Below are 56065 nucleotides of genomic sequence, written 5' to 3' on the forward strand. Positions count from 1 at the left end.
CGCTGGCGATCGCTTCGTAATCCCGGCCGGCTTCAAGGGCACCTGGGAAGTACTGGAGCCGTGCCGCAAGATCTACGTGGCGTTTGAACAGAAGGCTTGAACCCACATCGAAACAGTCGCTGACATTCTGCCGCTGGCCCAAGGCAGCGACACCGGGTAAGACTTGCTGACAGGTGCCACGTATTCGTATTTCATCGTCGGGACGGTAACGCACAGGACGTGCTGCCACCCGGCGACGTAGGCGCCCCAACCAACAGTCATGCAAGGAGGCAACATGCCAGTCTTACCCGATCAATGCGATCTCGCCATAGCCCAATACACCATCGGCCAGAAATGCACCCCGCAACTGCTTGAAGAAGTTCGTGCCCTGGCCAATGGCGCGCCAGTGCGAGCTACTGGACCGAAGTACCCTTCGAGCTGGGACCTGCGCCCACGACGCATCAACCTGCATACCAATGCCGACAGAATCATCGTCAGCATCAACTGCGGCTGATTCGTTTCGGCACTGACGAAACAACTTGATTCTCGCGCAACAAAAAAGGCCCGTATCTCGCGATACGGGCCTTTTTCGTAAGAGGGAAAAATCAATTACTTGATTTTGCCTTCTTTGTAGATCACGTGCTTGCGAACAACCGGATCATATTTCTTGATCTCGATTTTGTCCGGGGTAGTACGCTTGTTCTTGTCGGTAGTGTAGAAGTGACCAGTACCGGCGCTCGAAATCAAACGAATCAATTCACGCATGATTAGCTCCCTTAAACCTTGCCATCGCGGCGAAGTTCGGCCAGCACGACAGTGATGCCACGCTTGTCGATGATACGCATGCCTTTGGCAGATACGCGCAGACGCACAAAACGTTTCTCTTCTTCAACCCAGAAGCGGTGATGCTGCAGGTTCGGCAGGAAACGACGACGGGTTTTGTTGTTTGCGTGGGAAATGTTATTCCCGGTTACCGGACCCTTACCGGTAACTTGACATACTCTAGACATGCCTCAGCCCTCTAAAACCACATGCCCAACCCGGCATGGGTTGGCCGCTTAATCTCTCAGTCATTTGGCGCCAGGCGCCGCGTTTCTTTAGAGGTCTTACCGGCTACACCTACAGTGAAGGAACCGGGCCCCTAGAAAAGAGCGCTGCTTTATACCAGAAAGACTGGAGAGCAACAACATTCAGTGTGCGTAGAATTCACAAAAACCCCGTTTTCCGGGCTCCGAGTGCCTTGGACAAAGGCTATCGTTGATGGCGACCGCTCGTCGCAGAGAATCGCTCATCGAGCCAACCTGGGGTTTTGCTCAACCGCTGCACAGCAAAATCTGGCGCCTATAGTCCCCCCAAAATGAAAAAGGGGATAGTCATTTACAAAAGAGCCCACTAGGGTAAGCCTTTTCCAGACTGCACTTGCAGATGGGCCTTCGATCTGTAAAGGAAGCCGACCATGCGCCTTGCTGCCCTACCGCTGTTGCTCGCCCCGCTTCTGCTGAGTCCACAGGCCTTTGCCGCCGCCCTGAGCGTCTGCACCGAGGCCAGCCCTGAAGGGTTCGACGTGGTGCAGTACAACTCGCTGACCACCACCAATGCCTCGGCCGATGTGTTGATGAATCGCCTGGTGGACTTCGACACGGCCAGTGGCAAAGTGGTCGCCAGCCTCGCCGACAGTTGGGAAATCAGCCCCGACGGCCTGACCTACGTCTTCAAGTTGCACCCGCAGGTGAAATTCCATCGCACCGAGTACTTCACCCCAACGCGTGACCTGAATGCCGAAGACGTGATTTTCAGCTTCGACCGCATGCTCGACCCGGCCAATGCGTGGCACAAAGTCGCCCAGAGCGGCTTCCCGCATGCGCAATCGATGCAGTTGCCTGCATTGATCAAGAAGATCGACGCCCTCGATCCGCAGACCGTGCGCTTCACCCTCGACCACCCGGATTCGACCTTCCTGGCGACCCTGAGCATGGGTTTCGCCTCGATCTATTCGGCCGAATACGCCGACAAACTGATGAAGGCCGGCACGCCCGAGAAGCTCAACAGCCAGCCGATCGGCACCGGGCCGTTCGTGTTCACCCGCTTCCAGAAGGACGCCTCGGTTCGCTACAAAGCCAACCCCGAATACTTCGGTGGCAAGCCCTCTGTAGATCCGCTGATCTTCGCCATCACGCCGGACGCCAACGTGCGCCTGCAGAAATTGCGCCGTAACGAATGCCAGATCGCCCTGTCACCCAAGCCTCTGGACGTACAGGAAGCGCTGAAAGAGCCGACGCTGAAAGTCGAAAAGACTGACGCGTTCATGACCGCATTCGTCGGCATCAACAGTCAGCATCCGCCACTGGACAAGCCTGAAATCCGCCAGGCCATCAACCTTGCCTTCGACAAGGCCAACTATGTCAAAGCCGTGTTCGAAGACACTGCCGAGGCGGCCAACGGTCCGTATCCACCCAACACCTGGAGCTACGCGAAAGGCCTGCCGGGTTACCCTCACGACATCGCCAAGGCCAAAGCCTTGATGGCCAAGGCCGGACTCAAGGACGGCTTCCAGACCACCATCTGGACCCGCCCTTCCGGCAGCCTGCTTAACCCCAACCCAAGCCTTGGCGCTCAACTGCTTCAGTCTGACCTTGCGGAAATCGGCATTCAGGCTGAAATCCGCGTGATCGAATGGGGCGAACTGATCCGCCGCGCCAAGGCCGGTGAACACGACTTGCTGTTCATGGGCTGGGCCGGTGACAACGGTGACCCGGACAACTTCCTCACGCCGCAGTTTTCCTGCGCCGCGGTCAAGTCCGGTACCAACTTCGCCCGCTACTGCAACGCGGACCTGGACAAGCTGATCAGCGCCGGCAAGACCACCGGCGAGCAAGGTGTGCGCAGCAAGCTCTACGAACAGGCCCAGGCGCAGATCCAGCAGCAGGCGCTGTGGTTGCCCCTGGCCCACCCGACGGCTTTCGCGCTGACACGCAAGGATGTCGAGGGGTACTCGGTCAGCCCGTTCGGGCGGCAGGATTATTCGAAGGTCAACTTCAAGTAACTCGCCTCAACACAAAACCTTGTGGGAGCGGGCTTGCTCGCGAAGAGGGAGTGTCAGTCGCCATCAATGCTGACTGATACACCGCTTTCGTCGGAACGCCGCCCGGAGCAAGCCCGCTCCCACATGGGTTTCGCTAACTTCACAGCCCCTACATCCACCCATACTCCGCCATCGACAGTGGATCGCCGTCTCCGATGATGAAATGGTCGAGCACCCGCACGTCAATCAACTCCAGCGCCTTTTGCAGGCGCTTGGTCAGCACCCGGTCGGACTGACTGGGGTCGGTGTTGCCCGAAGGATGGTTGTGGCAGAGGATCAATGCCGCTGCGTTGTTGGCCAAGGCGCGCTTGACCACCTCTCGCGGATGAACGCTGGTGTTGTCGATGGAGCCGCGGAACAGTGTCTCGAACGCCAGTACCTGATGCCTTGAGTCGAGAAACAAGCAACCAAACACCTCGTGTGGCTCGTGGCGCAGCATCGATTTCAGGTACTCGCGAACCGCGTGAGGATTCTCCAGTACCGATTTTTGGCACGCACGCTCGGCCAGATGACGCCTGCTCATTTCTTGCGCAGCCTGCAACTGTGCAAATTTCGCCGGCCCAAGTCCCAACTGCTTGCTGAACGTTTCCTGATCGGCCTCAAGCAGCAAACGCAGGCTGCCAAACTGACTCATCAGGTGTCGCGCCAAATCTACGGCGCTTTTACCTACCACGCCTGTACGTAAAAAGATCGCCAGCAACTCGGCGTCCGAAAGGCTTCCCGCGCCCTGTTCAAGCAACCTCTCCCGCGGCCGTTCCGCCGCCGGCCAATCGCGAATACTCATAGCACCTCCCTGTCTGTGGGCACCGCTGTTCCGTAGCGGTCGCTGTGATATCGTAGCCCATCTTTTTTGCGGGCGAATTCATCCTGGGGAGGGGGTTTCGCCACGTATGTCACCAACGAATTGAAAGGCAGGCCTATGCAGCGGCTGTATCGGAAACGCATTGTTCTGGGCGTCGGCGGCGGTATCGCTGCCTACAAGAGCGCCGACCTGGTTCGCCGCCTGATCGATCAGGGCGCCGAAGTGCGCGTGGTCATGACTCGTGGCGGCGCAGAGTTCATCACCCCGCTGACCATGCAGGCCCTGTCCGGGCACCCGGTCCACCTGGACCTGCTGGACCCGGCGGCCGAAGCGGCCATGGGCCACATCGAACTGGCCAAATGGGCCGATCTGGTGCTGATCGCTCCCGGCACCGCGGACCTGATCGCCCGCCTAGCCCAAGGCATTGCCAATGACCTGCTGACCACGCTGGTGCTGGCCACCGACGCAGTGGTCGCCGTTGCACCGGCAATGAACCAGGCGATGTGGCGCGATCCGGCGACCCAGGCCAACCTGCAAACCCTAGAAAGTCGCGACATCAAGGTCTTCGGCCCGGCCTCCGGCAGCCAGGCCTGCGGCGACGTCGGCCTGGGGCGCATGCTCGAAGCCCTTGAACTGGCCCAGTGCGCCGCCGACTGCTTTCAGCGTCAGGCGCTGACCGGCAAGCACGTACTGATCACCGCCGGCCCGACCCAGGAAAACATCGACCCGGTGCGCTACATCACCAACCACAGCTCCGGGAAAATGGGCTTTGCCCTGGCTGAAGCCGCCGTGGAAGCCGGTGCCCGCGTAACCCTGATCACCGGTCCCGTGCACCTGCCGACTCCGGATCGTGTCACCCGCATCGACGTGGTCAGCGCCCGTGACATGCTCGCCGCGTGTGAAGCGGCGATCCCTTGCGACCTGTTCATCGCCTCGGCAGCAGTCGCGGACTACCGCCCGGAAGTCGTTGCCCCACAGAAACTCAAGAAAGATCCTACGAACGGCGACGGCCTGTTACTACAGATGGTGCGTAACCCGGACATCCTGGCCACTATCGCCACCCGCCCCGACCGCCCGTTCAGTGTCGGTTTCGCCGCCGAGACCGAACACCTGCTCGATTACGCCGCACGCAAGTTGAAAGACAAGAACCTCGATCTGATCGTCGCCAACGACGTCGCCAACCCGAGCATTGGCTTCAACAGCGAAGAAAACGCCTGCAGCGTCATCGACCGCGAGCTTCACGCCACACTTTTCGCCCAGACCAGCAAGAGCAAGATTGCTCGCCAGCTGATCACTTTTATCGCCGAACGTCTGAACCAGGTTTAATTTACATGCACGCTTTGCAAGCCAAGATCCTCGACCCCCGCATCGGTACCGAATTCCCGCTGCCGCAATACGCCACACCGGGCTCCGCCGGCCTCGACCTGCGCGCCATGCTGGAACAGGACACCGTGATCAAGCCGGGTGAAACCGTGCTGATCCCCACCGGCCTGTCGGTCTATATCGGTGACCCGAACCTGGCGGCGCTGATTCTACCGCGCTCGGGAATGGGCCATAAGCACGGCATCGTGCTGGGCAACCTGGTGGGGCTGATCGACTCCGACTACCAAGGCCCATTGATGGTCTCCTGCTGGAACCGTGGCCAGACCGAATTCACCATGCCGGTCGGCGAGCGTCTGGCACAACTGGTGCTGGTGCCGGTGGTGCAGGCTCACTTCGAGATGGTTGAAGAGTTTGTTGAAACCGAACGCGGCACTGGCGGTTTCGGCCATACCGGTACCCGTTGATTCGATAGAGATCCATTGTGGCGAGGGAGCTCGCCACAAAATTCAAATTGTCATCTTCAAGGTTTAGCTCCGAAAATCAAGGCATTGCCCGATCAAACCCTTGCCGTCAGGGGTGTCATGGCCCTTTCATACCACGAACTCTCTGTGGAAAACGCCGTCATACCCTACAGTTTGAACCTGCCACCGAATGATTCGGTGGTTTGTCCAGCCACTTCCGAAATGGAGCATTTCCGCAGATGAGCACCCCGGCCAAAATCGCACCAAAATTCCCCGACAGCATCTTCCGCGCCTACGACATTCGCGGCACCGTCCCGGAATTCCTGAACGCTGAAACCGCATACTGGATCGGCCGCGCCATCGGCTCCCAGAGCCTGGCCCAGGGCGAACCGAACGTGTCCGTCGGTCGTGACGGCCGCTTGTCCGGCCCGGAACTGGTCGCGCAACTGATCAAAGGCATCGCCGACAGCGGCTGCCACGTCAGTGATGTAGGCCTGGTCCCGACTCCGGCGCTCTACTACGCCGCCAACGTATTGGCCGGCAAATCCGGCGTTATGCTCACCGGCAGCCACAACCCGTCGAACTACAACGGCTTCAAGATCGTCATTGCCGGCGACACCCTGGCCAACGAACAGATCCAGGCTCTGCACGACCGCCTCAAGACCAACGACCTGAGCAGCGGCCAGGGCAGCATCACCCAGGTCGAGATCCTCGACCGCTACACCACCGAAATCGTCCAGGACATCAAGCTGGCCCGGCGCCTGAAAGTGGTCGTCGACTGCGGCAACGGTGCGGCTGGCGTGATCGCCCCACAACTGATCGAAGCGCTGAACTGCGAAGTCATCCCGCTGTTCTGCGAGGTGGACGGCAACTTCCCGAACCACCACCCGGACCCGGGCAAGCCTGAAAACCTCGTAGACCTGATCAACAAGGTCAAGGAAACCAAGGCCGATATCGGCCTGGCCTTCGATGGCGATGGCGACCGCGTCGGCGTGGTGACCAACACCGGCAGCATCGTCTACCCGGACCGCCTGCTGATGCTGTTCGCCCGCGACGTCGTGGCGCGCAACCCGGGCGCCGAGATCATTTTCGACGTCAAATGCACCCGCCGCCTGTTTCCGCTGATCAAGGAATACGGCGGCCGGTCGTTAATGTGGAAGACCGGTCACTCGCTGATCAAAAAGAAAATGAAACAATCCGGCGCCCTGCTGGCTGGCGAAATGAGCGGGCACATCTTCTTCAAGGAGCGCTGGTTCGGTTTCGACGACGGCATCTACAGCGCCGCACGCTTGCTGGAGATCCTCAGCAAGGAAAAATCCTCGGCCGAAGAGCTGTTCGCGACCTTCCCGAACGATATTTCTACGCCGGAAATCAATATCCATGTGACCGAAGAGAGCAAATTCAGCATCATTGATGCATTGCACGATGCGCAGTGGGGCGAAGGCGCCGACCTGACCACCATTGACGGCGTGCGAGTCGACTATGCCAAAGGCTGGGGCCTGGTACGCGCATCCAACACCACACCGGTGCTGGTGCTGCGTTTCGAGGCCGATGACGAGGCTGAACTGCAACGCATCAAGGATGTGTTCCGCATCCAGCTCAATCGTGTTGCACCTGATCTCCAACTACCGTTCTGATTCACCCGGAGCCCTGAATGACCCTCGAACGCGAAGCCGCCGCCAACACCGCCAAGGTCCTGTCCGAAGCGCTGCCTTACATCCGCCGTTATGTCGGCAAGACACTGGTGATCAAATACGGCGGCAACGCGATGGAAAGCGAGGAGCTGAAAACCGGCTTCGCCCGCGACATCGTGCTGATGAAGGCCGTGGGCATCAACCCGGTGGTGGTTCACGGTGGCGGCCCGCAAATCGGTGACCTGCTCAAGCGCCTGTCGATCGAGAGCCATTTCGTCGACGGCATGCGCGTCACCGACGCCGCGACCATGGACGTGGTGGAAATGGTCCTCGGCGGCCAGGTCAACAAGGACATCGTCAACCTGATCAACCGTCATGGCGGCAGCGCCATCGGCCTGACCGGTAAAGACGCCGAGCTGATTCGCGCGAAGAAGCTCACCGTTACCCGTCAGACGCCGGAAATGACCACCCCGGAAATCATCGACATCGGCCATGTGGGCGAAGTGGTCGGGATCAACACCGACCTGCTGAACCTGCTGGTCAAAGGCGATTTTATTCCGGTGATCGCGCCCATCGGCGTCGGCGCCAACGGCGAGTCGTACAACATCAACGCTGACCTGGTGGCCGGTAAAGTCGCCGAAGCGTTGAAAGCCGAGAAGCTGATGCTGCTGACCAACATCGCCGGCCTGATGGACAAGTCGGGCACGGTCCTGACCGGCCTGACAACCCAGCAAGTCGACGACCTGATCGCCGACGGCACCATCTACGGCGGCATGCTGCCGAAGATCCGTTGCGCACTGGAAGCGGTCCAGGGCGGCGTGGGCAGCTCGCTGATCATCGACGGTCGCGTGCCGAACGCGATCCTGCTGGAAATCTTCACCGATACCGGCGTGGGCACCCTGATCAGCAATCGCAAGCGTCCCTAAGCGATCGCGCAAACAAAAAGACCCCGCTCGGCCTGGCTGAGCGGGGTCTTTTTTTGCACCGTTTTCCCTATGGAAAGCTGCTTTTTTGTGGCGAGGGAGCTTGCTCCCGCTTGAGTGCGCAGCACTCACAACATTCTTGGGTCTGCTACGCAGCCCAGCGGGAGCAAGCTCCCTCGCCACACAAGCTCCCTATAGGGAATAACGATTAAACGCCGAATTGCGCGCGGTACGCTTCCACGGCTGGCAAGTGCTGCTTGAGCTGCGGATCGTCCGCGAGGAATTCCAGCACCTGGTTCAGCGAAACGATGCTGATCACCGGGATGCCGAAGTCACGCTCGACTTCCTGGATCGCCGACAACTCGCCATTGCCACGCTCCTGACGGTTCAGGGCGATCAGCACGCCGGCTGCCTTGGCGCCGTCCTGGGAAGCGATGATCTGCATCACCTCACGGATTGCGGTGCCGGCGGTGATCACGTCGTCGATGATCAGAACGTCGCCGGTCAGCGGTGCTCCAACGAGGCTGCCGCCTTCGCCGTGGGCCTTGGCTTCCTTGCGGTTGAAGCACCACGGCAGGTCACGGTTGTGATGCTCGGCCAGGGCCACGGCAGTGGTCGCCGCCAAAGGGATGCCTTTGTAGGCCGGGCCAAACAGCACGTCGAAGGGAATGCCGCTTTCGGCGATAGCTGCGGCGTAGAAACGCCCCAGTTGCGCCAGGGCCGAACCCGAGTTGAACAAGCCGGCATTGAAGAAGTAAGGACTGGTACGCCCGGACTTCAGGGTGAACTCACCGAAGCGCAAAACGCCGCGATCGATGGCAAAACGGATGAAATCGCGCTGATACGCCTGCATGAAAAAAACCCCAAATACCACGGATTTAGCTAATTAGCTTGACGCCGTGTATCATACACGCACGCGATTTTTGGGGCCATTTATGCGGATCATCAGTGTGAACGTCAATGGTATTCAGGCTGCAGTCGAGCGTGGTTTGCTCAGTTGGCTGCAAGCACAGAATGCCGACGTCATCTGCCTGCAGGACACCCGTGCCTCCGCCTTTGAACTGGATGACCCAGCCTTCCAACTGGATGGCTACTTCCTTTATGCCTGCGATGCTGAAGTCCCTGCCCAAGGCGGCGTGGCTTTGTATTCGCGGTTGCAACCGAAGGCTGTCATCAGCGGTCTCGGTTTCGAGACGGCCGACCGCTACGGGCGCTACCTGCAAGCAGATTTCGACAAAGTGAGTATTGCCACCTTGCTGCTTCCTTCGGGGATGAACGGCGATGAGGACTTGAACCAGAAGTTCAAGCTCATGGACGACTTCGGCAAGTACCTGGATAAACAGCGACGCAAGCGTCGTGAGTACATTTATTGCGGCTCGCTGTACGTGGCGCAACAGAAGCTGGATATCAAGAACTGGCGCGACAGCCAGCAATCTCCGGGCTTCCTGGCACCTGAACGTGCCTGGATGGACGAGATTGTCGGCAACATGGGTTATGTCGACGCCCTGCGTGAAGTCAGCCGTGAAGGCGACCAGTACAGCTGGTGGCCGGACAACGAACAGGCGGAGATGCTCAACCTCGGTTGGCGCTTCGACTATCAACTGCTGACCCCGGGCCTGCGCCGCTTCGTACGCAGTGCACGCCTGCCACGCCAGCCGCGGTTCTCGCAACACGCTCCGCTGATCGTGGACTACGACTGGACGCTGACCATTTAAGCGTCGTTTCGCAGACACAAAAAAGCCGACAGCAATGTCGGCTTTTTTGTGGGCGCAGATTCTTGCTCTTTGTGGGAGCGAGCTTGCTCGCGATAGCGGTCTTTCAGTCACATCAATGCTGAATGTGTGAGCCTCATCGCGAGCAGGCTCGCTCCTACAGGGGATCTTCGTTGATCGTTATTTGATCAACCGCCAGGTGAACGGATACCGATAAGGCTGCCCCTCATTAGCCTTCACCCCGGCAATGATCGTCAGCACCAGCGCACCGATCGCGATCAGGCCAAACAGGAAGAACCCGATAATCACCACCATCAGCAAGAAGCAGATAGCCGAGGCAATGGCGACGGTGATCTGGAAGTTCAGTGCTTCCTTGCCCTGGGCATCGATGAACGGGTCCATCTCGCGCTTCATCTGCCAGAGAATCAGCGGGCCGATGATCGTGCCAAACGGAATCCAGATCCCCAGCAAGGCGGACAAGTGGCAAAACATCGCCCACTGACGCACCTCTTGGCTCGGCGAGGGCAGTGGCAGTTGCTCGTCACTCATGGCGTCCTCCTTGTCTGGAGCAGTCCGGTCAGTCGGCCAATGCGGCCTTTTGCAATTCGAAGATCTCGTTCATGCCTTTCTTCGCCAGTTCAAGCATGGCGTTCAGCTCTTCAGGCTGGAACGGCGCGCCTTCGGCAGTGCCCTGGACTTCGATGAAACCGCCAGCGCTGGTCATCACCACGTTCAGGTCAGTCTCGGCGGCCGAGTCTTCCAGGTAATCGAGGTCGAGCACAGGCTCACCCTTGTACATGCCCACGGAAACCGCAGCGATCATCTGCTTGACCGGGTCGCCGCCCTTCAGGCCACCACGCTTCTTGATGACTTTCAAGGCATCGATCAGTGCAACCATGGAGCCGGTGATCGACGCCGTGCGGGTGCCGCCATCGGCCTGGATCACGTCGCAGTCGACGTACAGGGTGACGTCACCCAACTTGGACATGTCCAGCGCAGCGCGCAGGGAACGACCGATCAGACGCTGGATTTCCAGGGTGCGGCCGCCTTGCTTGCCACGGCTGGCTTCACGCTGGTTACGCTCGCCGGTAGCGCGCGGCAGCATGCCGTACTCGGCGGTCAGCCAACCCTGGCCCTGGCCTTTCAGGAAACGCGGTACGCCCGGTTCAACGCTGACGGTGCAGATGACCTTGGTATCGCCGAACTCGACCAGCACAGAACCCTCGGCGTGTTTGGTGTAGTTGCGGGTGATGCGGATCGAGCGGAGCTGATCGGCAGCGCGACCACTTGGACGTATCATAGGGAGTACCTGTACTGGGGACGGAAAACTGCGGAGCATTATAGAGCCGACGGCCGCCACTGGGCACTTCTAAAAAAATCCGCCGACGACCGAGGGCTCTGCACCGCGCGTCGGTGCAGGCCTGCCGCTCTTTGTCACACCGTGTGTTTGGGCGCATCCGCGTCACTGCGCTACAATCCTGCGCCTTTGCTGCCAGTCGGCTTTAATTCATTGATATCGGATTCCCGGAACCTCGGTTCTGTGCCGATCTGCCTTGCGAGGTACCTCCATGGTGCACAGCATGACCGCCTTCGCCCGCGTCGAGAAAGCCGGCGTCCAGGGCACCCTGAGCTGGGAACTGCGGTCGGTCAACAGCCGCTACCTGGAACCCCACCTGCGCCTGCCGGAATCCTTCCGCGACCTCGAGGGCGCTGTTCGTGAAGCCCTGCGCCAGGGAGTATCCCGGGGCAAGCTCGAATGCACCCTGCGCTTCACCGAAGAAAACACCGGCAAAGCACTGCAAATCGATCAGGAGCGCGCCGCGCAACTGGTCGCCGCCGCCGAGACCATCGCCAGCCTGATCAAGAACCCGGCAGCGCTGAACCCGCTGGAAGTCCTGGCCTGGCCCGGCGTACTGGTAGGCGACGCCACTGACCCGCAAGCCTTGAACGCCGAAGCGCTGGCACTGTTCAATCAGGGCCTCAAGGAACTGAAGGCCGGCCGCGAGCGCGAAGGCGCGGAGCTGGCGCGGCTGATCAACGAGCGCCTGAGCTCCATCGAAGAAGACGTGGTGACCTTGCGCGAACTGGTCCCGCAAATGCTCGCCACCCAGCGCCAGAAAGTCCTCGACCGCTTCGCCGACATGAAGGCCGAGATGGATCCGCAGCGCCTGGAGCAGGAAATGGTCATGCTCGCGCAAAAAAGCGACGTCGCCGAAGAACTGGATCGCCTGAGCACTCACATCATCGAAGTTCGCCGGGTGCTCAAATCCGGCGGTGCCGCCGGTCGGCGCCTGGACTTCCTGATGCAGGAACTCAACCGCGAAGCCAACACACTGGGCTCCAAAGCCTTCGACCCGCGCAGCACCCAGGCTGCGGTCAACCTCAAGGTGTTGATCGAGCAGATGCGCGAACAAGTGCAGAATATTGAGTAAGGCTACCCCGACATGACACACAGCACCGGCACCCTGTACATCATTTCCGCCCCTTCGGGCGCGGGCAAGAGCAGTCTGGTCAAGGCCCTGACCGACGCCAATCCGGAGATCCGCGTCTCGGTCTCCCACACCACCCGCGCCATGCGCCCCGGTGAAGTGAATGGCGTGAACTATCACTTCGTCGACCGCAGCGAGTTCGTGAAGATGATCGAACACGGGGATTTCCTCGAGCGCGCCGAAGTGTTCGGCAATCTCTACGGCACTTCGCAAAGCCACCTGCAGCAGACCCTGGACGAAGGCCACGACCTGATTCTGGAAATCGACTGGCAAGGTGCCGAGCAAGTGCGCAAGCTGATGCCTCAGGCCCGCTCGATCTTCATTCTGCCGCCGTCATTGCAGGCCCTGCACCAGCGCCTGACCAATCGCGGCCAGGACAGTGACGAAGTCATTGACGGCCGGATGCGCGAAGCCGTCAGCGAAATGAGCCACTACGTCGACTACGACTACCTGATCATCAACGACGATTTCGCCCACGCGCTGCACGACCTGAAGGCGATTTTCCGCGCCAATCAGCTGATTCAGAAGCGTCAGCAGCAGCGTCACGGCAAATTGCTGGCTGAATTGCTCGGTTAATCAGCTCTTCCCAAAACCGCTGCAAGGGCTTTACATTGGTACTTGCAGCGCGTTGAAGGGCTTGGTCAAAAAATCAGCGCTTCCCTAAACGCTGGTGATTTTTTAAACTGTTGAGTCCGCTCGCCCATCCGGGCAGCGCGCATATTGCATTTGCTACGAGGAAGACCATGGCCCGCGTAACCGTTGAAGACTGCCTAGAACACGTGGATAACCGCTTTGAGCTGGTCATGCTCTCTACCAAGCGTGCCCGTCAACTGGCCACCGGCGGCAAAGAGCCGAAAGTAGCATGGGAAAACGACAAGCCTACCGTTGTCGCCCTGCGTGAAATCGCTGAAGGCCTGATCGACTACGCAGCTATCGCCGAAGCCGAAATCGTTGAAGATGAACCGCTTTTTGCTGCATTCGAGGACGAGTCCAACGAGGCCGTCTAAGCCTATGCCTGGTCGACGTAGCACGGCGCGGGATAAAAGCTTACGGCAGGAGACATCATGCCGAGCATAGACGCCCTCGCCGATCGCTTATCGACCTACCTCGGCAAGGACCAGGTCAATCTGGTCCGCCGAGCGTATTTCTACGCCGAACAAGCCCACGACGGCCAACGCCGCCGTAGCGGCGAGGCGTACGTCACGCACCCACTCGCGGTTGCGAATATTCTTGCCGACATGCACATGGACCATCAGAGTCTGATGGCTGCGATGCTGCATGACGTGATCGAAGACACCGGTATTGCCAAGGAAGCGCTGCAAGCGCAGTTCGGCGAAACTGTGGCCGAACTGGTCGACGGGGTCAGCAAACTGACCCAGATGAACTTCGAGACCAAGGCCGAGGCGCAAGCCGAAAACTTCCAGAAAATGGCCATGGCCATGGCCCGCGACATTCGCGTGATCCTGGTCAAGCTGGCCGATCGCCTGCACAACATGCGCACGCTGGAAGTGCTGTCCGGCGAAAAACGCCGGCGCATCGCCAAGGAAACCCTGGAAATCTATGCGCCCATCGCTAACCGGCTGGGCATGCACGCCATCCGCATAGAGTTCGAAGACCTCGGTTTCAAGGCCATGCACCCGATGCGTTCCGCGCGGATCTACCAGGCGGTCAAACGCGCCCGGGGCAACCGCAAGGAAATCGTCAACAAGATCGAAGAATCCTTAAGCCACTGCCTGGCCATCGATGGCATCCAGGGCGAGGTCAGCGGTCGCCAGAAACACCTCTACGGCATCTACACGAAAATGCGCGGCAAGCGTCGGGCCTTCAACGAGATCATGGACGTCTATGCGTTCCGGATCATCGTCGACAAGGTCGATACCTGCTACCGCGTGCTGGGTGCTGTACATAACTTATATAAACCATTGCCGGGGCGCTTCAAGGATTACATCGCGATCCCCAAGGCCAACGGCTATCAGTCGCTGCACACCACGCTGTTCGGCATGCACGGTGTTCCGATCGAGATCCAGATCCGCACCCGTGAAATGGAAGAGATGGCCAACAATGGCATCGCCGCCCATTGGCTGTACAAATCCAGCGATGACGAGCAGCCGAAAGGCACCCATGCCCGAGCCCGCCAGTGGGTCAAGGGCGTGCTGGAAATGCAGCAACGCGCCGGCAATTCGCTGGAATTCATCGAAAGCGTGAAGATCGACCTGTTCCCGGACGAGGTCTACGTGTTCACGCCCAAAGGCCGGATCATGGAACTGCCCAAGGGCTCCACGGCGGTCGACTTCGCCTACGCGGTACACACCGACGTGGGCAATAGCTGCATCGCCTGCCGGATCAATCGTCGTCTCGCGCCGCTGTCCGAACCGCTGCAAAGCGGCTCCACGGTCGAGATTGTCAGCGCCCCTGGCGCGCGGCCGAACCCGGCCTGGCTCAACTTCGTGGTCACCGGCAAGGCGCGCACGCACATCCGCCATGCCCTGAAACTGCAACGTCGCTCCGAATCCATCAGCCTGGGCGAGCGCCTGCTGAACAAGGTCCTCAATGGTTTCGACAGCTCGCTGGAGAAAATCCCGGCCGAGCGCGTCAAGGCCATGCTCGTCGAGTACCGCCTCGAACTGATCGAGGATTTGCTGGAAGACATAGGCCTGGGTAATCGCATGGCCTATGTGGTGGCCCGCCGGTTGCTGGGCGAAGGCGAACAGTTGCCAAGTCCGGAAGGCCCACTGGCGATTCGCGGCACCGAAGGCCTGGTGCTCAGCTACGCCAAGTGTTGCACGCCGATCCCGGGCGACCCGATTGTCGGCCACTTGTCCGCCGGCAAAGGCATGGTCGTGCACCTGGACAACTGCCGCAATATCAGCGAAATCCGCCACAACCCGGAAAAATGCATCCAGCTCTCGTGGGCCAAGGATGTCACCGGCGAATTCAACGTTGAGCTGCGCGTCGAGCTGGAGCACCAGCGCGGCCTTATCGCCCTGCTGGCCAGCAGCGTCAACGCCGCCGACGGTAACATCGAGAAAATCAGCATGGACGAACGCGATGGTCGCATCAGCGTGGTCCAGTTGGTGGTCAGCGTGCACGACCGCGTGCACCTGGCCCGCGTGATCAAGAAACTGCGCGCCTTGACCGGGGTGACTCGCATCACCCGCATGCGCGCCTAAGCCCCTAATTACAAGGAGTCCTACATGACCAAGACTGTTATCACCAGCGACAAGGCCCCGGCCGCCATCGGTACTTACTCCCAGGCGATCAAGGCTGGCAACACCGTTTACATGTCGGGTCAGATTCCCCTGGACCCAAAAACCATGGAACTGGTTGAAGGCTTCGAAGCCCAGACCGTCCAGGTGTTCGAGAACCTCAAGGCCGTGGCTGAAGCCGCTGGCGGTTCGTTCAAGGACATCGTCAAGCTGAACATCTTCCTCACCGACCTGAGCCACTTCGCCAAGGTCAACGAGATCATGGGCAAGTACTTCGACCAGCCTTACCCTGCCCGCGCCGCCATCGGCGTAGCAGCCCTGCCAAAGGGTTCGCAGGTTGAAATGGATGCCATCCTGGTCATCGAGTAATGCGTGCGGCGCAGCCTCGGGCTGCGCCGACTGCTCTGCTGTAAAGAATGCTTGAAAGGATTCCACCCATGCGCAACGCGCTTGCTCTCTCGCTGCTCGCCCTGTTCCTGGGCGGATGTGCCAGCAACCCTGCCGACCGTGACATCAGCGGCACCTGGATCAACCAGGTGGCGATCGATGCTGCCGCCAAAGGCGTCCCCCTGCGTGAAGCGCTCCAGGCCTATGGCCCGAACCTGGAATGGGACATCAACACCAAGGCCGGTCAGGCCCGCTACACCAACGGTTTTGAAAATGTCGACGGCAAGCTGCTGGGTGAAGAATCCGGCGCCTGGAAAGTCGACTTTTATGGCAGCTCGGCCAGTGAGCTGCAGCGTGACGGCAAGCAACTGAGCCAGTCCGCCAGCGACAATGAGCCTGAGCAAGTCTTCGACCGCGTACAGATCCAGGTACCGGATGGCGCACCGATAGGTGCCAGCTTCGAACGTGCGCTGTATTCAGCCTACATGGGCGGCGGCTGGACAATCGTCAACGGCCCAGGCGAAGGCAATACGGTTCAATTCCAGGCCGACGGCCAGGTGACCGGCCTGCCAGGCAGCGACCGCTATGCGTTGTGCCTGGCCGGTGATTGCGCATCCATGAGCGGCGGCAATGACAACATGTGGCTGCAACTCAATGGCCAAGGCAACGCCTGGATCTTTGCGCGCAAGGGCAAGGAGCTGGAGATTTTCCAGACCGTGAACACGGCTCAGGCGGACGAGATGCCCTCGTTCACCCCGGGTGAGCGCAAGTGGTTGCTGGAAAAGCAGTAAGCAACGCATTACCCCCTGTGGGAGCGGGCTTGCTCGCGAAAGCGGTATAACAGCCAACAGAGATGTTGAATGTTACGACCCCTTCGTGAGCAAGTCGAATCGTCGCACCGCCGCTCCCACATTTGGTTTACTGTGACTGAAAGTCAGCCGCGCCCTTCAATGATCGCCGCATACCCCTCGCGAAAACTCGGATACTTCGGCGTCCAGCCCAACGCCTTGGCCCGCGCATTACTACAGCGCTTGCTGCCAGTGCGTCGCACGCTATCGTCGTCAGCCCATTCGGTCACACCCAGATACTCACGCAACCAGCCCACCACATCGGCCAGCGCTGCCGGCGCATCGTCTACGCCGATGTAGACATCATCCAGCGCCACGCCACGCCGATCCGCCTCAAGCAGGCACGCGATCAACCCAGCGGCATCGTCGGCATGAATCCGATTGGCATACAACGGTGGCTCGACCGCCACGCGATAACCCCGGCGCACCTGGGTCAGCAGCCATTCACGGCCGGGGCCGTAAATGCCGGTCAAGCGCAGGATGCTGGCCGGAATGCCGCTTTTGAGGGCAAGTTGCTCGGCTTCGAGCATCACACGCCCGGAATAGCCCGCCGCCACGGCCGGTGAAGACTCGTCGACCCATTCGCCATTCTGTTGACCGTAAACACTGCTACTGGAAACGAACAATAGGCGATTGGGCATCTGCCCGTAGTCGTTCAGCCATTCCAGCACATGCTCCAGGCCCTGGACATACGCAGCGCGGTAGCCGGCTTCGTCGTGATCGGTGGCCGCCGCGCAATACACCAGGTAATCCACGGCGCCGATTGGCCAGGTAGCCGGGCAGTCTTTGTTGAACAGGTCACCGGCAACACCGATGACGCCCTTGGGCAGGCGTGAAACGTCGCGTCGCAGGCCATGGACCTCCCACCCCGCCGCCAGCAATTGTGTGGCCAGGCGGCTGCCGACATCACCGCAGCCGGCGATCAAAACAGTAGGCGCAGACATCAGAAAACTCCCATCGGAAAGCCACAGACTAGCGCCGGCAATAGACAAGCGGCTAGCAATGCAGGAAAAAAAGAGACGCTATTACTTTTGTTAACAAGAATTAATTGCAATAATGCCTCCCCACTTTTGTTCTCGGCCTTCGAGGCCTGGAAGAACATCACCCGTTTTTTCTCTCAGGTCCGGCCAGCATGACACGCAATCAATTCTCCGCTTCGCCAACCAAACGACCTCGCGCCTGGAGCGCGGTGGCCGCCCTGCTCCTCAGCCTGATGCTCGCGCCAGTCGCCGCTTTCGCCGATGCCCAGGCGCCAGCCACACCGGCCGCCACCGCGCCGGCTCCGGCCGATCACGCTGCCCCGGCCGTTGCTCCGGTTGCGACCGATCCTGCCCAGGCAGCACCGGCAGAAGCGCTGGGTGAAGACGTCCCTGAGGTCCTCGAAGCCGACAACACCCTGGGCATGGCCCATGACCTGTCGCCGTGGGGCATGTACAAGAATGCCGACATCATCGTGAAAATCGTGATGATCGGCCTGGCCATCGCCTCGATCATCACCTGGACCATCTGGATCGCCAAGGGTCTTGAGCTGATGGGCGCCAAGCGTCGTCTGCGCGGTGAAATCGCCCAACTGAAAAAGTCCGCCTCCCTCAAGGAAGCCAGCGCCACCGCCGCGAAGGAAGGCACCCTGGCCAACCTGCTGGTACATGACGCCCTTGAAGAGATGCGCCTGTCGGTCAACAGCCGCGAGAAAGAAGGCATCAAGGAACGCGTCAGCTTCCGTCTTGAGCGCCTGGTCGCGGCCTGCGGTCGCAACATGAGCAGCGGCACCGGCGTGCTGGCCACCATCGGCTCCACCGCGCCGTTCGTCGGCCTGTTCGGTACCGTGTGGGGCATCATGAACAGCTTCATCGGCATCGCCAAGACCCAGACCACCAACCTCGCCGTCGTGGCTCCGGGCATCGCCGAGGCCCTGCTGGCTACCGCGCTGGGCCTGGTTGCAGCGATCCCTGCGGTCGTGATCTACAACGTCTTTGCCCGCTCCATCGCCGGTTACAAGGCTCAGGTGTCCGACGCGTCGGCACAGGTCCTGCTGCTGGTCAGCCGCGACCTCGACCACCAGCCTGAGCGCAGCTCGCAACCGCACATGGTGAAAGTGGGGTAATCAGCCATGGGCCTGCATTTGAAAGAAGGGGCAGACGACGATCTGTCCGAAAACCACGAAATCAACGTAACGCCGTTCATCGACGTGATGTTGGTACTGTTGATCATCTTCATGGTGGCGGCCCCGCTGGCCACCGTGGACATCAAGGTCGACCTGCCCGCCTCGACCGCCAAGCCGGCGCCGCGGCCAGAGAAACCGGTGTTCCTCAGCGTCAAGGCTGACCAGCGACTGTTCCTCGGCGAAGACGAAGTGAAGGCCGAAGCACTCGGCGCCACCCTCGACGCCAGGACCCAGGGCAAGAAAGACACGACAATCTTCTTCCAGGCCGACAAAGGCGTGGATTACGGCGACCTGATGAGCGTGATGGACAACCTGCGTTCTGCCGGTTACCTGAAGGTAGGTCTGGTCGGGCTCGAGACGGCAGCCAAGAAATGATCACAACGCGCCATAAGCTGACGCGTTACAGCGGTAGCCTGGCTGTGGTGCTGGGTGTTCATGCGCTGGCCATCGCGCTGGCGCTGAACTGGTCCGCCCGTCCGCCCATCGAATTGCCCCCTCAGGCAATGATGGTCGAACTGGCACCGGTCCCTGCCCCGCCACCGCCTGCTCCGCCGAAGGTCGTCACCCCGCCGCAGCCACCGGCTCCGGTTGAAGAACTGCCGATACCCAAGCTCGCCGAAGCGCCGAAAGCTGAAATTGCCGTGCCCAAGCCGGTCAAACCCAAGCCGAAGCCGCAGCCGCCCAAGCCGGTAGAGAAGAAACCCGAGCCGCCGAAGGAAAAGCCGGCCGAAGAAAAACCGGCCGAAACCCAGCAGACTCAGGTACCGACGGAGAAATCCGCCCAGCCTGCGCCGGGTCCGTCGCCTGCTCAAATGGCGGCCAAGGCCAGTTGGCAAGGCACCTTGCTGGCGCATTTGCAGAAGTACAAGAAGTACCCGGCCAGTGCACAGGCGCGAGGCAAGGAAGGCATGAACCGTCTGCGTTTCGTCGTGGATGCCGAAGGCAATGTGTTGTCGTTTGAACTGGTAGGCGCCTCGGGCACTGCCGATCTGGACCGTGCCACCCTGGAAATGATCCGCCGCGCCCAACCGCTGCCCAAGCCACCGGCCGACATGCTGACCAATGGCTCCATCGAAATCGTTGCACCGTTTGTGTATTCGCTGGAGAAACGCCGCCGCTGATAACACCAGCCCCTGTAGGAGCGAGCCTGCTCGCGAAGAGACCGTCACATTCAACATCAATGTTGACTGGCACACCGCTTTCGCGAGCAGGCTCGCTCCTACAAGTTCGTAAATCCAGCCAAAAGGCACCGAAAGGTGCCTTTTGCATATCTGCCAGCGGCAATCCGGCATTGTCCGGTGTCACTCGACACACTCAGTCTGATAACGTGCGTCTATCGATTGCAGCCGGTATGCTTGGCCCGCAACTACATGGACGCTTGCTATGACCCTCACAGAATTACGCTACATCGTTACCCTCGCCCAAGAGCAGCACTTCGGCCACGCGGCCGAGCGCTGCCACGTCAGCCAGCCGACCCTGTCGGTGGGCGTGAAAAAGCTTGAAGACGAACTCGGTGTGCTGATTTTCGAGCGCAGCAAGAGCGCCGTGCGCCTGACGCCGGTCGGCGAAGGCATCGTGGCCCAGGCACAAAAGGTATTGGAACAGGCCCAGGGCATCCGCGAACTGGCCCAGGCCGGCAAGAACCAGCTGACCGCCCCACTCAAGGTCGGCGCGATCTACACCGTCGGGCCGTACCTGTTTCCGCACCTGATTCCACAACTGCACCGGGTCGCCCCGCAGATGCCGTTGTACATCGAAGAAAACTTCACCCACGTGCTGCGCGACAAACTGCGCAACGGCGAGCTCGACGCGATCATCATCGCCCTGCCATTCAATGAAGCCGACGTGCTGACCCTGCAACTCTACGACGAGCCATTCTACGTGCTGATGCCAGCGCAGCACCCGTGGACGCAAAAAGAATCCATCGACGCCAGCCTGCTCAACGACAAGAGCCTGCTGCTGCTCGGCGAAGGCCACTGCTTCCGCGATCAGGTACTGGAAGCCTGCCCGACCCTGACCAAGGGCAACGACGGCGCCAAGCACACCACGGTGGAATCCAGCTCCCTTGAAACCATTCGCCACATGGTCGCCTCGGGCCTGGGGATTTCGATCCTGCCGTTGTCGGCGGTCGACAGCCATCACTACGCCCCCGGCGTGATCGAAGTGCGCCCGTTGTCGGCACCCGTACCGTTCCGCACCGTGGCCATTGCCTGGCGCGCCAGCTTCCCGCGCCCGAAAGCGATTGAAATCCTCGCTGACTCCATTCGCCTGTGCTCGGTGGCCAAGCCAGCGACGCAAGTCGCTGCGGGCTAAGCAACGGTCATGAGCGAGTTGTCGCAAGTGTCGGTGACTGCACTCAAAGGTGTCGGTGAAGCCATGGCCGAGAAACTGGCCAAGGTCGGCCTGGAAAACCTCCAGGACGTGTTGTTTCACCTGCCGTTACGCTATCAGGATCGCACCCGTGTCGTGCCGATCGGCGCACTGCGGCCCGGGCAAGATGCGGTCATCGAAGGCACTGTCAGCGGTGCTGATGTGGTCATGGGCCGGCGGCGCAGCCTGGTGGTTCGGCTGCAGGATGGCACCGGTGGCTTAAGCCTGCGGTTCTACCATTTCAGCAACGCACAAAAGGAAGGCCTCAAACGCGGTACGCGGATTCGCTGCTACGGCGAGGCACGGCCCGGTGCTTCGGGGCTGGAGATCTACCACCCGGAATACCGCGCCATCACTGGCGACGAACCGCCGCCGGTGGATGAAACCCTGACCCCGGTTTACCCGCTTACCGAAGGCCTGACCCAACAGCGCTTGCGCCAGTTGTGCATGCAGACCCTCACCCTGCTCGGCCCCAGCAGCCTGCCCGACTGGCTGCCGAACGAACTGGCCCGCGACTACCAATTGGCGCCGCTGGCCGATGCGATCCGCTACCTGCACAACCCGCCCGCCGATGCCGACGTCGATGAACTGGCCCTCGGTCACCACTGGGCGCAGCACCGTCTGGCCTTCGAAGAACTGCTGACCCATCAACTGTCGCAACAACGCCTGCGCGAAAGCATGCGCTCCCTGCGTGCGCCAGCGATGCCCAAAGCCACGCAACTGCCGGCCAAGTACCTGGCCAACCTCGGCTTCAACCCAACCGGCGCCCAGCAACGGGTCGGCAACGAAATCGCCTATGACCTCAGCCAGCACGAACCGATGCTGCGGCTGATCCAGGGCGACGTCGGCGCCGGCAAAACCGTGGTCGCCGCCCTCGCTGCGCTGCAAGCGCTGGAGGCCGGTTATCAGGTTGCACTGATGGCCCCCACCGAGATTCTCGCCGAGCAGCACTTCATCACCTTCAAGCGCTGGCTCGAACCGCTGGGCATTGAAGTCGCGTGGCTGGCCGGCAAGCTCAAGGGCAAGAACCGCGTCGCCGCCCTGGAGCAAATCGCCAGCGGCACGCCGATGGTGGTCGGCACCCACGCGCTGTTCCAGGACGAAGTGCAATTCAAGAATCTGGCGCTGGTGATCATCGACGAACAGCACCGTTTCGGCGTACAGCAGCGTCTGGCCTTGCGGCAGAAAGGCGTTGGCGGGCGCATGTGCCCGCACCAGTTGATCATGACCGCCACGCCGATTCCGCGCACGCTGGCCATGAGCGCCTACGCCGACCTCGACACCTCGATCCTCGACGAACTGCCCCCCGGCCGAACCCCGGTCAACACCGTGCTGATCACCGACACTCGGCGGGTCGAAGTCATCGAACGGGTGCGCAGCGCTTGCGCCGAAGGGCGCCAGGCCTATTGGGTGTGCACGCTGATCGAAGAGTCGGAAGAGCTGACCTGCCAGGCCGCCGAAACCACCTTTGAGGACCTCACCGCCGCTCTCGGCGAATTGAAAGTCGGGCTGATCCACGGCCGCATGAAGCCTGTGGAAAAAGCCGCGGTGATGGCCGAATTCAAGGCCGGCAACCTGCAATTGCTGGTCGCGACCACGGTGATCGAAGTGGGCGTCGACGTACCCAACGCCAGCCTGATGATCATCGAGAACCCTGAACGCCTGGGTCTGGCGCAATTGCACCAGTTGCGTGGCCGCGTCGGCCGGGGCAGCGCCGTCAGCCACTGCGTGCTGCTCTACCATCCGCCGCTGTCGCAGATCGGCCGCCAGCGCCTGGGCATCATGCGCGAAACCAACGACGGTTTTGTCATCGCCGAAAAGGATCTGGAACTGCGCGGCCCCGGCGAAATGCTCGGCACCCGGCAGACAGGTTTGCTGCAATTCAAGGTCGCCGACCTGATGCGCGATGCCGATTTGCTGCCCGCCGTGCGGGATGCCGCCCAGGCATTGCTCGAGCGCTGGCCGACCCACGTCAGCCCGCTACTCGACCGCTGGCTGCGTCATGGCCAACAATACGGCCAAGTGTGACAACCGTCACGGTTTCTGAGGCGTGGCCCCAAGCAAGCTGGTTATACTCCTGCAATTGTTTTAGTCCGGATACAGACCATGACCGAAGTTGCCTTCGCACCCGACACCCCGCACGCTCCGTCGGTTATTCGGCTGATGCTGGGCAAGTTGGGCATTGCCTACGAAGAAGTGCTGGACCATCACGGCCTGAATGCCGCGCGCAAAGTGCAGGCCGTTCTGCTGGATGACAGCGTTGGCGTGCTGATGGTGCTGTTCCCGCAGAGCCAATTGCTGGACCTCAATCGCCTCACTGAACTCACCGGTCGCCGCCTCGCCGCCGTACCGACCGAACGCCTGACAAAAATGCTCGGCAAGCACAACCTCAGCTTGCTGCCGGGCCTGCCGGCGCTAACCAGTTCACCGTGCCTGTACGACGCAAGCCTGCTGCGCGAGCCGAAGTTGCTGATCAACTCCGGTGAGCCGGGCGTGCTACTGGAAATTTCCAGCGAAGACTTCAAGACGACCATACTGACCAAGGCCAGCGCCGCCAACTTCGGCGAAAACCTGACCAGCATCCGTCCGAACCTCAACCGCCCCGATGACGACCGCGAGGAAATCACCCAGGCCGTCCAGGCGTTCACCGCGCGGCGCATCCAGCAGCGTCTGGAAGCGACCATCGAAATTCCGCCGCTGGCCGAAACCGCGCAAAAAATCATCAAGCTGCGCGTCGACCCCAACGCCACCATCGACGACATCACCGGCGTGGTCGAAACCGACCCGGCGCTGGCCGCACAAGTCGTGAGCTGGGCGGCATCGCCCTACTACGCCTCGCCGGGCAAGATCCGCTCGGTGGAAGACGCCATCGTCCGGGTGCTGGGCTTCGATTTGGTGATCAACCTGGCACTGGGTCTGGCCCTGGGCAAAACCCTGAGCCTGCCCAAGGACCACCCGCAACACTCCACGCCGTACTGGCAGCAATCGATCTACACCGCCGCCGTCATCGAAGGCCTGACCCGCGCCATGCCGCGCGCCCAGCGCCCGGAAGCCGGCCTGACCTACCTGGCTGGCCTGCTGCACAACTTCGGTTACCTGCTGCTGGCCCACGTGTTCCCACCGCACTTCTCGCTGATCTGCCGCCACCTGGAGGTCAACCCGCACCTGTGCCACAGCTTCGTGGAACAACACCTGCTGGGCATCAGCCGCGAACAGATCGGCACATGGCTGATGCGCTACTGGGACATGCCTGAAGAGCTGGCCACCGCCCTGCGCTTCCAGCACGACCCGGCCTACGACGGCGCCTACGCCGAATACCCGAACCTGGTGTGCCTGTCGGTGCGCCTGCTGCGCAGCCGAGGCATCGGCTCCGGTCCCGACGAAGACATCCCCGACGCCCTGCTCGAACGCCTTGGCCTGAGCCGCGAAAAAGCCAACGACGTGGTCAGCAAAGTCCTCGAAGCCGAAGTGCTGCTGCGCGAACTCGCCTCGCAATTCACTCAAGGCTGAAAAGCAATCGCGAGCAGGCTCGCTCCCACAGGATTTAGGTGATCCCTGTGGGAGTGAGCCTGCTCGCGATGAATATCATTCGGTCTACCTGAAAGACCTCAAGCCTTGGGCTTGGCCTTCTTCGGCTTCAAATACTTGGTCAGCCCCTGGAACCAGATCACCAGCGCCGGGCTGCCCTTGATCTGAATCGACTTGTCCTGAATCCCTGTCATGAACGCCAGTTGCTTGTTCTTCGCCTGCATCGTGGCAAAGCCGTACGCGGCGTCTTTAAAGGCAATCGCAAACGCAGGCTCGGCATGCACACCCGATTGGCTGGTGATGCGCTGGTCCTTCACGCGGAAATGCCGCGCCACTTTCCCGTCCAGGGTCTGCAACTGGAACACCAGGTCCTTGTCACCCAACTGCTGCTGAAACGCCGGATTGGTCCGGCTGGCCTTACCCATCAACAAACCCAGCATCCACAGCAGAAAACGAAATTTCATGCGCACAGCCTCAGAAGAAAAATGAACGGCTGGGGCAGTTTAACGGCTTCGAACGAGAACGCCACCATTGCGTATCGTTAGAGGGAGATGGTGTTATTTTTGACGCTGATGACTACCAAGTCACGGAGCAAGTAGAGTGATGTAGTCGTTCCCAGCAGGATGCTTCTACCGGCAGAAGTCGACCCTTTGCAGACATTCATAACGTCTAGGTTCAGCCGCGGGGTTGCCGGACCGAAGCGGAGTCAAGGTCATCGGCTGGAATAGCTTGCTAGATGCGGCTACTCGCACCATACATCGCACTTTTCGCGTGTTCTCAGGTTTAGAAGCTCTGCGCTTGTACAAACACCGAGCGGGCTTCCCTCTAGAAATAGAACTTCGTCTCCTTCTTCCCAGCCCAGGCAATAAGTTCGTGATTCAAATTTTTCTCCGTTGATAATGAAAAACTCATCGTTATGAGCCACCTCGATTTTATAGCTCTCATGACCTGAGCTTCTGCTTGGTGTGCTGTAGAGCTGGCGTGGAGCAGGAGACGCGGCTGCGCGTGGTTGTTGGGGAGCGGATTGTGTGCCACGAAGAACTGCCGACTCTCTTTGAACGCATGCCAGAAATAGCGAAGGCCCTAGCGATGTAGAACAGGAGCTGAACAACCATTGCTTTTGTTCTTCGGTAAGAGATGAAATGTTTGGTAACCCGTCTGCCAGTGCAGCTTTCTCGCGGGTGAGGCAGCTAATGGTAAGAGACGGGCCGAGAGAGTCAGAACAGCTTCTTATGACCCAAGCCCGCAGCTCCGGATTTAGGCTGGAGAGGTCTGGTTTTCCACGCGAAGCTGCTGACGCTTCCCGCTCGACGCAGCTTGACCAGAGAGACGGCCCGAGGCTGCGAGTACATGAACGATTGACCCAATCGCGTGCGTCGGGAGAAAGCTTAGATAAGGCCGCGTCAGGATCTTGAGCTATCGCTGACTGAGCGACCAAAATCGCAAGAGATGTGAAAAACTTAAGTCGTAATCGCATGTGTCTCCCGCATCTAGCTACCATTTAGCGACATTGCTCTCGCATTTAAACGCGATAGTAATGTCGTATGACGCTCCTTGATGTCCTGTACGCCCTTGTTTTTCCTCGGGTGGCCACAGCAAAAGCGAACCGATCCAAGGAGAAACACGATAAAGATAACAAGCCAAGCTGCTTGATCAGTGTAGGCGGCAAATCAAACTACACTGCCAGCAGCTTTATTGACCTCTTTTGGCCGTTTTCTGCCTGTTTGTCTCACTGCAGCAGTGTGTAGCCCATTGTCGATCATGAATATGAAGCATCACGGTCGAGCTCGACTTGATTCCCAGTGATACTCCATGCAAATGGGTGTTTAAGGCGAGTGCGACTTCGTCTCTAATCCCCCTCAACCTTCTCAGACATTTCCTTCGAAATGCCGAGCCCTCCATGAACTAGGCACCCTCCACATCCGCAGCTAACCTCTGCCAGCCACCGCAAAAAACGGTGACACGGACGTGCAAGTCCGGTACATATCGCCGCGCAACTGCCTCGCAAACCTTTGAGCATAAACATGCTTTTTGGATCGCTATATGGCGGCTGTGCGTGGGAGGTCCCTTTGGGGTCTGCCGGGGTCCGATATGCCCGGTCTTGCACACCTGCGTACGGCTGCCACCAACATTCGAATGCAAGCGAAACGGTGTCAGTCCCTTACCTACACATATCGGGATACACCAATGATTAAGCCAACACCTAATCCGCCAGAAGATCCGGCCACATCCCCCTACGAATCCCTCGATTCCAAAAAACTCCACGAAGCCGCCGAACGCGCCCTCGATCACTATCTCGCCCCACCAAAACAGACACCAACGAAACGCAGCGGCCAACTTTTCAGTGTCTGCCAGGACATCAATACCGAAGCACTCCTGGCCAACGCCTCGGAAGACCTGCTGTCCATCAGCGCCATCGCCGCTGACCTGGCCGATGATGTAGACGGCTCGCGCCGCTCAGTAGCCCTGGCGATCAGTCGCGTGGCTGAGGGGGCGCATTTGCTGGTAGAGCGGGCGCTGGATCATCTGGATGAACCGGAAATGGCGGCGATTCTCGCCAAGCAACAAAGCGGGCTCGGCTGATTCGCCGCCCACAAAAAATGGGCACCCAACCCTGGTTGGCGTGCCCATTTTTTATTCCACTCCCCCGCTGCGCGGGAGGTGAAAACGGATTACGGATTAACGCTGTCTTTCAACGATTTGCCTGGCTTGAACGCAACGGTGTTGCTGGCCTTGATTTTGACGGGTTCACCGGTTTGCGGGTTTTTGCCGGTGCGGGCACCGCGATGGCGTTGCAGGAAGGTGCCGAAGCCCACCAGCGTCACGCTGTCTTTGCGGTGCAGGGCACCGGTGATTTCTTCAAGAACGGCGTTGAGAACGCGGTTGGCTTGTTCTTTGGTGAGGTCTGCTTTTTCAGCAATGGCTGCAGCGAGGTCTGGTTTACGCATGTGAGTGAAGCCCCTTTGACGGTTTGTTGTTGTTATGTCCGTGCTGCTCTCTACGGAGCAGCGCCAAAAGCGCCGCAGGTGCTCTACTCTGCGGCAGACGGGAGTGAGGATGGCACGCAGTGAGGCCCCGCGCCAGTATCGGCGCGGCCATTGTTAGGGCAAAAGGGGGGTGATTCCGACAGAACGACCGGTATTTACGCCAACAGAGCCGGAAGCTCTTTGTTCAGGGCCAGTTTTTCCATCACGGCGGCACCGGTGAGCGCATAGCCGAGCAGCTTGCCCGCGGCATCGCGGCATAAAACCTTGATGTCGGCGCCCTGCCCTTCGACTGTCCAAATGCCCTCTGCGCCCCGTGGTGGCGGGGACACTACCAGCGGGCAGACCGGGGTTTTGACGGTGATTGGCATCGGGCCATAGGTGACGGCGGTCGGGTTGCCAGCCAGGGTTTGTGCCAGCGCCCTCGCACAGCTCATCAGGGGCATGACGTACAGCAGATTCAGCCCATCGACCTCGGCACAGTCGCCCAGGGCGTAGATGTTGGCGTGGGAGGTTTTCAAGTGCCGGTCGACCATGACGCCACGGTTAACCTGCAAACCGGCCGCTGCCGCCAGGTCGACGCGTGGGCGCAGGCCAATGGCCGAGACCACCACGTCGCACGGGATCACCTGGCCATCGGACAGGTGTGCTTCCAGGCCGTCAGCCACGCGTTGCAGGCGATTGAGCACCGGCCCGAGGTGGAAGCGCGCGCCGAGGCTTTCGAGGCCAGCCTGCACCGCAGCGGCGGCCGCCGGGTGCAGCAGGGTCGGCATGACTTGTTCGCACGGCGCAACCAGTTGCACTTCGTAGCCACCCAGGGTCAGGTCGTTGGCGAACTCGCAGCCGATCAGACCGGCACCGAGCAGCAGCACGCGGCGCTTGCCGGCCGCCGCCGCACGGAAGCGTGCGTAGTCTTCCAAGTCGTTGATCGGGAATACGCAATCCGCCGCATCGCCTTCAATGGGCACGCGCACGGTTTCGGCGCCCCAGGCCAGGATCAGGTCGCGGTAGATCACCGCTTCTTCACCGATCCACAGGCGCTTGTGGCCCGGGTCGATGCCGCTGATGCGCGTGTGGGTGCGTATTTCGGCCTTGAGTTGCTCGGCCATGGCGCCGGGTTCGGCCATGCTCAGGCCGTCGGCATCCTTGTTTTTGCCGAAGCCGGTGGAGAGCATCGGCTTGGAGTAGGAGCGCCCGTCATCGGCGGTAATCAGCAGCAGCGGGGTTTCGCTATCGAGTTTGCGAAACTCGCGGGCCACGTTGTAGCCCGCCAGGCCGGTGCCAATGATTACGACAGGTGCGTTCATTCCTTACTCCTCAATTATTCAGGCAGCGATTTCGATCATTTCAAAATCCATTTTGCCCACACCGCAGTCCGGGCACAGCCAGTCTGCCGGGACGTCTTCCCAACGGGTGCCCGGCGCAATGCCGTCATCCGGCCAACCGTCGGCTTCGTTGTAGATCAGGCCGCAGACGATACATTGCCACTTTTTCATCAGGTACTTCCTCAGGGTTCAGGCGTTTTGCCGGCCGGACGGTCGATGGTTGTAGCACTGCCGTCCAACTCAGCGCGTTTTGTACTGATCGGGGCCTTTAGATGCAAGTCTGTTCGGCGTAACGGCAGGCCAATTCAATCGATATCGGTGGCTGACATGTTAAGCTCGCCGCCTCATTTGCTGCCAATAATGACTCATTGTGCATCACACAGAATTCCCCTCTCCAGCTCCTCTCTGGCTCTCGCGCAGCGAACTGGCACCCCTCCCCGACGCCTCCACCCTCGACTGGCTGTTCGACGAAGGCTCGCTAACCAGACGTCTGATTCATCTGTCGAATGATGCCTTCAGCGTCTCGCCGATGTTCGAAGGCTGGCAACCCCTGCGTGCCGACGAATGCGCAGCGCTGGACCTGGCCGATGGCAGTGAGGGCTGGGTGCGCGAGGTGTATTTGCGCGGTCATGGCCAGGCGTGGGTGTTTGCGCGCAGCGTGGCGTCACGCAGTGCATTGCAAGGCGACGGCTTGCACATGGACGAACTGGGCAGCCGCTCGCTGGGCGAATTGCTGTTTTGCGATCAGGCCTTCCAGCGCCGGGCCATCGAGGTTTGCCATTATCCGCAAGCGTGGCTGCCCGCCGAGGTGCAATCGCCTGGGCTGTGGGGCCGCCGTTCGCGCTTCGACCGCGGTGCCTTGAGCGTTTTGGTGGCCGAAATATTCCTGCCTTCCCTGTGGGACGCCGCCTGCGCCCAATCGGAGAACCGTTGATGTACCAAAGCCTGCTCAAGTCCTTGAACCGCTTGAACCCTCGGGCCTGGGATTTCATTCAGCTGACCCGCATGGACAAGCCGATCGGCATTTACCTGCTGCTGTGGCCAACGCTGTGGGCGCTGTGGATTGCCGGCAAGGGGTCGCCGTCCCTGGCCAACATTGTGATTTTCGTCCTCGGCGTGGTGCTAACCCGCGCTGGCGGCTGCGTGATCAACGACTGGGCGGACCGCAAGGTCGATGGTCATGTGAAGCGTACCGAGCAGCGGCCGCTGGTGAGCGGCAAGATCAGCTCCAAAGAGGCGCTGGTGTTCTTTGCATTGCTGATGGGCGTGAGCTTCCTGCTGGTGCTGTGCACCAATGCCGCGACCGTTTGGCTGTCATTGGGCGGCCTGGCGCTGGCGTTCAGTTACCCGTTCATGAAGCGCTACACCTATTACCCGCAAGTGGTGCTGGGCGCCGCATTTTCGTGGGGGATGCCGATGGCGTTCACCGCAGAAACCGGTGAATTGCCGGCTACCGCGTGGCTGCTGTGGATCGCCAACCTGATGTGGACCGTGGGCTACGACACGTATTACGCGATGACCGACCGCGATGACGACCTGAAGATTGGCGTGAAATCCACGGCGATTCTGTTCGGCGACGCGGACCGGGTGATCATCCTGACCCTGCAAGGGCTGGCGCTGGGTTGCCTGTTGTTGGCGGGTTCGAAGTTCGACCTTGGTGGCTGGTTCCACCTCGGATTACTGGTGGCAGCTGGCTGCTTTGCGTGGGAGTTCTGGTACACCCGCGACAAGGACCGGATGCGCTGCTTCAAGGCGTTTTTGCACAATCACTGGGCGGGTTTGGCGATTTTCGTCGGGATTGTGCTGGATTACGCGCTACGTTGAAGCGTCAAAAAGATCGCCGCCTTCAGCAGCTCCTGCAGAGCAACGTAGGCAGCGATCTGGTGCGGCAGGCTACAACCGTTACATATGCTCGTGAACGACGTGCCAGACGTCTTTCTTCTTGTCACCCTTCATTTCTCCGGGTGCCTTGTCGTCCTTGTAGTAGTACAGCGGCTTGCCGCCGTAGGACCATTGCATTGTGCCATCGTCACGCTTGACGGCTGTCCACTTACCTTCAGCCTTGGCACCCGCCGGCGCCATCATTGGCGGCCAGTATTCGGCGCACTCACCGCTGCACATCGACTTGCCATCCTTGTCCTTGTCGTACGTGTACACAGTCATGCCCTTGTGATCGACCATCATGCCGTCTTTCATCATCGCCGGGTCGGCGGCAAAGGCCAGTGTCGGCAGCGTTAACGCAGCAGTGACCAGCAAAGCCTTCCAGGATTGAGCAATGTAGTTCATGGAAACCTTCCTTTTGTGGTTGTCAGGATTCGGAATTAGAGCTTAGTCCAGGTTCGCTACAATCGCAGGGCAACTAAAATACTGTCACACGACTGCAATAATTCCGTTATCTAATGCGGCGCAAGACAGTTAAATGACAAGAGGATTAAGGGCATGGTTGGCAGGAGCATTCTGATCGTCGACGACGAAGCGCCTATTCGCGAAATGATCGCCGTTGCATTGGAAATGGCCGGCTATGACTGCCTGGAGGCTGAAAACTCCCAGCAGGCCCACGCCATTATCGTCGACCGCAAACCGGACCTGATCCTGCTCGACTGGATGCTGCCCGGCACGTCCGGCATCGAACTGGCCCGTCGTCTCAAGCGTGATGAACTGACCGGGGACATCCCGATCATCATGCTCACCGCCAAGGGTGAAGAGGACAACAAGATCCAGGGCCTGGAAGTCGGCGCTGACGACTACATCACCAAACCGTTTTCCCCCCGTGAGCTGGTAGCGCGCCTGAAGGCCGTGCTGCGTCGCGCGGGCCCGACCGATGGCGAAGCACCGATCGAAGTCGGCGGCCTGCTGCTGGACCCGATCAGCCACCGCGTGACCATCGACGGCCGTCCTGCCGAGATGGGCCCGACCGAATACCGCCTGCTGCAATTCTTCATGACCCACCAGGAGCGCGCCTACACTCGTGGCCAGTTGCTGGATCAGGTCTGGGGCGGCAACGTCTACGTCGAAGAGCGTACGGTTGACGTGCACATTCGCCGCCTGCGCAAAGCCCTCGGCGATGCTTACGAAAATCTGGTACAAACCGTGCGCGGCACTGGCTATCGGTTCTCAACCAAGGCCTGATAACAACAGCTGCAAGCTTTAAGCTACAAGCGGCAAGCTAAAAGCCAAACCGCCTCAAACTTGCAGCTTGAGGCTTGAAGCTCAAAACTGCTTCTATTCAAGGACGTATTTTTTTCGTGAACCAAAACTGGCATGGCACCCTGATTCGCCACATGCTGCTGCTGGTCACCGCCTGCCTGGTGATCGGCCTGATCACCGGCTATTACGGCTGGAGCCTCGCCGCAGGCCTGGGTCTTTACCTGGCCTGGACCCTCAAGCAATTGCTGCGTCTGCACGAGTGGCTGCGCCTGCACAAACCCGATGAAGCGCCACCCGACGGCTACGGCCTGTGGGGCGAGGTGTTCGACAGCATCTACCACCTGCAACGCCGCGACCAACGGGTACGCGGGCGCCTGCAAGCGGTGATCGACCGGGTTCAGGAGTCCACCGCCGCACTCAAGGATGCGGTGATCATGCTCGACACCGACGGCAATCTGGAGTGGTGGAACCGCGCCGCTGAAACCCTGCTGGGCCTCAAGACGCCACAGGACAGCGGCCAACCGGTGACCAACCTGGTGCGCCATCCGCGCTTCAAGGAATACTTCGAGCAAGACAGCTACGCCGAGCCGCTGGAAATCCCCTCGCCAACCAACGACCGCGTGCGCATCCAGCTGTACATCACCCGTTACGGCAACAACGAACACTTGATGCTGGTGCGCGATGTGACGCGCATCCATCAGCTTGAGCAAATGCGCAAAGACTTCATCGCCAACGTTTCCCATGAACTGCGCACACCGTTGACGGTGATCTGCGGCTACCTGGAAACCTTGCTCGACAACGTCGACGAGGTGAACCCGCGCTGGGGCCGTGCCTTGCAGCAGATGCAGCAACAAGGCGGACGCATGCAGACCCTGCTCAATGACCTGTTGTTGCTGGCCAAGCTGGAAGCCACCGATTATCCGTCGGACAACCAGCCGGTGCCGATCGACGGCTTGCTCCAATCGATCAAGAGCGACGCGCAGCAGTTGTCCGGCCAGAAAAACCAGAAAATCACCCTGGAAGCCGACCCGACAATTCTGCTCAAGGGCAGCGAAGCGGAGTTGCGCAGCGCGTTTTCCAACCTGGTGTTCAACGCGGTGAAATACACTCCGGCCGAAGGCAATATCCGCATTCGCTGGTGGGGCGATGACCAGGGGGCGCACCTGAGCGTGCAGGATTCCGGGATCGGCATCGATGCCAAACACCTGCCGCGCCTGACCGAACGCTTCTATCGCGTCGACTCCAGCCGCAACTCCAACACCGGCGGCACTGGCCTGGGGCTGGCGATCGTCAAACACGTTTTGTTACGTCATCGGGCACGGATGGAAATCAGCAGCGTACCGGGCCACGGCAGCACCTTTACCTGCCACTTTGCCCCGGCTCAGGTCACCAAATCACGGGTTATCAGCACCGCCGATTGATACCGGCCAGCACGAGCCACTAGGCAATCGCCAAGTCAGCCGCTACATTGGCTGACTTGCGCCTGCTTTTCAGGCGCAGTTTTTTCTTTCCTTCTCGAATTCACGGAACCCGCAAAACTCCATCATGGACCCTTCCCCTGGCTTGACCCTCGCTACAATTTTCGCCGACTTCGGCATGATTCTTTTTGCTCTGATCCTGGTTTTGCTCAACGGATTTTTCGTTGCGGCGGAATTTGCCATGGTCAAGTTGCGCTCGACCCGGGTCGAGGCCATCGCTGATAAACACGGCTGGCGCGGGCACATCCTGCGCACCGTACACAGCAAGCTCGACGCATACCTGTCCGCCTGCCAACTGGGTATCACCCTCGCCTCCCTGGGCCTTGGCTGGGTTGGTGAGCCGGCGTTCGCACTCATTCTCGAACCGCTGCTCAGCGCGGTGGGCGTCCAATCGGACGAAGTGGTCAAAGGCATATCGTTCTTCACCGCCTTTTTCATCATTTCGTACCTGCACATCGTGGTCGGCGAACTGGCCCCGAAATCCTGGGCGATCCGCAAACCCGAATTGCTGTCGCTGTGGACCGCCGTGCCGCTGTACCTGTTCTATTGGGCCATGTACCCGGCCATCTACCTACTCAACGCCAGCGCCAACACCATCCTGCGCATTGCGGGGCAAGGTGAGCCCGGCCCGCATCACGAGCATCACTACAGCCGTGAAGAACTGAAACTGATCCTGCACTCCAGCCGTGGCCAGGACCCGAGCGACCAAGGCATGCGTGTATTGGCCTCGGCGGTGGAAATGGGTGAACTGGAAGTGGTCGACTGGGCCAACTCCCGCGAAGACCTGGTGACCCTGGAGTTCAACGCGCCGCTCAAGCAGATCCTGGCGATGTTCCGTCGCCACAAGTTCAGCCGCTACCCGGTATACGACAGCGAGCGCCAGGAGTTCGTCGGCCTGCTGCACATCAAGGATCTGCTGCTGGAACTGGCGGCGCTGGACCACATTCCCGAGTCGTTCAACCTCGCCGAACTGACCCGCCCGCTGGAGCGCGTGTCGCGGCACATGCCGCTGTCGCAGTTGCTGGAACAGTTCCGCAAGGGCGGCTCGCACTTCGCCGTGGTCGAAGAGGCCGACGGCAACATCATCGGCTACCTGACCATGGAAGACGTGCTGGAAGTGCTGGTGGGCGACATCCAGGACGAACACCGCAAGGCCGAACGCGGGATCCTCGCGTATCAGCCGGGCAAACTGCTGGTGCGGGGCGATACGCCGCTGTTCAAGGTTGAACGGCTGCTGGGCATCGACCTCGACCACGTCGAAGCCGAAACCCTTGCCGGGCTGGTCTACGAGAGCCTCAAGCGCGTTCCCGAAGAGGAAGAAGTGCTGGAAGTCGAAGGCCTGCGGATCATCATCAAGAAGATGAAAGGGCCGAAGATCGTTCTGGCCAAGGTGTTGATGCTGGATTAACTGGCTTGCCCGCGATGGCGTCAGACCAGACAACGCATCACTGCTTGCCCAACGCAAAGTTGGGCAGCGCGCTGACCGGCTGGTTGAACTGGTACGGAATCGATACCAGCCCCAGCCCGGTATTGCGCTGCACCACGAAGTGCAAATGCGGCCCGGTGCTGTTGCCGGTGTTGCCGGACAAGGCCAGCGCACTGCCTACCCTTACCTGCTGACCTTCCCGAACGCAGACCGAGCCTTTCTTCAGGTGCAGGTAAACGCCCATGGTCCCGTCATCGTGCAGCACCCGCACGAAATTGCCGGATGCGTCGGTGCCGCGCCCGCTCTGTTTGTTCTCGGTTTTCACCACCACCCCGCCTCGCGCGGCAATGATCGGCGTGCCCTCAGGCATCGCGATGTCTATGGCGTATCGGCTCTTGGGCCCGAAGTGGCTGTAGGGGCCATTGGCGCCCTGGCTTATCCGGAACGGTCCACCACGCCAGGGCAACGGGTACCGATAGCCCACCGTGGGCCCTGAGGGGTCGCCCAGGGAGTATTTGAACTTCGGGACGTACGCGAGGGGCCTCCCACCTTTAGTCGCCGTAAGCTGCGCCAGGCGAACGCTGCTGCGTAGCGGTATCACGCGCCGAATCGTCCCGCCCGGCACACCACTGGCGTTCTTCACCCCGGCAAAACTCAATTCGACCTCTACCGGCGCATACAGGTCATTGCGCACGTACACGCTGTGCACGCCGTTCTTCTTCATGATGATGAGGCGCACCTGACGCTCAAGGTGCTCGACCATGCCATCGCGAAAAACGAACACATGGGCGCCTTTGCTTGGGCGGTCGCTGTAGGAAACCACGCCATAGACGTCTTTGGATTTGTAGATGGTCATGGCCACGGCCGAGGTGGCGACCATGAACAGGCCACATAAAAGCAGCAGGCGCGTGAACATGAGCAAGGATTCTGTCGAGTGAGGCCCGGGATTGAGCCTAGCAGCTGCAATGGACCCGGGTAGTCGGCAGATGTTTCAGAAAGGGTGTTCAGCAGATGTGCGGTAGCAGTGATGGCCCCTTCGTCGGATCGCCGCCCGGAGCAGGCCCGCTCCCACAAGGAAACGTATTCCAATGTGGGAGCGACGGTGCGGCGATCCGACCTGCTCGCGATGGCGGACTATCTGGCCTGCAACATTAAGCGCCCGGAATGAAATGCTTCTGCGCCGTACCCCGCGCAATCAGGCGGGAAATGTAATCGAGCTTCTGCGCGTCCTGATCGACAAAGCGGAAGGTCAGTTGCAGCCAGTCGCTGTCGGGCTTCGGTTCGTGGGCCACGACGGCGTGTAGATAGCCGTTGAGGCGGGCGACTTCGGCGTTGTCGCCCTGCTCCAGATCCAGCACGGCGCTGTCGAGGATCTGCGGCAGGGTCTCGGTACGCTTGACCACCAACAGGGCTTCCTTGAGACTCAAGGCCTTGATCACGCATTGCGCGATGCCGTTCGGCAAACGCAGTTGACCCTGTCCACGGCCACTGGTGGGTGCCGAAGAGGCCGCAGGCGCCTTGACCGGCGGGTTGTTGAGCAAGCCTTTGGACGGTGCGGGTGCGGGTGCGGCCGTTGGCGTGGCGACGGGCGCCTTGCCACTGGTCAAGGCGGCGAGGGAGTCGTTACCGAATGCCGGACTCGTTTTGGTCGCGGCTACGTTGATCAAGGCATCGAGTTTGCCGACCTTGTGCAGCGCCTGCTTGACCTTGGTGAGCAGTTGCTCGTTGGTGAACGGCTTGCTGACGTAACCGGAAACTCCGGCCTGGATCGCCTGGACGACGTTCTCCTTGTCGCCACGGCTGGTCACCATCACGAAGGGCATGGTTTTGAGGTTGTCTTGCTCGCGGCACCAGGTCAGCAGTTCCAGGCCAGACATTTCCGGCATTTCCCAGTCGCACAGGACCAGGTCGAAGGCTTCCTTGGCCAGCATGGCCTGGGCCTTTCTGCCGTTGATCGCGTCTTCGATCCGCATACCCGGGAAATAATTGCGCAGGCACTTTTTCACCAAGTCACGAATGAACGACGCGTCGTCCACGACCAACACACTGACCTTACTCATCCACCACCCCTTTAAAAAATCCCGGCCAGCATACCGCCTTGCTGATGGCACATTGCCAAAAAACCTTCAGTCACGCCGGACTTTTCGTTCGCGGGCGCTGCTTTTCGAATTCGTAAGCCGCAAACAAAAACGCCCGGCCAAAAGGCCGGGCGCTTTACTTGGGCAACCTTACTTATCGTCAGTTTTGCCCGGAACATTAGCGCTTTCGCCACTGGTTCCTTCGACTTCTTCCTTCATGCGCTTGAGCCCCAGGTGCCGCACGTCGGTGCCGCGTACCAGGTAGATCACCAGCTCCGAGATATTGCGCGCGTGGTCGCCGATACGCTCCAGCGAACGCAGCACCCAGATAATGCTCAGAACCCGCGAAATGGAACGCGGATCTTCCATCATGTAGGTGGCCAGTTCACGCAGGGCGGTCTTGTATTCGCGGTCGATGATCTTGTCGTACTGCGCCACCGACAAAGCCAGTTCGGCGTCGAAACGGGCGAAGGCGTCCAGTGCATCGCGGACCATGTTGCGCACCTGGTCACCGATGTGGCGCACTTCCACATAACCACGCGGCGCTTCGCCTTCTTCGCACAGCTGGATGGCGCGACGAGCGATCTTGGTCGCTTCGTCACCGATGCGCTCCAGGTCGATCACCGACTTGGAAATGCTGATGATCAGGCGCAGGTCGGACGCTGCCGGCTGACGACGGGCCAGAATGCGCAGGCATTCCTCGTCGATGTTGCGTTCCATCTGGTTGATCTGGTCGTCAATCTCGCGCACCTGCTGGGCCAGGCCGGAGTCGGCCTCGATCAGCGCGGTCACCGCGTCGTTGACCTGCTTCTCAACCAGCCCGCCCATGGCCAGGAGGTGGCTGCGCACTTCCTCCAGTTCGGCGTTGAACTGCTGGGAGATGTGGTGTGTAAGGCCTTCCTTAGAAATCATGTTGTCTGCTCCGCAAAAGCTGTGAGCTGCAAGCTACAAGCTGCAAGCTGATGTGTGTCGTACCCGAACCGCTCTGACTTGCCGCTTGAAGCTTGCGGCTCGTGGCTGCTGCTAGCCATAGCGACCGGTGATGTAGTCTTCGGTCTGCTTCTTCGCCGGATTGGTGAACAGGGTATCGGTGTCGCCGAACTCGACCAGCTTGCCCATGTACATGAACGCGGTGTAATCGGACACCCGCGCCGCCTGTTGCATGTTGTGGGTCACGATCACGATGGTGAACTTGGATTTCAGTTCGTAGATCAGCTCTTCGACTTTCAGCGTGGAGATCGGGTCGAGTGCCGAGCACGGTTCGTCGAGCAGCAGCACTTCCGGTTCAACGGCGATGGTACGGGCGATCACCAGACGCTGCTGCTGACCACCGGACAGGCCCAGTGCCGACTCGTGCAGACGGTCCTTGACCTCGTCCCACAGTGCCGCGCCTTTCAACGCCCACTCAACGGCTTCGTCGAGGACGCGCTTCTTGTTAATGCCCTGGATGCGCAGACCGTAGACCACGTTTTCGTAGATGGTTTTCGGGAACGGGTTGGGCTTCTGGAACACCATGCCAACGCGACGACGCAGCTCGGCCACGTCTTCGCCCTTGCGGTAGATGTTGCTGCCGTACAGGTTGATTTCGCCTTCAACGCGGCAGCCGTCAACCAGGTCGTTCATGCGGTTGAAGGTACGCAGCAGCGTCGACTTGCCACAGCCGGACGGGCCGATGAAGGCGGTCACGCGCTGTTTCGGGATGTTCATGCTGACGTCGTACAGCGCTTGTTTTTCGCCGTAGAACAGGCTCAGGCCCGGCACTTCGATGGCTACGGTTTCCTGCTCGAGGTTCAGACTCTGCTTGTCGCGACCCAGCGCCGACATGTTGATGCCGTGGGTATGTGCTTCGTGCTGCATGGGAGGCTCCCTGTGCTAACAAATTCGGTTCGGAACGCCGCTTCGCGGCATGCCCAATAATGTCCGGCTGGACGCGTTCTACTGTGGGAGCGGGCTTGCCCGCGAAGTGGCCATCCCGGCCGCCAAAAGCTTCGCGAGCAAGCCCGCTCCCACAAGGTCCGCGCCGACCAATTAACTATCCAGCGCCTTGTACTTCTCGCGCAGGTGGTTACGGATGTACACCGCCGACAGGTTCAACGTGGCGATCACCAGCACCAGCAACAGCGCCGTGGCGTACACCAGCGGTCGTGCGGCTTCGACGTTCGGGCTCTGGAAGCCGACGTCGTAGATGTGGAAGCCCAGGTGCATGATCTTCTGGTCCAGGTGCAGGTACGGGTAGTTACCGTCCACCGGCAGCGACGGCGCCAGCTTCACCACACCCACCAGCATCAGCGGCGCCACTTCACCCGCGGCGCGCGCCACGGCGAGGATCATGCCGGTCATCATCGCCGGGCTGGCCATCGGCAGCACGATCTTCCACAAGGTTTCAGCCTTGGTCGCGCCGAGGGCCAACGAGCCTTCGCGCACGGTGCGAGGAATCCGCGCCAGACCTTCTTCGGTGGCCACAATCACCACCGGCACCGCCAGCAGCGCCAGGGTCAACGAAGCCCAGAGCAGACCCGGTGTGCCGAAAGTCGGCGCCGGCAGTGCTTCAGGGAAGAACAGACGGTCAAGCGAGCCACCCAGCACGTAGACGAAGAAGCCCAGGCCGAACACGCCGTAAACGATGGCCGGAACACCGGCCAGGTTGTTCACCGCGATGCGGATCACCCGGGTCAGCGCGTTCTGCTTGGCGTATTCACGCAGGTACACCGCCGCCAGCACGCCGAACGGGGTCACGATCATCGCCATGATCAGGGTCATCATCACGGTGCCGAAGATGGCCGGGAAGATCCCGCCTTCGGTGTTCGCCTCACGCGGGTCGTCGCTCAGGAACTCCCAAACCTTGCTGAAGTAGAAACCGATCTTGGTCGTCGTGCTCATGGCGTTCGGCTGATAGGCGTGAACCACTTTGCCGATGCCTATTTCGATTTCCTTACCGTTCGCATCACGGGCGGTCAGGCTGTCGCGGTTGAACTGCGCATGCAGATCGCTCAGGCGCGCTTCAACATCCTGATAGCGAGCATTGAGTTCGGCGCGCTCGGATTCCATATCCGCTTGTGCAGTGGCGTCGAGTTTGCCATCCAGTTCAAGCTTGCGACCGTGCAAACGGATGCGCTCGAGACCGGCGTTGATCGCGCCGATGTCGGTTTTTTCCAGGTTCTTGAGCTGTGCAGCCAGCTTGTTGACGCGGTCGACACGGGCCTGCAGCTCAGGCCATGCGGCTTCGCCTTCAGCAATGACTTTGCCATCCTGTTTGACGTTGACCAGGTAACCGTAGAAGTTGCCCCACTCGCGACGCTCAATGGCCATCAGCTCCGGCGGCGTCGTCTGGTTGGTCAGCCACTCGCCGACGATCCAGGTGAAGTCGTTGCCGTTCAGGTCACGGTTGCCGACCTTGATCAGCTCGCGGGTCATGAACTCCGGGCCTTCGTCAGGCACTGGCAGACCAGCGCTCTTCAGACGGGCACGGGGTACTTCTTCCTTCTGTACCACTTCACCGATGACCAGGTGCTGGCCCTGGCCCGGTACGTCGTAGCTGGCGTGGATCAGATCCGCCGGCCAGAAGTGACCCAGGCCGCGCACGGCAATCACTGCCAGCAGGCCAATGGTCATGATGACCGCGATGGACACCGCGCCACCGCTGATCCAGACGCCGGGGGCGCCGCTCTTGAACCATCCATTCAGGGAGTTCTGTTTCACAGACTTCTACCTTTCTTAAAGCGACGAGTATTTCTTGCGCAGACGCTGACGGATCAGTTCTGCGAGGGTGTTCATGACGAAGGTGAACAACAGCAGCACCAGCGCCGAGAGGAACAGCACGCGGTAGTGGCTGCCGCCGACTTCCGATTCGGGCATTTCCACTGCAACGTTGGCTGCCAGGGTGCGCAAGCCTTCGAACAGGTTCATTTCCATGACCGGGGTGTTACCGGTGGCCATCAACACGATCATGGTTTCACCGACCGCACGACCCATGCCGATCATCAGCGCCGAGAAGATGCCCGGGCTCGCGGTGAGGATCACCACGCGGGTCATGGTCTGCCATGGCGTGGCACCGAGGGCCAGGGAGCCCAGGGTCAGGCCGCGAGGCACGCTGAACACGGCGTCTTCGGCGATGGAGTAGATGTTCGGGATGACCGCGAAGCCCATGGCCAGGCCGACCACCAGGGCGTTGCGCTGGTCGTAGGTGATGCCCAGGTCGTGGGAGATCCACATGCGCATGTCACCACCGAAGAACCAGTTCTCCATGAACGGGCTCATGTACAGCGACAGCCAGCCCACAAACAGGATCACCGGAATCAGCAGCGCACTTTCCCAGCCATCCGGGACTTTCAGGCGGATTGACTCAGGCAGGCGGCTGAAGGTGAAACCGGCGACCAGGATGCCGATCGGCAACAACATCAGCAGGCTGAAGATCCCCGGCAAGTGCCCTTCGACATAAGGTGCGAGGAACAGACCGGCGAAGAAACCGAGGATCACCGTCGGCATCGCTTCCATCAGCTCGATCACCGGCTTGACCTTGCGGCGCATGCCCGGGGCCATGAAGTACGCGGTGTAGATTGCAGCGGCGACGGCCAGGGGTGCGGCCAGCAGCATGGCGTAGAACGCGGCTTTCAAGGTACCGAAGGTCAGCGGCGACAGGCTCAGTTTCGGTTCGAAGTCGGTGTTGGCGGCGGTCGATTGCCAGACGTATTTAGGCTCGTCGTAGTTTTCGTACCAGACCTTGCTCCACAGTGCGCTCCACGAGACTTCCGGGTGCGGGTTGTCGAGCAGCAGCGGGTGCAACTTGCCGCTGGCTTCCACGATCACGCGGTTGGCGCGAGGCGACAGACCGAAAACGCCCTGGCCTTCAGCAACCGGCTCCACCAGCAAGGTGCGGTGGGCAGTGCTGTGGAACACGCCAAGCTTGCCGGAAGCGTCGAGGGCAACGAAGCCCTTGCGGCGTTCTTCGGCAGTGATTTCAACGATAGGCGTGGTGCCCATCTGGAAGGTGCGGATCTGCTTCAGGCGTTGCTCGCCATCGGGGTCGCGCGCCATGAACCACTGGGCCAGACCACCTTTGGAGTCACCGATGATCAGCGAGATGCCGCCCACCAGTTGGGTGCTGGCGGTGACTTGCGCTTCACCGTCATCAAGCAGTTTGTAGCGACCGTTGAGGCTCTTGTCGCGCAGGCTGAACACGTCGGCCTGGGCACGACCGTTGATCACGTACAGCCACTGCTGCCGCGGGTCGACGAAGATGTTCTTCACCGGCTCGTTCATCTGCGGCAGTTCGATGCGTTTCTGCTCGTTGGTGACTTCGCCGGTCATCATGTTCTCTTCGCTGGTCAGCGACAGAACATTGAGTTGTGAACCGGTGGCGCCAACCAGCATCAGGGTCGAGTCGTTGGCGTTGAGGCTGACGTGCTCCAGCGCACCGCCGGCTTCGTTGACCGCGATTGGCGCTTCGCCGTACGGGTACTCGATGGCCGGGGTGATGGTTTTCTTGCCTTCCGGGTAGCTGACTTTATAGGTGTGGCGGAACACCAGGGCCTGGCCGTTGGACAGACCCACTGCCACCAGCGGGTGACCTGGCTGGTCTTCAGCGATGGAGGTCACGGTGGTGCCGGCCGGGATCAACAAATCGACGCGCTTGAGTTCGGCGCCACTGTCGATGTCGAAGAACAATGCCTGGCCCTTGTCGGAAACCCGCATCGCAACCTGGTTCTGTTCTTCCAGGGAGATCATCAGCGGTTTGCCGGCTTCTTGCATCCAGGCTGGCGTGATGGCGTCCTTGGCGGTCAGGCTGGCACCCTGGAACAGGGGCGCGACGACGTAGGCAAGGAAGAAGAAGATCAAGGTGATCGCGCCCAGTACAGCGAGGCCGCCAACGAGGACGTACCAGCGGGTCAGACGATCTTTGAGCGCGCGAATGCGGCGCTTGCGTTGGAGCTCAGGCGTATTGAAATCAATTCGCTTGGGGGGATTAGTAGTCATGTTGGAATTGGCCAGATCATTCATGCGCACACCCTAGCGATCCTGTATGACAGAAAGATGACAATGCAGTGACGCAACAAATCCGCCGCTAGCGGTAACCAGCAGCGGATAGAGAATTTGAGGTGTATGGGGGCGGCTCCTGCCGCCCCCATGTGAGTCCAGAGGGATTCACTCTAGACTCAATTTGTTACTTTTTTGCGACTTCAGCGCCACCTTCCGCGAGGCCCAGGTCAGCCAGAGCTTTGGCAGCTACTTTGGCCGGCAGTGGGATGTAACCGTCTTTCACTACAACTTCCTGACCCTGTTTCGACAGAACCAGTTTCACGAACTCGGCTTCCAGCGGGGCCAGAGGCTTGTTCGGGGCTTTGTTCACGTATACGTACAGGAAGCGGGACAGCGGGTACTTGCCGTTCAGGGCGTTTTCTTCGGTGTCTTCGATGAACTCGGTGCTGCCCTTCTTGGACAGAGCAACGGTTTTCACGCTAGCGGTCTTGTAACCGATGCCCGAGTAACCGATGCCGTTCAGCGAGGAGCTGATCGACTGAACGACCGAAGCCGAACCTGGTTGCTCGTTCACGTTTGGCTTGTAGTCGCCTTTGCACAGGGCTTCTTCTTTGAAGTAGCCATAAGTGCCGGATACCGAGTTACGACCGAACAGTTGAACCGGCTTGTTGGCCAGGTCGCCGGTCACGCCCAGGTCACCCCAGGTTTTGACTTCGGTTTTAGCGCCGCACAGACGAGTGGACGAGAAGATCGCGTCAACCTGTTCCATGGTCAGGTGCTGGATCGGGTTGTCCTTGTGTACGAATACAGCCAGGGCGTCCACGGCAACCGGGATAGCGGTTGGTTTGTAGCCGTACTTCTGCTCGAAGGCAGCCAGTTCGGTGTCCTTCATCTTGCGGCTCATCGGGCCCAGGTTGGAGGTGCCTTCAGTCAGCGCAGGTGGCGCAGTGGCGGAGCCAGCGGCCTGAATCTGGATGTTTACGTTCGGGTATTCTTTTTTGTAGTTCTCAGCCCAGAGGGTCATGAGGTTGGCCAGGGTATCGGAACCAACGCTGGACAGGTTGCCCGACACACCAGTGGTCTTGGTGTAGCTCGGGATAGCAGGGTCAACAGCGGCAACCGCGTTGGCAGTCGCAACGCCAGCAGCGACAAAAGTCATTGCCGCCATCAAACGCTTCAGTTTCATGCCTTACTCCTAGCAGATAGGGTGTGTTATTCGGGGCCAAGTATCAGCAGGCCGTGTGAACACTCTATGGCTGAAATATGACAATTGGATGAAAGGCCAGTATTCCACTCGGAAGGCTGGCCTTTCAGTTGTAACTGTAAATGTAGGAATTGGCGGGATTTAGCCGGGAACGCAGCGCGCAACCGTTGCCACTACTAACGGATCAACGGCCTTTCTTCCATAGCCAGGCGCCGACCAGAATCCCCACCCCACACAGCACCGCCACATAATAAGCAGGCCCCATCGCACTTTCCTTAAGCAACAGGCTGACGATCATCGGCGTCAGACCACCGAAAATCGCGTAGGCCACGTTGTACGAGAACGACAAGCCGCTGAAACGCACCACCGGCGGGAAGGCCTTGACCATCACATACGGCACCGCGCCGATGGTGCCGACCAGCAGACCGGTCACGGCATACATCGGGAACAGCCAGTCGGGATGGTCTGCCAGGCTGTGGTAGAAGGTCCAGGAACTGGCCAGCAACGCGGTACAGCCGATCACGAAGACTCGTCCCGCACCGAAGCGGTCGGCCAGTGCGCCGGCAATGATGCAACCAAAACTCAGGAACACGATCGCCACGCTGTTCGCCTGCAGGGACGTGGTTGGCGAGAAGTGATAGACCGTCTGCAAAACGGTCGGGGTCATCAGGATCAACACCACGATGGCGGCCGACAGCAGCCAGGTCAGCAGCATCGAAATGGCGATGGCACCACGATGGTCACGCAGCACCGCGCGCAACGGCACTTCCTCGGCCAGGGCCTTGCGCTGTTGCAGCTCGGCGAACACCGGGGTTTCGTGCAGCCAGCGACGCAGGTACACCGAGAACAGACCGAACACGCCCCCCAGCAGGAACGGAATGCGCCAGGCGTAATCCGCTACTTCCACCGAGGTATAGAGGCTGTTGATCGCCGTGGCCACCAGCGAACCGAGCAAGATGCCCGCCGTCAGGCCGCTGGTCAGGGTGCCGCAGGCGTAGCCGACATGCCGCTGCGGAACGTGTTCGGAAACGAAGACCCACGCCCCCGGCACTTCACCGCCAATGGCCGCGCCCTGGATCACCCGCATCAGCAACAGCAGGATCGGCGCCCACATGCCGATCTGCGCATAAGTCGGCAGCAAGCCCATGATCAGGGTCGGCACCGCCATCATGAAAATGCTCAGGGTGAACATTTTCTTGCGGCCCAGCAGGTCGCCGAAGTGCGCCATCACGATGCCGCCCAGCGGCCGCGCCAGGTAGCCAGCGGCGAAGATGCCGAAGGTCTGCATCAGGCGTAGCCACTCGGGCATGTCCGCCGGAAAGAACAACTTGCCCACCACCGTGGCGAAGAACACGAAGATGATGAAATCGTAGAACTCCAGCGCGCCGCCCAGGGCCGACAGCGATAGAGTCTTGTAGTCGTTGCGGGTCAGCGGACGTGCGGGTTGGTCTGGCTGCGCGATGCTCGAGGGCGCTGTGGTCATGGCAAGGGCTTCTCTTATAGTCGGATCTGCAACCTCAACAACGCTGGCTGAGGTTTGGGCAGGTCCGGCACGATAGCAAATTGTTCGAAAAAGCACATAGAGGTGCGTTTTTGACAGTCAAAATGAGAACCGGACGGTCGTCGCGGAGTCTACCGACCGATATACTCAAACCTTGCTCCGGTTTTTGAGGGGTTGCTGTGCGAAAACGCCTGTCAGGTTCATAGGCGATTTCGCAGAGTTTCCCTTTAGGCGCCTTATGGAAAACGTGACGAACGTAGTATGTTCGGTGCTGAATCGTTTTTCCCGAAGACGGCTACCACCAGCAATACCAACGAAGAGTCACGGGTCAGAGGCACCCCCGGAATGATAGAGCTCGAACAAGAAGATCCGATCCCGCAAGGCGACCTGGCCCTGCAAATCACCGCGCTTCCTCGCGAAACCAACGGCTTTGGCGATATCTTCGGTGGCTGGCTGGTGGCGCAGATGGATTTGGCAGGTACCGCGATGGCCAGCAAGGTCGCCGGTGGACGCGTTGCCACCGTTGCAATCGACCGCATGGCCTTTCTGGTTCCGGTGGCGGTGGGCGCTCAGCTCTCCTTTTATACCCAGGCCCTGGAAATCGGTCGCAGCTCGATCAAGATGATGGTCGAGGTCTGGAGCGACGATCCACTGTCCAGCGAGTGGCGTAAAGTAACCGAAGCGGTGTTTGTGTTCGTTGCCATCGACGGCAGCGGCCGCACCCGTTCGGTTCCGCCTCGGGCTCGCTGAAAGAGCTTCTAAACCTAGCAGCCGTTTTGCGGTCGATAGTCGTCCACGTTACTGATCGAGAGCTGTCCCATGAGCACGCCCAATGTTGAAGCCGTAAAGCTGGATGAACTGAACTGCTGGCGCATCCGTCACGGTCAGGCCGAATTACTGGTGGCCCAGCAAGGCGCGCACATCCTCAGCTATCAACTGGCCGGCCAGCCGCCGCTGATCTGGCTCAACGACGAGGCTGTGTTCAAGACCGGGAAAAGCATCCGTGCCGGCGTCCCTGTGTGCTGGCCGTGGTTCGGCAACTTTGAACGCAACCCGCAAAGCGTGCAGGCGATGCGCACCAGCAATGAAGCGCCGTCGGCTCACGGCTTCGTGCGAGCGATGGATTGGGAACTGGGCGGCATCGAAGCCGAAGGCGAAAGCCTGAAGGTCGAATTCCTCCTGCCCTACCCCGAAGGCGGCTTTCCCGGCTGGCCGCACCAGGTGGATTTGACGCTGAGCATTCGCCTCGACGAGCAATTGCACATCCATCTGATCAGCCACAACCGGGGCGCTCAAACCGTCAGCATCAGTCAGGCGCTGCACAGTTACTTTGCCGTCAGCGATGTGCGCGAAGTGCATGTCGAAGGTGTGGATGGCCTGAGCTACATCGAAACGCTGGACAACTGGAAAACCGTTACCCAGACCGGTGATTTGCGTTTTACCGGCGAGACAGATCGCATCTACCTGGACGTCCCGTCGCAGTTGAGCATCGTCGATCCAGCTTGGGAGCGACGCATCGAACTGACCAGCATTGGCTCGCGCACCGCGGTGATCTGGAACCCATGGATCGACCGCGCCGCCGCGTTCAGCGACATGGCCGACGATGGCTGGCAGCACATTCTGTGCATCGAGACGGCGAACGTGATGGGCGATGTGGTGAACCTGAAACCAGGGGCAAGCCACACCCTGGGTGTGAGCGTCGGTAGCAAGCCGCTCTAACAAACGCAATAAATCCCTGTGGGAGCGAGCTCGCTCCCACATTGGTTTGGTGCTGTCCTTAAAGATCCGACTCTTTCACTACCCGCACCGTCTGCGCATCCAGCGCATACGCCGCATCGGCCAAGTCATTGCTGACCTTCTCGACTTTCAGCGTGCCAGTAACCCACAGCGGCGTGTAGATATCGTTCAGCTTCAGGCCCTTGGGATAGCGCACCAGCACCAGTTGATTGGGTGGCGGTGGTGGCACGTGGATGCAGGCGCCCGGGTACGGCACCAGGAAGAACAACGTACTGCGGCCCTTGGCGTCGGACTCCAGCGGCACCGGGTAACCGCCAATGCGGATATTCTTGTCGTTCATCGACGCAACGGTCTTGGTCGAGTACATCACCGCCGGCAAGCCTTTGGCCTGCTTCATCCCACCCTTGTCGGTGAAAGTGCCATTGGCTTCAGGGGAGTTGTGGTCGATTTCAGGCATGGCCTCGAGGGCCTTCTGGTCCGACTTGGGCATCAGTTCGAGCCAGTCGGTTTCCGGCAGTTCGCCGGCATGGGCAAGGCCCGTTCCCAATAAAAGTAGAGTCAGCAGAAGACGGCGCATGAAGGAGCTCGGTATAGGAAGGATCAGGAAACGCCGAGCATTCTAGCCCTCCCGGCTTGTGCGGCCGAGAGGACTTTGTCACTTGGTTCAGTTCTTTTTGATCAGTCCGTAGATCACCAGCAACACAACGGCGCCTACCAGTGCACCGATGAAGCCTGCGCCCTGGCCAGCCTGATAGATGCCCAGGGCTTGACCGCCGTAAGTGGCCGCCAGCGAACCGCCGATACCGAGCAGGATGGTCATGATCCAGCCCATGCTGTCATCGCCCGGTTTGAGGAACCGCGCCAGCAGGCCGACAATCAAGCCGATAAAGATGGTTCCGATGATTCCCATGGCATTTCCCTCTGATTTGGTAGATGTGTCCTGTCTCACCAATAATGTTCCTCTTTTGACGAGTGACTGTTGTTGTCAGGCAAGGCGCCGCGACGAGTCATAGCTGGCTATGGCGAGGAGCGGCAACGCAGCATGACGGCAACAGACACCGTCAAAAAGGAACAGTATTGGTGAGACAGGACACCTAGCCAAAGCCTAGTCAGACTTTGGCATCCTGCCATGAGAGAACGGCGGTCCCTGAATGGTTCCGCCGCAGCCACATGAAACTATTCGGCGATCAGCGCTTCGACCTTGAGGATCTGCGCGGTCAGCGTTTCGCGATCTGCACAACGCAGGTTGGCGTGACCGACCTTGCGGCCGACCTTGAAGGCCTTGCCGTAGTGATGCAGATGGCAATCGGCGATGGCCACGACCTTCTCGGTGTCCGGCACTTTGCCGATGAAGTTGAGCATCGCGCTCTCGCCAACTTTGGCCGTCGAACCCAACGGCAGACCGGCAACGGCCCGCAGGTGGTTTTCGAATTGGCTGCACTCGGCGCCTTCGGTGGTCCAGTGCCCTGAGTTGTGCACCCGCGGGGCAATTTCGTTGGCCTTGAGGCCACCGTCGACTTCAAAGAACTCGAACGCCATCACGCCGACGTAATCCAGCTGCTTGAGCACACGGCTGGAGTAGTCTTCGGCCAGGGCTTGCAACGGGTGATCGGTGCTCGCCACGGACAGCTTGAGGATGCCGCTTTCGTGGGTGTTATGTACCAGCGGATAGAAGCGGGTTTCACCATCGCGGGCACGCACGGCGATCAGCGAGACTTCACCGGTGAACGGCACGAAGCCTTCCAGCAGACAGGTCACGCTGCCCAGCTCGGCAAAAGTGCCAGCCAAATCTTCAGGGGTGCGCAGGACTTTCTGACCCTTGCCGTCGTAACCCAGAGTACGGGTCTTCAGCACCGCCGGCAGACCGATGGAAGCCACGGCAGCGTCCAGATCAGCCTGGGACTGAATGTCGGCGAACGCCGGGGTAGGAATCCCCAGGTCCTTGAACATGCTCTTCTCGAACCAGCGATCGCGGGCGATGCGCAGGGCTTCGGCGCTCGGATAGACCGGAACGAATTGCGACAGGAAGGCCACGGTCTCGGCCGGAACGCTTTCGAACTCGAAGGTCACCAGATCGACTTCATCGGCCAACTGACGCAGGTGATCCTGATCGCCGTAATCGGCTCGCAGGTGTTCGCCCAACGCGGCTGCGCAAGCATCCGGCGCCGGGTCCAGGAAAGCGAAGTTCATGCCCAGCGGAGTGCCCGCCAGTGCCAACATGCGACCCAACTGGCCGCCACCGATTACACCGATCTTCATCGTCAACAACCTCAGGCGATGCGTGGGTCTGGATTGTCCAGGACGCTGTCTGTCTGCTCAGCACGGAAGGTTTTCAGCACCGTATGGAACTGCGGGTGCTTGGCGCCAAGGATACTCGCCGACAGCAGGGCTGCGTTGATCGCGCCCGCCTTGCCGATGGCCAGGGTGGCGACCGGAATGCCCGCTGGCATCTGCACAATGGAAAGCAGCGAATCAACGCCCGACAGCATTGCGGATTGTACTGGTACGCCCAGCACCGGCAGGTGGGTCTTGGCCGCACACATGCCTGGCAAGTGGGCCGCGCCACCGGCACCGGCGATGATCACCTCGATGCCACGCGCCTCGGCTTCTTCAGCGTACTGGAACAGCAGGTCCGGGGTACGGTGGGCAGAGACCACTTTCACCTCGTAAGGGATGCCGAGCTTTTCCAGCATATCGGCGGTGTGGCTAAGGGTGGACCAATCGGACTTGGAGCCCATGATCACGCCAACCAGTGCACTCATCGTCGTGCCTCTTCTCTCTGGGCGCCCGCAGGCGCGTCAAAAAACAACAAGCCACGCAGGATGCGTGGCTTGATTGTACGAATTATGGCCGGTCGTAACCGGCCGAAGGCCGCGCAGTATACCTCAATGAGGCAGATAAACAGCCCCTGTTGCGACCATCTGTCATCGGATGCAAATCGGCAATTTTATTGACTTAAGGATCAAGAAAATTCCCGCACCAATGGCTCTACTCAAACACCAAATCCATCTAAAAAAATTAATCTCTAAAAGTGCACAGCAACAACTTTTAAAACACTACCAAACATTCAAACAAAATATCAATTATATATAAGCTCTCAACACCATCGAGTTGAAAGCCTATCGAACAAAAGCGAAATTTCTCCAATGATCGGCATTCAAGATTTTACATTCCCACACAACTTGATCAAGACTAAAAATCACGCATTTTAAAAGGAACCACCTATGGCAAAGCGACCAATTATGCTGATCGTATTCATACACAATGACTTGGAAGGAACTAACGAAGACCTGCTCTACCAAGACCACTTCGATTGGCTGGCAGATGAAATTGCACGAATTTCAGGCCGTATCACCGACGTTACCTTCGTGCAACCTTCAGATGCACCGGCCTTGAGCAGCCTGGACTATAAAACCGAAGATCTGGACGACCTGTTTGTGTCGCTAGAGGCTGGACTTTTGAAATACATTAACAGCGCAAAATCCGCTATTCACGACAACAGCATTTACAAATGTTTACTCTTAACGCGCGACAGCATTAATAAAACAACTTTAGGTGTTGCCTATACCCCGGGCAACTTGGGAATCGCCTCGTTCGATCCGAAATCCACTGCAGCCCACGAGTTCGGTCACATGTTCAATGCAACGCATCAAGACAGTGGCGACGTTAGAACTTACTGGGGTCACGCCAAGTCGGTCATGTATGCAACTACAGAGAAAACTGCTGCGTTCAGCTTCAGCAGTAAAAATCAGGAGAATATTCGCAACTACCTCAAACGGTATGGCTAACAGTGAACGACACCCTTTCAGCGGATCAAGGCCAACTCCGTCGGCCTTGATCACATTTTGCCTTCAAGCAGCAGAACTCGCCGCGCCACCCTCAAGCTTGCGCCAAAGCAACCGCACGTTGGCCTTGCGTACCAGAGCGCAGCGATACAACCGAATCTCCAGCGGCACATGCCATTGCGGCCCACCGCAGACCACCAGCTCACCCCGCGCCAGCTCGGCGCGCACGCTCAGTTGCGGCACCCAGGCGATGCCCAGGCCTTCAAGGGCCATGCTTTTCAGGCTGTCGGCCATGGCTGTTTCGTAGATGGTGGTGAAGCGTAGCGCCCGTTGACGCAGCAGCATGTTCACCGACCGGCCGAGAAACGCTCCGGCGCTGTACGCCAGTAGCGGCACGCTGCCTTCGCCTTCCAGATCGAACAGCGGTTTGCCGTCGGCGTCGGCGGCACACACCGGCAACATCTCGGTGTGGCCAAGGTGCAGCGACGGGAAGATTTCCGGGTCCATCTGCATGGCGGCGTCCGGGTCGTAGAACGCCAGCATCAGATCGCAGCCGCCTTCGCGCAAGGCATGCACCGCGTCGCCGACGTTGGTCGCCACCAGCCGCGTGGCGATGTTCAGGCCTTCGTTGCGCAACTGCGCGATCCAGCGCGGAAAGAAACCGAGCGCCAGGGAGTGCGCGGCAGCAACTTGCATCACTTCGCCCTGCCCGCCTTCCAGGTGATGCAGATGGCGCAGCACTTCGCCGAGCTGTTCGACCACGGTGCGCGCGGTGACCAGAAACAATTGCCCCGCCGCCGTCAGTTCCACCGGCGTGCGCGAACGGTTGACCAAGGTTAGCCCCAACGCGGCCTCAAGGCTGCGGATTCGCCGGCTGAACGCTGGCTGCGTCACGAAACGCCGCTCGGCGGCCTGGGAGAAACTGCGGGTGGCGGCCAGGGCACTGAAGTCCTCCAGCCATTTGCTTTCCAGATTCATCACGTCCTCCCGGACACGCACCAATTTAGGTCGCACGTTCGCCGTCAAGCCGGCGTCACACGGGCATTATGCCGAATATGCATAGCCTAGTGTTTAACAGCATTGGCCCAAAATTCTCCACAGGCCTAGCATTCGCAGCGTTCCGGCACAGACCGGGTCCATATTGAGATGATTTCTATCATGTCCTCCGCTGCATCATTCCGCACAGAAAATGACCTGCTTGGCGCCCTCGAAGTACCGGCTCAAGCGTATTACGGTATCCAGACCCTGCGAGCGGTGAATAACTTCCGCCTTTCGGGCGTTCCGATTTCGCACTACCCGAAACTGGTTGTCGGCTTGGCCATGGTTAAACAGGCCGCTGCTGACGCCAACCGTGAGTTGGGTCACCTGAGCGAAGCCAAGCACGCTGCCATCAGCGAAGCCTGTGCACGTTTGATCCGCGGTGACTTCCACGAAGAGTTCGTGGTGGACATGATTCAAGGCGGCGCTGGCACTTCGACCAACATGAATGCCAACGAAGTCATCGCCAACATCGCGCTGGAGGCCATGGGTCACCAGAAAGGCGAGTACCAGTACCTGCACCCGAACGATGACGTGAACATGGCGCAGTCGACCAACGATGCCTACCCGACGGCAATCCGTCTGGGTCTGTTGCTCGGTCACGACGCCCTGCTCGCCAGCCTCGACAGCCTGATTCAGGCGTTCGCGGCCAAGGGTGAAGAATTCAACCACGTCCTGAAGATGGGTCGTACCCAGCTGCAAGACGCCGTTCCGATGACCCTGGGTCAGGAATTCCGTGCGTTCGCCACCACCCTGGGCGAAGACCTGGCACGCCTGAAGACTCTGGCTCCGGAAGTACTGACCGAAGTGAACCTGGGCGGCACCGCGATCGGCACCGGCATCAACGCCGACCCGCGTTACCAGCACCTGGCCGTTCAGCGTCTGGCCGTGATCAGCGGTCAACCACTGGTACCGGCCGCCGACCTGATCGAAGCCACCTCCGACATGGGCGCCTTCGTGCTGTTCTCCGGCATGCTCAAGCGCACCGCGGTCAAGCTGTCGAAGATCTGCAACGACCTGCGCCTGCTGTCCAGCGGCCCACGTACCGGCATCAACGAGATCAACCTGCCGGCACGTCAGCCAGGCAGCTCCATCATGCCAGGCAAGGTCAACCCGGTTATTCCGGAAGCGGTCAACCAGGTGGCGTTCCAGATCATCGGCAACGACCTGGCCCTGACCATCGCGGCCGAAGGCGGCCAGCTGCAACTGAACGTGATGGAGCCGCTGATCGCCTTCAAGATCTTCGACTCGATCCGCCTGCTGCAACGCGCCATGGACATGCTGCGCGAGCACTGCATCGTCGGCATCACCGCCAACGAAGCCCGCTGCCGTGAACTGGTCGAGCACTCGATCGGCCTGGTCACCGCGCTGAACCCGTACATCGGCTACAAAAATGCCACCCGCATCGCCGGCCTCGCCCTTGAAAGCGGCCGCGGCGTGCTGGAACTGGTGCGCGAAGAAGGTTTGCTAGACGAAGCCATGCTCGCCGACATCCTGCGCCCGGAAAACATGATTGCTCCGCGTCTGGTGCCTCTGAAGGCATAACCCGACGCGTTACTTGTAGCACCGCTCACCAGGTCGAGGGACTAGACACCTCTCACCTTTTGAGGGCTTGGAGATCAATCTCCAGGCCCTTTTTTTTAACTGTTTGAAAGGACAAACGTCTTCTGTGGGGGGCGAGCAGGCTCGCACCCACAAGAGCCTGACAGCAAAAATGTCAGGTGTTTCAAAGGCTTCGCTTCACCGCATGCACCACAACCGTGCAGACGGACGGCACCGTCATCGGTATAGTGCCGCCCCTCTTCGCGTGAGCGGTCGTCGGTAGCGAGGCCACAACCCATGCGAAACCCGAACTAATAACAAACCCGCGATATGAAACCGGGACGAACTTCGAACCGCCCATTGTGCCGTGCGCCAAGCGGTGTAACTCGATGTGTCTGTCCGGCCAGCATTGTTGCCTACACAAAAAACAGCGAGGAATAATCCATGCTCGAAGTCATTAACGACTTCCTCTCAGGGAAAGTACTGATCGTGCTCATAGTCGGGCTCGGTAGCTACTTCACGATCCGCTCGCGTTTCGTTCAATTGCGTCACTTCTTCCACATGTTCGCGGTGTTCCGCGACAGCCTCAAAAGCAGCGCCGGGCAACTCAGTTCGTTCCAGGCCCTGATGCTCAGCCTCGCCGGCCGCGTCGGAGCCGGCAACATCGCCGGTGTCGGCATTGCCGTGACCCTCGGTGGCCCCGGTGCCGTGTTCTGGATGTGGGTGACCGCGCTGGTCGGCATGTCCAGCAGCTTCTTCGAATGCTCCCTCGGCCAGCTCTACAAGCGCTGCGACTCCGACGGCACCTTCCGTGGCGGCCCGTCCTATTACATCCAGCACGGCCTGCAAAAACGCTGGCTTGGCATGGTGATGGCGTTCCTGTTGCTGGTGACCTTCGGCTTCGCCTTCAATGGCCTGCAAGCCCATGCCGTGACGCACTCGTTGAACAACGCGTTCGGTCTCGATACCACTTACACCGGCATCGGCCTGGCCGTGCTGCTGGGCCTGGTGTTCATCGGCGGGATCAAGCGCATCGCCAAGGTCGCCGACCTGTTGGTGCCGGTGAAAACCCTGGTGTACATCGGCGTGACCCTCTACGTGATCGTGCTGCAGTTCGACCATGTGCCGGGCATGCTGATGACCATCGTCAAGAGCGCCTTCGGTCTGGACCAGGCCTTCGGCGGTCTGATCGGCAGCGCCATTGTCATGGGCGTGAAGCGTGGCGTGTTCGCCAACGAAGCAGGCCTGGGCAGTGCGCCGAACGTGGCGGCGGTTGCGGCGGTCGAGCACCCGGTGGCGCAAGGCGTGGTTCAGGCGTTCAGTGTGTTCCTCGATACCTTCGTGATCTGCACCTGCACTGCGCTGCTGATCCTGCTCTCCGGCTTCTACACCCCGGGCTTCGAAGGCGACGGCATTGCCCTGACCCAGAACTCGCTGGCCGCCGTGGTCGGTGACTGGGGCAGGATGTTCATCTCCGTGGCCCTGGCCTTGTTCGTGTTCACCTCGATCCTCTACAACTACTACCTGGGCGAGAGCAACCTGCGCTTTTTGATCGGTGAAAACCGCAAGGCGCTGATGGGCTATCGCGCGCTGGTACTGGTGCTGATTTTCTGGGGCGCCATCGAAAACCTCGGCACCGTATTTGCCTTCGCCGACATCACCATGACCATGCTCGCGTTCGTCAACCTGATCGCGCTGTTCCTGCTGTTCAAGGTCGGCATGCGCATCCTGCGTGACTACGATGACCAGCGCGCCTCTGGCATCAAGACGCCGGTGTTCGACTCTGCCAAGTTCCCGGACCTGGATCTGGATCGCCAGGCGTGGCCGGCCAATCCGCCTGCCGCTGTCGGCAAGGCTGAAGTTGAGCCGCAAGGTGTACCCGCAGCGCAACGCTGATCGGTAGACGACGGGCGCATCCTCTGCGCCCGTCAGTTAA

General features: G+C 60.0%; 55 protein-coding genes and 1 pseudogene (1 of these 56 only partly in view). 31 read left to right on the forward strand and 25 right to left on the reverse strand.

The window, feature by feature from the left end:
- Window positions 1–100: the final stretch of a cupin domain-containing protein gene (locus tag AC1DVE_RS01080; RefSeq protein ID WP_150724895.1), read on the forward strand. The gene continues 263 nt to the left of window position 1, outside the view; only the last 100 of its 363 coding nucleotides appear in the window; the start codon falls outside the window, past its left edge; its stop codon occupies window positions 98–100.
- 174 nt (window positions 101–274) lie between these two features.
- On the forward strand, window positions 275–493 hold the full coding sequence (locus AC1DVE_RS01085) for a peptidase inhibitor (protein ID WP_150753847.1): 219 nt from the start codon (window positions 275–277) through the stop codon (window positions 491–493).
- Window positions 494–588: 95 nt separating this feature from the next.
- Here AC1DVE_RS01085 and rpmG read toward each other — a convergent pair whose 3' ends face one another.
- Together rpmG and rpmB are read right to left on the reverse strand one after the other, a co-directional pair.
- Window positions 589–744 (reverse strand): 50S ribosomal protein L33, encoded by a 156-nt coding sequence (gene rpmG, locus AC1DVE_RS01090; protein ID WP_003177274.1) that lies wholly within the window; start codon window positions 742–744, stop codon window positions 589–591.
- A gap of 11 nt (window positions 745–755) precedes the next feature.
- The gene (gene rpmB, locus AC1DVE_RS01095; RefSeq protein ID WP_007975166.1) at window positions 756–989 is read right to left on the reverse strand and encodes a 50S ribosomal protein L28; all 234 of its coding nucleotides are present in this window, start codon (window positions 987–989) and stop codon (window positions 756–758) included.
- Window positions 990–1435: 446 nt separating this feature from the next.
- Between rpmB and AC1DVE_RS01100 the strand changes: the two genes are divergently transcribed.
- The gene (locus AC1DVE_RS01100) at window positions 1436–3022 is read left to right on the forward strand and encodes an ABC transporter substrate-binding protein (protein WP_223455314.1); all 1587 of its coding nucleotides are present in this window, start codon (window positions 1436–1438) and stop codon (window positions 3020–3022) included.
- Between the two features lie 148 nt (window positions 3023–3170).
- Here AC1DVE_RS01100 and radC read toward each other — a convergent pair whose 3' ends face one another.
- Entirely contained in the window at window positions 3171–3845 is a 675-nt protein-coding gene (gene radC, locus AC1DVE_RS01105; RefSeq protein WP_477783669.1) for a RadC family protein, read from the reverse strand.
- A gap of 135 nt (window positions 3846–3980) precedes the next feature.
- On the opposite strand from radC, the gene coaBC reads away from it, so the two are divergent.
- From coaBC to argB, 4 genes and pseudogenes are all read left to right on the forward strand, one after another.
- Window positions 3981–5189, forward strand: a complete 1209-nt coding sequence (gene coaBC, locus AC1DVE_RS01110) for a bifunctional phosphopantothenoylcysteine decarboxylase/phosphopantothenate--cysteine ligase CoaBC (protein WP_007989564.1) — start codon at window positions 3981–3983, stop codon at window positions 5187–5189.
- Window positions 5190–5194: 5 nt separating this feature from the next.
- On the forward strand, window positions 5195–5650 hold the full coding sequence (dut, locus tag AC1DVE_RS01115) for a dUTP diphosphatase (protein ID WP_007975171.1): 456 nt from the start codon (window positions 5195–5197) through the stop codon (window positions 5648–5650).
- Between the two features lie 230 nt (window positions 5651–5880).
- Window positions 5881–7284: pseudogene (locus AC1DVE_RS01120) on the forward strand (phosphomannomutase/phosphoglucomutase); the annotation flags it as partial.
- 17 nt (window positions 7285–7301) lie between these two features.
- A complete protein-coding gene (argB, locus tag AC1DVE_RS01125; protein WP_008047078.1) occupies window positions 7302–8207 on the forward strand; it encodes an acetylglutamate kinase in 906 nt (301 codons plus the stop codon).
- Window positions 8208–8412: 205 nt separating this feature from the next.
- Here argB and pyrE read toward each other — a convergent pair whose 3' ends face one another.
- Window positions 8413–9057: an orotate phosphoribosyltransferase gene (gene pyrE, locus AC1DVE_RS01130; RefSeq protein WP_011336558.1), complete on the reverse strand. Its 645-nt coding sequence runs from the start codon at window positions 9055–9057 to the stop codon at window positions 8413–8415.
- A gap of 82 nt (window positions 9058–9139) precedes the next feature.
- Between pyrE and AC1DVE_RS01135 the strand changes: the two genes are divergently transcribed.
- Window positions 9140–9919, forward strand: coding sequence for an exodeoxyribonuclease III (locus AC1DVE_RS01135; RefSeq protein ID WP_003229491.1), 780 nt, complete (start codon window positions 9140–9142; stop codon window positions 9917–9919).
- A gap of 177 nt (window positions 9920–10096) precedes the next feature.
- Here AC1DVE_RS01135 and AC1DVE_RS01140 read toward each other — a convergent pair whose 3' ends face one another.
- Entirely contained in the window at window positions 10097–10465 is a 369-nt protein-coding gene (locus tag AC1DVE_RS01140) for a DUF4870 domain-containing protein (protein ID WP_223455310.1), read from the reverse strand.
- A 28-nt stretch (window positions 10466–10493) separates the two neighbouring features.
- Window positions 10494–11216, reverse strand: coding sequence for a ribonuclease PH (gene rph / locus AC1DVE_RS01145; protein WP_007989575.1), 723 nt, complete (start codon window positions 11214–11216; stop codon window positions 10494–10496).
- Window positions 11217–11484: 268 nt separating this feature from the next.
- Here rph and AC1DVE_RS01150 point away from each other — a divergent pair, with 268 nt between their 5' ends.
- The 6 genes from AC1DVE_RS01150 (at window position 11485) to AC1DVE_RS01175 (ending at window position 16789) form a co-directional block, all read left to right on the forward strand.
- Window positions 11485–12348: a YicC/YloC family endoribonuclease gene (locus AC1DVE_RS01150; RefSeq protein ID WP_008047081.1), complete on the forward strand. Its 864-nt coding sequence runs from the start codon at window positions 11485–11487 to the stop codon at window positions 12346–12348.
- A 12-nt stretch (window positions 12349–12360) separates the two neighbouring features.
- The gene (gmk, locus tag AC1DVE_RS01155) at window positions 12361–12981 is read left to right on the forward strand and encodes a guanylate kinase (protein ID WP_046038947.1); all 621 of its coding nucleotides are present in this window, start codon (window positions 12361–12363) and stop codon (window positions 12979–12981) included.
- A gap of 167 nt (window positions 12982–13148) precedes the next feature.
- Window positions 13149–13412: a DNA-directed RNA polymerase subunit omega gene (rpoZ, locus tag AC1DVE_RS01160; RefSeq protein WP_007921129.1), complete on the forward strand. Its 264-nt coding sequence runs from the start codon at window positions 13149–13151 to the stop codon at window positions 13410–13412.
- Between the two features lie 57 nt (window positions 13413–13469).
- Window positions 13470–15575: a bifunctional GTP diphosphokinase/guanosine-3',5'-bis pyrophosphate 3'-pyrophosphohydrolase gene (gene spoT, locus AC1DVE_RS01165; RefSeq protein WP_223455308.1), complete on the forward strand. Its 2106-nt coding sequence runs from the start codon at window positions 13470–13472 to the stop codon at window positions 15573–15575.
- Window positions 15576–15599: 24 nt separating this feature from the next.
- Window positions 15600–15980 (forward strand): RidA family protein, encoded by a 381-nt coding sequence (locus tag AC1DVE_RS01170; RefSeq protein ID WP_003229509.1) that lies wholly within the window; start codon window positions 15600–15602, stop codon window positions 15978–15980.
- A 68-nt stretch (window positions 15981–16048) separates the two neighbouring features.
- The gene (locus tag AC1DVE_RS01175; protein ID WP_223455306.1) at window positions 16049–16789 is read left to right on the forward strand and encodes a hypothetical protein; all 741 of its coding nucleotides are present in this window, start codon (window positions 16049–16051) and stop codon (window positions 16787–16789) included.
- Window positions 16790–16932: 143 nt separating this feature from the next.
- On the opposite strand, the gene AC1DVE_RS01180 is transcribed toward AC1DVE_RS01175, so the two are convergent.
- Window positions 16933–17790 (reverse strand): SDR family oxidoreductase, encoded by an 858-nt coding sequence (locus AC1DVE_RS01180; RefSeq protein WP_223455304.1) that lies wholly within the window; start codon window positions 17788–17790, stop codon window positions 16933–16935.
- Window positions 17791–17978: 188 nt separating this feature from the next.
- Between AC1DVE_RS01180 and exbB the strand changes: the two genes are divergently transcribed.
- From exbB to AC1DVE_RS01210, 6 genes are all read left to right on the forward strand, one after another.
- Window positions 17979–18950 carry a tonB-system energizer ExbB gene (exbB, locus tag AC1DVE_RS01185; RefSeq protein WP_223455302.1) on the forward strand — a complete coding sequence of 324 codons (972 nt, stop codon included), beginning with the start codon at window positions 17979–17981 and terminating at the stop codon, window positions 18948–18950.
- A gap of 6 nt (window positions 18951–18956) precedes the next feature.
- Window positions 18957–19385 (forward strand): TonB system transport protein ExbD, encoded by a 429-nt coding sequence (gene exbD / locus AC1DVE_RS01190; protein WP_007975187.1) that lies wholly within the window; start codon window positions 18957–18959, stop codon window positions 19383–19385.
- Window positions 19382–20131 carry an energy transducer TonB family protein gene (locus AC1DVE_RS01195; RefSeq protein ID WP_046038935.1) on the forward strand — a complete coding sequence of 250 codons (750 nt, stop codon included), beginning with the start codon at window positions 19382–19384 and terminating at the stop codon, window positions 20129–20131. The genes exbD and AC1DVE_RS01195 overlap by 4 nt, the downstream gene beginning before the upstream one ends.
- A 262-nt stretch (window positions 20132–20393) precedes the next feature.
- On the forward strand, window positions 20394–21323 hold the full coding sequence (locus AC1DVE_RS01200; RefSeq protein WP_008000272.1) for a hydrogen peroxide-inducible genes activator: 930 nt from the start codon (window positions 20394–20396) through the stop codon (window positions 21321–21323).
- A 9-nt stretch (window positions 21324–21332) separates the two neighbouring features.
- On the forward strand, window positions 21333–23408 hold the full coding sequence (recG, locus tag AC1DVE_RS01205) for an ATP-dependent DNA helicase RecG (protein WP_223455300.1): 2076 nt from the start codon (window positions 21333–21335) through the stop codon (window positions 23406–23408).
- Between the two features lie 78 nt (window positions 23409–23486).
- The gene (locus AC1DVE_RS01210) at window positions 23487–24890 is read left to right on the forward strand and encodes an aminoacyl-tRNA deacylase and HDOD domain-containing protein (protein WP_223455298.1); all 1404 of its coding nucleotides are present in this window, start codon (window positions 23487–23489) and stop codon (window positions 24888–24890) included.
- 98 nt (window positions 24891–24988) lie between these two features.
- On the opposite strand, the gene AC1DVE_RS01215 is transcribed toward AC1DVE_RS01210, so the two are convergent.
- Window positions 24989–25372, reverse strand: coding sequence for a helicase (locus tag AC1DVE_RS01215; protein WP_223455296.1), 384 nt, complete (start codon window positions 25370–25372; stop codon window positions 24989–24991).
- Between the two features lie 1723 nt (window positions 25373–27095).
- Between AC1DVE_RS01215 and AC1DVE_RS01220 the strand changes: the two genes are divergently transcribed.
- A complete protein-coding gene (locus tag AC1DVE_RS01220; RefSeq protein WP_223532306.1) occupies window positions 27096–27491 on the forward strand; it encodes a DUF6124 family protein in 396 nt (131 codons plus the stop codon).
- An 89-nt stretch (window positions 27492–27580) separates the two neighbouring features.
- Here AC1DVE_RS01220 and AC1DVE_RS01225 read toward each other — a convergent pair whose 3' ends face one another.
- The 3 genes from AC1DVE_RS01225 to AC1DVE_RS01235 form a co-directional block, all read right to left on the reverse strand.
- Window positions 27581–27856 carry an HU family DNA-binding protein gene (locus AC1DVE_RS01225; RefSeq protein ID WP_003195589.1) on the reverse strand — a complete coding sequence of 92 codons (276 nt, stop codon included), beginning with the start codon at window positions 27854–27856 and terminating at the stop codon, window positions 27581–27583.
- A 194-nt stretch (window positions 27857–28050) separates the two neighbouring features.
- Entirely contained in the window at window positions 28051–29199 is a 1149-nt protein-coding gene (locus AC1DVE_RS01230) for an NAD(P)/FAD-dependent oxidoreductase (RefSeq protein WP_085716194.1), read from the reverse strand.
- Between the two features lie 18 nt (window positions 29200–29217).
- A complete protein-coding gene (locus AC1DVE_RS01235; protein WP_007995385.1) occupies window positions 29218–29388 on the reverse strand; it encodes a rubredoxin in 171 nt (56 codons plus the stop codon).
- Window positions 29389–29587: 199 nt separating this feature from the next.
- Here AC1DVE_RS01235 and AC1DVE_RS01240 point away from each other — a divergent pair, with 199 nt between their 5' ends.
- Together AC1DVE_RS01240 and ubiA are read left to right on the forward strand one after the other, a co-directional pair.
- Window positions 29588–30151: a chorismate--pyruvate lyase family protein gene (locus AC1DVE_RS01240; protein ID WP_223455292.1), complete on the forward strand. Its 564-nt coding sequence runs from the start codon at window positions 29588–29590 to the stop codon at window positions 30149–30151.
- Window positions 30151–31041, forward strand: coding sequence for a 4-hydroxybenzoate octaprenyltransferase (gene ubiA, locus AC1DVE_RS01245; RefSeq protein ID WP_223532304.1), 891 nt, complete (start codon window positions 30151–30153; stop codon window positions 31039–31041). Before AC1DVE_RS01240 ends, ubiA begins: the two co-directional genes overlap by 1 nt.
- Before the next feature lie 78 nt (window positions 31042–31119).
- On the opposite strand, the gene AC1DVE_RS01250 is transcribed toward ubiA, so the two are convergent.
- The gene (locus AC1DVE_RS01250; protein ID WP_223455288.1) at window positions 31120–31503 is read right to left on the reverse strand and encodes a COG4315 family predicted lipoprotein; all 384 of its coding nucleotides are present in this window, start codon (window positions 31501–31503) and stop codon (window positions 31120–31122) included.
- A gap of 153 nt (window positions 31504–31656) precedes the next feature.
- Between AC1DVE_RS01250 and phoB the strand changes: the two genes are divergently transcribed.
- The 3 genes from phoB to AC1DVE_RS01265 all read left to right on the forward strand — a co-directional run bounded on the left by phoB (window position 31657) and on the right by AC1DVE_RS01265 (window position 35250).
- The gene (phoB, locus tag AC1DVE_RS01255; protein WP_003229608.1) at window positions 31657–32346 is read left to right on the forward strand and encodes a phosphate regulon transcriptional regulator PhoB; all 690 of its coding nucleotides are present in this window, start codon (window positions 31657–31659) and stop codon (window positions 32344–32346) included.
- A 152-nt stretch (window positions 32347–32498) separates the two neighbouring features.
- Complete coding sequence (gene phoR, locus AC1DVE_RS01260; RefSeq protein ID WP_259674430.1) at window positions 32499–33785, forward strand: phosphate regulon sensor histidine kinase PhoR; 1287 nt, start codon at window positions 32499–32501, stop codon at window positions 33783–33785.
- 124 nt (window positions 33786–33909) lie between these two features.
- The gene (locus AC1DVE_RS01265; protein ID WP_046038913.1) at window positions 33910–35250 is read left to right on the forward strand and encodes a hemolysin family protein; all 1341 of its coding nucleotides are present in this window, start codon (window positions 33910–33912) and stop codon (window positions 35248–35250) included.
- Window positions 35251–35287: 37 nt separating this feature from the next.
- On the opposite strand, the gene AC1DVE_RS01270 is transcribed toward AC1DVE_RS01265, so the two are convergent.
- From AC1DVE_RS01270 to AC1DVE_RS01305, 8 genes are all read right to left on the reverse strand, one after another.
- Window positions 35288–36184: a peptidoglycan DD-metalloendopeptidase family protein gene (locus AC1DVE_RS01270; protein ID WP_223455286.1), complete on the reverse strand. Its 897-nt coding sequence runs from the start codon at window positions 36182–36184 to the stop codon at window positions 35288–35290.
- Between the two features lie 235 nt (window positions 36185–36419).
- Window positions 36420–37328, reverse strand: coding sequence for a response regulator (locus AC1DVE_RS01275; protein ID WP_223543172.1), 909 nt, complete (start codon window positions 37326–37328; stop codon window positions 36420–36422).
- Window positions 37329–37496: 168 nt separating this feature from the next.
- Window positions 37497–38258 (reverse strand): phosphate signaling complex protein PhoU, encoded by a 762-nt coding sequence (phoU, locus tag AC1DVE_RS01280; protein ID WP_046038908.1) that lies wholly within the window; start codon window positions 38256–38258, stop codon window positions 37497–37499.
- Between the two features lie 111 nt (window positions 38259–38369).
- Window positions 38370–39203, reverse strand: coding sequence for a phosphate ABC transporter ATP-binding protein PstB (gene pstB, locus AC1DVE_RS01285; RefSeq protein WP_007995399.1), 834 nt, complete (start codon window positions 39201–39203; stop codon window positions 38370–38372).
- A 171-nt stretch (window positions 39204–39374) separates the two neighbouring features.
- Entirely contained in the window at window positions 39375–41045 is a 1671-nt protein-coding gene (gene pstA, locus AC1DVE_RS01290; RefSeq protein ID WP_223455282.1) for a phosphate ABC transporter permease PstA, read from the reverse strand.
- 15 nt (window positions 41046–41060) lie between these two features.
- Window positions 41061–43094: an ABC transporter permease subunit gene (locus AC1DVE_RS01295; RefSeq protein WP_223455497.1), complete on the reverse strand. Its 2034-nt coding sequence runs from the start codon at window positions 43092–43094 to the stop codon at window positions 41061–41063.
- A gap of 412 nt (window positions 43095–43506) precedes the next feature.
- Window positions 43507–44508: a phosphate ABC transporter substrate-binding protein PstS gene (locus tag AC1DVE_RS01300; RefSeq protein ID WP_007992839.1), complete on the reverse strand. Its 1002-nt coding sequence runs from the start codon at window positions 44506–44508 to the stop codon at window positions 43507–43509.
- 202 nt (window positions 44509–44710) lie between these two features.
- The gene (locus tag AC1DVE_RS01305; protein ID WP_223455280.1) at window positions 44711–46009 is read right to left on the reverse strand and encodes an MFS transporter; all 1299 of its coding nucleotides are present in this window, start codon (window positions 46007–46009) and stop codon (window positions 44711–44713) included.
- A 363-nt stretch (window positions 46010–46372) separates the two neighbouring features.
- On the opposite strand from AC1DVE_RS01305, the gene AC1DVE_RS01310 reads away from it, so the two are divergent.
- Both AC1DVE_RS01310 and AC1DVE_RS01315 read left to right on the forward strand, forming a co-directional pair.
- Window positions 46373–46777, forward strand: a complete 405-nt coding sequence (locus AC1DVE_RS01310; protein WP_007942704.1) for an acyl-CoA thioesterase — start codon at window positions 46373–46375, stop codon at window positions 46775–46777.
- A 69-nt stretch (window positions 46778–46846) separates the two neighbouring features.
- The gene (locus tag AC1DVE_RS01315) at window positions 46847–47746 is read left to right on the forward strand and encodes a D-hexose-6-phosphate mutarotase (protein ID WP_223455279.1); all 900 of its coding nucleotides are present in this window, start codon (window positions 46847–46849) and stop codon (window positions 47744–47746) included.
- A gap of 58 nt (window positions 47747–47804) precedes the next feature.
- Here the strand turns inward: AC1DVE_RS01315 and AC1DVE_RS01320 are convergent, their stop codons facing one another.
- The 4 genes from AC1DVE_RS01320 to purE form a co-directional block, all read right to left on the reverse strand.
- Window positions 47805–48341 (reverse strand): DUF3299 domain-containing protein, encoded by a 537-nt coding sequence (locus AC1DVE_RS01320; protein WP_223455277.1) that lies wholly within the window; start codon window positions 48339–48341, stop codon window positions 47805–47807.
- Between the two features lie 87 nt (window positions 48342–48428).
- Window positions 48429–48674 (reverse strand): GlsB/YeaQ/YmgE family stress response membrane protein, encoded by a 246-nt coding sequence (locus AC1DVE_RS01325; protein ID WP_008030708.1) that lies wholly within the window; start codon window positions 48672–48674, stop codon window positions 48429–48431.
- 266 nt (window positions 48675–48940) lie between these two features.
- The gene (locus tag AC1DVE_RS01330; RefSeq protein ID WP_223455275.1) at window positions 48941–50023 is read right to left on the reverse strand and encodes a 5-(carboxyamino)imidazole ribonucleotide synthase; all 1083 of its coding nucleotides are present in this window, start codon (window positions 50021–50023) and stop codon (window positions 48941–48943) included.
- Between the two features lie 11 nt (window positions 50024–50034).
- Window positions 50035–50526 (reverse strand): 5-(carboxyamino)imidazole ribonucleotide mutase, encoded by a 492-nt coding sequence (gene purE / locus AC1DVE_RS01335; protein ID WP_223455273.1) that lies wholly within the window; start codon window positions 50524–50526, stop codon window positions 50035–50037.
- A 462-nt stretch (window positions 50527–50988) separates the two neighbouring features.
- On the opposite strand from purE, the gene AC1DVE_RS01340 reads away from it, so the two are divergent.
- The gene (locus AC1DVE_RS01340; RefSeq protein WP_223455271.1) at window positions 50989–51552 is read left to right on the forward strand and encodes a zinc metalloprotease; all 564 of its coding nucleotides are present in this window, start codon (window positions 50989–50991) and stop codon (window positions 51550–51552) included.
- A gap of 63 nt (window positions 51553–51615) precedes the next feature.
- Here the strand turns inward: AC1DVE_RS01340 and AC1DVE_RS01345 are convergent, their stop codons facing one another.
- Window positions 51616–52527: a LysR substrate-binding domain-containing protein gene (locus AC1DVE_RS01345; protein WP_223455270.1), complete on the reverse strand. Its 912-nt coding sequence runs from the start codon at window positions 52525–52527 to the stop codon at window positions 51616–51618.
- Between the two features lie 180 nt (window positions 52528–52707).
- Here AC1DVE_RS01345 and AC1DVE_RS01350 point away from each other — a divergent pair, with 180 nt between their 5' ends.
- Window positions 52708–54132 (forward strand): aspartate ammonia-lyase, encoded by a 1425-nt coding sequence (locus tag AC1DVE_RS01350; protein ID WP_046038891.1) that lies wholly within the window; start codon window positions 52708–52710, stop codon window positions 54130–54132.
- Window positions 54133–54573: 441 nt separating this feature from the next.
- Entirely contained in the window at window positions 54574–56025 is a 1452-nt protein-coding gene (locus AC1DVE_RS01355) for an alanine/glycine:cation symporter family protein (protein WP_223455268.1), read from the forward strand.
- Window positions 56026–56065 lie beyond the last annotated feature (40 nt).

It is taken from the genome of Pseudomonas sp. P4_B4 (assembly GCF_056402255.1).

Excerpts from the sequence above, each read along its gene's own strand:
- AC1DVE_RS01085 (WP_150753847.1), top strand. The coding sequence starts at position 275 with ATGCCAGTCTTACCCGATCAATGCGATCTCGCCATAGCCCAATACACC.
- rpmG (WP_003177274.1), bottom strand. The coding sequence starts at position 744 with ATGCGTGAATTGATTCGTTTGATTTCGAGCGCCGGTACTGGTCACTTC.
- rpmB (WP_007975166.1), bottom strand. The coding sequence starts at position 989 with ATGTCTAGAGTATGTCAAGTTACCGGTAAGGGTCCGGTAACCGGGAAT.
- AC1DVE_RS01100 (WP_223455314.1), top strand. The coding sequence starts at position 1,436 with ATGCGCCTTGCTGCCCTACCGCTGTTGCTCGCCCCGCTTCTGCTGAGT.
- radC (WP_477783669.1), bottom strand. The coding sequence starts at position 3,845 with ATGAGTATTCGCGATTGGCCGGCGGCGGAACGGCCGCGGGAGAGGTTG.
- coaBC (WP_007989564.1), top strand. The coding sequence starts at position 3,981 with ATGCAGCGGCTGTATCGGAAACGCATTGTTCTGGGCGTCGGCGGCGGT.
- dut (WP_007975171.1), top strand. The coding sequence starts at position 5,195 with ATGCACGCTTTGCAAGCCAAGATCCTCGACCCCCGCATCGGTACCGAA.
- argB (WP_008047078.1), top strand. The coding sequence starts at position 7,302 with ATGACCCTCGAACGCGAAGCCGCCGCCAACACCGCCAAGGTCCTGTCC.
- pyrE (WP_011336558.1), bottom strand. The coding sequence starts at position 9,057 with ATGCAGGCGTATCAGCGCGATTTCATCCGTTTTGCCATCGATCGCGGC.
- AC1DVE_RS01135 (WP_003229491.1), top strand. The coding sequence starts at position 9,140 with ATGCGGATCATCAGTGTGAACGTCAATGGTATTCAGGCTGCAGTCGAG.
- AC1DVE_RS01140 (WP_223455310.1), bottom strand. The coding sequence starts at position 10,465 with ATGAGTGACGAGCAACTGCCACTGCCCTCGCCGAGCCAAGAGGTGCGT.
- rph (WP_007989575.1), bottom strand. The coding sequence starts at position 11,216 with ATGATACGTCCAAGTGGTCGCGCTGCCGATCAGCTCCGCTCGATCCGC.
- AC1DVE_RS01150 (WP_008047081.1), top strand. The coding sequence starts at position 11,485 with ATGGTGCACAGCATGACCGCCTTCGCCCGCGTCGAGAAAGCCGGCGTC.
- gmk (WP_046038947.1), top strand. The coding sequence starts at position 12,361 with ATGACACACAGCACCGGCACCCTGTACATCATTTCCGCCCCTTCGGGC.
- rpoZ (WP_007921129.1), top strand. The coding sequence starts at position 13,149 with ATGGCCCGCGTAACCGTTGAAGACTGCCTAGAACACGTGGATAACCGC.
- spoT (WP_223455308.1), top strand. The coding sequence starts at position 13,470 with ATGCCGAGCATAGACGCCCTCGCCGATCGCTTATCGACCTACCTCGGC.
- AC1DVE_RS01170 (WP_003229509.1), top strand. The coding sequence starts at position 15,600 with ATGACCAAGACTGTTATCACCAGCGACAAGGCCCCGGCCGCCATCGGT.
- AC1DVE_RS01175 (WP_223455306.1), top strand. The coding sequence starts at position 16,049 with ATGCGCAACGCGCTTGCTCTCTCGCTGCTCGCCCTGTTCCTGGGCGGA.
- AC1DVE_RS01180 (WP_223455304.1), bottom strand. The coding sequence starts at position 17,790 with ATGTCTGCGCCTACTGTTTTGATCGCCGGCTGCGGTGATGTCGGCAGC.
- exbB (WP_223455302.1), top strand. The coding sequence starts at position 17,979 with ATGACACGCAATCAATTCTCCGCTTCGCCAACCAAACGACCTCGCGCC.
- exbD (WP_007975187.1), top strand. The coding sequence starts at position 18,957 with ATGGGCCTGCATTTGAAAGAAGGGGCAGACGACGATCTGTCCGAAAAC.
- AC1DVE_RS01195 (WP_046038935.1), top strand. The coding sequence starts at position 19,382 with ATGATCACAACGCGCCATAAGCTGACGCGTTACAGCGGTAGCCTGGCT.
- AC1DVE_RS01200 (WP_008000272.1), top strand. The coding sequence starts at position 20,394 with ATGACCCTCACAGAATTACGCTACATCGTTACCCTCGCCCAAGAGCAG.
- recG (WP_223455300.1), top strand. The coding sequence starts at position 21,333 with ATGAGCGAGTTGTCGCAAGTGTCGGTGACTGCACTCAAAGGTGTCGGT.
- AC1DVE_RS01210 (WP_223455298.1), top strand. The coding sequence starts at position 23,487 with ATGACCGAAGTTGCCTTCGCACCCGACACCCCGCACGCTCCGTCGGTT.
- AC1DVE_RS01215 (WP_223455296.1), bottom strand. The coding sequence starts at position 25,372 with ATGAAATTTCGTTTTCTGCTGTGGATGCTGGGTTTGTTGATGGGTAAG.
- AC1DVE_RS01220 (WP_223532306.1), top strand. The coding sequence starts at position 27,096 with ATGATTAAGCCAACACCTAATCCGCCAGAAGATCCGGCCACATCCCCC.
- AC1DVE_RS01225 (WP_003195589.1), bottom strand. The coding sequence starts at position 27,856 with ATGCGTAAACCAGACCTCGCTGCAGCCATTGCTGAAAAAGCAGACCTC.
- AC1DVE_RS01230 (WP_085716194.1), bottom strand. The coding sequence starts at position 29,199 with ATGAACGCACCTGTCGTAATCATTGGCACCGGCCTGGCGGGCTACAAC.
- AC1DVE_RS01235 (WP_007995385.1), bottom strand. The coding sequence starts at position 29,388 with ATGAAAAAGTGGCAATGTATCGTCTGCGGCCTGATCTACAACGAAGCC.
- ubiA (WP_223532304.1), top strand. The coding sequence starts at position 30,151 with ATGTACCAAAGCCTGCTCAAGTCCTTGAACCGCTTGAACCCTCGGGCC.
- AC1DVE_RS01250 (WP_223455288.1), bottom strand. The coding sequence starts at position 31,503 with ATGAACTACATTGCTCAATCCTGGAAGGCTTTGCTGGTCACTGCTGCG.
- phoB (WP_003229608.1), top strand. The coding sequence starts at position 31,657 with ATGGTTGGCAGGAGCATTCTGATCGTCGACGACGAAGCGCCTATTCGC.
- phoR (WP_259674430.1), top strand. The coding sequence starts at position 32,499 with ATGCTGCTGCTGGTCACCGCCTGCCTGGTGATCGGCCTGATCACCGGC.
- AC1DVE_RS01265 (WP_046038913.1), top strand. The coding sequence starts at position 33,910 with ATGGACCCTTCCCCTGGCTTGACCCTCGCTACAATTTTCGCCGACTTC.
- AC1DVE_RS01270 (WP_223455286.1), bottom strand. The coding sequence starts at position 36,184 with ATGTTCACGCGCCTGCTGCTTTTATGTGGCCTGTTCATGGTCGCCACC.
- AC1DVE_RS01275 (WP_223543172.1), bottom strand. The coding sequence starts at position 37,328 with ATGAGTAAGGTCAGTGTGTTGGTCGTGGACGACGCGTCGTTCATTCGT.
- phoU (WP_046038908.1), bottom strand. The coding sequence starts at position 38,258 with ATGATTTCTAAGGAAGGCCTTACACACCACATCTCCCAGCAGTTCAAC.
- pstB (WP_007995399.1), bottom strand. The coding sequence starts at position 39,203 with ATGCAGCACGAAGCACATACCCACGGCATCAACATGTCGGCGCTGGGT.
- AC1DVE_RS01295 (WP_223455497.1), bottom strand. The coding sequence starts at position 43,094 with ATGCAAGAAGCCGGCAAACCGCTGATGATCTCCCTGGAAGAACAGAAC.
- AC1DVE_RS01300 (WP_007992839.1), bottom strand. The coding sequence starts at position 44,508 with ATGAAACTGAAGCGTTTGATGGCGGCAATGACTTTTGTCGCTGCTGGC.
- AC1DVE_RS01305 (WP_223455280.1), bottom strand. The coding sequence starts at position 46,009 with ATGACCACAGCGCCCTCGAGCATCGCGCAGCCAGACCAACCCGCACGT.
- AC1DVE_RS01310 (WP_007942704.1), top strand. The coding sequence starts at position 46,373 with ATGATAGAGCTCGAACAAGAAGATCCGATCCCGCAAGGCGACCTGGCC.
- AC1DVE_RS01315 (WP_223455279.1), top strand. The coding sequence starts at position 46,847 with ATGAGCACGCCCAATGTTGAAGCCGTAAAGCTGGATGAACTGAACTGC.
- AC1DVE_RS01320 (WP_223455277.1), bottom strand. The coding sequence starts at position 48,341 with ATGCGCCGTCTTCTGCTGACTCTACTTTTATTGGGAACGGGCCTTGCC.
- AC1DVE_RS01325 (WP_008030708.1), bottom strand. The coding sequence starts at position 48,674 with ATGGGAATCATCGGAACCATCTTTATCGGCTTGATTGTCGGCCTGCTG.
- AC1DVE_RS01330 (WP_223455275.1), bottom strand. The coding sequence starts at position 50,023 with ATGAAGATCGGTGTAATCGGTGGCGGCCAGTTGGGTCGCATGTTGGCA.
- purE (WP_223455273.1), bottom strand. The coding sequence starts at position 50,526 with ATGAGTGCACTGGTTGGCGTGATCATGGGCTCCAAGTCCGATTGGTCC.
- AC1DVE_RS01340 (WP_223455271.1), top strand. The coding sequence starts at position 50,989 with ATGGCAAAGCGACCAATTATGCTGATCGTATTCATACACAATGACTTG.
- AC1DVE_RS01345 (WP_223455270.1), bottom strand. The coding sequence starts at position 52,527 with ATGAATCTGGAAAGCAAATGGCTGGAGGACTTCAGTGCCCTGGCCGCC.
- AC1DVE_RS01350 (WP_046038891.1), top strand. The coding sequence starts at position 52,708 with ATGTCCTCCGCTGCATCATTCCGCACAGAAAATGACCTGCTTGGCGCC.
- AC1DVE_RS01355 (WP_223455268.1), top strand. The coding sequence starts at position 54,574 with ATGCTCGAAGTCATTAACGACTTCCTCTCAGGGAAAGTACTGATCGTG.